Source organism: Arcicella sp. BE140 (genome assembly GCF_031456255.1).
Classification (GTDB): domain Bacteria; phylum Bacteroidota; class Bacteroidia; order Cytophagales; family Spirosomataceae; genus Arcicella; species Arcicella aquatica.
In genome coordinates this window covers 115,343-173,013 of record NZ_JAVDUE010000011.1, presented here as the reverse complement: position 1 = coordinate 173,013, position 57,671 = coordinate 115,343, and the positions used below count along the sequence as shown (strand labels likewise).

The window sequence follows — 57,671 nt, the reverse complement described above, 5'->3', positions numbered from 1 at the left end:
ATTTTCACGATTTTAATAAAGAATAAGATTGGATGTATTTTAAATAAATAATGGGAAACAAGCAGCATTAAAGAATGTTATCACCCAGCATTCAAATATTTTAATTGTTTAAATAACGTGAATTCTGTAAATTGAAATAAAAAATCAACAAATATGAGGTCAAAACATTTACTTACTTTATCAATCTGCTTAATAGGTTTAGGGGCTTGTAAAACTACACAACCCAACCAACAAAATACTTCTCTTCAAAAACCAGTTGAAAATCAAGGCTTTTATCAATTCAGCAACGAAGACCCCAATGCCTCGCCTTTCTTTGCTAAAAAGGCATCTGTATATGCCAAAAACGGAATGGTAACGGCTACTCATCCAGTTGCGTCACAAGTTGGTGTTGATATTTTAAAGCAAGGAGGGAATGCTATTGATGCAGCAGTAGCTACGCAGTTTGCTTTGGCAGTGGTTCACCCAGCAGCAGGCAATATCGGGGGCGGAGGTTTTCTGGTTTATCGTGATAAAGACGGCAAAACCTATACGTTGGATTATCGCGAAAAAGCACCTGAGCATGCAAGCAGGGATATGTATTTAGATGAAAACAAGAATATAAAAGCAGGGCAACCTAGTTGGCTGGGGCATTTAGCTAGCGGTACGCCTGGTTCTGTAGATGGTTTAGAACAAGCCCATAAACGTTTTGGGAAGCTTACTTGGAAACAAGTATTGCAGCCAGCGATTGATTTAGCTGAAAATGGTGTAAAATTGACTGCGCGCGAAGCTAGAGGATTAAATAATGTGAAAGCTGATTTGCTGAAGTTTAATCCGACAAAAAAGTATTTCATGAAAGAAGACACTGCAAAGTGGGTAGAAGGAGAAATACTCATTCAAAAGGATTTGGCAAAAACACTTAAATTGATACAGGCGCAAGGAAGAAAAGGCTTTTATGAAGGCGAAACGGCTAAATTATTACTAGCTGAAATGAATCGGGGAGGAGGAATTATTACTCAAAAAGATTTAGATAGTTATCATTCAGCTTGGCGTGAACCTGTAGTTGGCAATTATAAAAACCTAAAAGTAATTTCGATGCCACCACCCTCTAGCGGTGGAATCGCTTTATTACAACTCCTAAAATTTGTTGAGCCCTATCCTCTTCAAAAATGGGGTTGGCATAGCGACTCTACCACACAGGTAATGATTGAAGCTGAACGTCGGGTATATGCTGATCGTTCAAAGTGGTTGGGTGACCCTGATTTTGTAAAAGTACCTCAGAAGGAATTATTGGAGGCCGAATATTTAAAGAAACGCTGGCAGGATTTTCAGTTTGCTCAAGCAACTGATAGCAAAATGGTAAAAGGAGGAGATATTACAGGGTATGAAAGTCCTGAAACTACCCACTCATCTTTTGTCGATAAAGAAGGAAATGCAGTATCCATTACTACTACCTTGAATGGCTCTTATGGAAGCAAAGTAGTTGTAGACGGAGCGGGCTTTTTAATGAATGATGAAATGGATGATTTTTCTATCAAACCGGGCGTTCCAAATGTGTATGGATTGATTGGGAATGAAGCTAATGCCATTGCTGCTAACAAAAGAATGCTATCATCAATGACGCCAACGATTGTTGAAAAGGATGGTAAACTTTTAATGGTGTTAGGCACTCCGGGTGGTTCTACTATTATCACTTCTGTTTTTCAAGTGTTTTTAAATGTAGTGGAACATCAAATGTCTATGCAACAGGCGGTTGACGCTCTTCGTTTCCATCACCAATGGACGCCCGACAGAACTACTTTTGAAGAGGGAGCTTTCACAGAAAAAACCTTGATAAGAATGCGTGAAAAGGGATATAAATTAGATTCTCAGAAAAATACTATCGGTAGAATGGATTGTATTTTAGTATTACCAGATGGTATCTATGAAGGCGGGGCAGATGTAAGAGCGGATGATACAGCGGTGGGTTATTGAGCAAGGTTCTTTATCATTAGCGAGGGACTTAAGTCCCTCACTAGTGATGAATGATATTTCTTAATTTTATTCCGCTAAACCAAAAGCTTCTGCAAGTAACTCAAAAGAATGTAGCCTATCTTCTTTATTATCTGTTAACGTCGATACCATTATTTCATCAATATCAAATTCATTGGCTAATAGCGTTAATTTCTCTTTTACCTCATCTTTTGTACCTGATATTATTCTGGCACTATTTGCTTTAATTCGAGCAGATTCTGACAAAGAAAAATCATAATTCTTTATTTCTTCATAACTAGCAAACTGATCAAACTGCCCTTGTTCAAATTTAACTAGTGTATAATCATGGAAGTGTCGCATTTGTCTAGCTTTTTCTTCTGTATCCGCACAAATCACTGATAAGGCGAGTAGTTCTTTGGGCTGAGTAAATTGTGAAGAAGGAGTAAAGCTTTTACGATAATGTTCGACAATATCTGGATTTACATGGCCATTGATAAACTTGGCAACCGCTAAGCCCATTCCAAACTGAGAGGCAATGCCGCTACTTCCTCCACTAGAACTTAAAATCCATTGCATAGGAATAGTAGAGGCCAGTGGAATAGCTAACAACCTTCCTTTTGAAGTACCAGCACTATCAGTAAAAAAATGCTGAAGATGGCTCAATTGCCTTAAATAACTTTCTTCTTTAAAATCATTAGAAGGATTCAGCAAAGAAGCTGTGATAGTATCTCCACCCGGAGCTCGCCCCATGCCTAGGTCTATTCGCCCTGGGAAAAGTGTTTCAAGCATCCTGAAATTTTCTGCAACTTTCAACGCACTATGATTAGGTAGCATTATTCCTCCAGAACCAATTCTAATACGATTAGTTTCGTCTGCGAGTTTTACCATCAATACTTCGGGCGTCGAACCCGCAATAAAAGTTGAATTATGATGTTCGGAAACCCAAAAACGATGATAGCCTAATCGCTCGGCTAGTTGAACTGTTTCAATGGTTTCTTGAATGGCTTGAAGGGCTGTACTGTTTGGGTGTATGATTGATTGGTCTAATATGCTTAATTTAATCTTTTTCATTTGAGCTGAAGTTTATTATTATCATTTCTGTGTTATCAGATAATAACGAATTTGTCCAACCATTGATTCAACTATCTTTTTAATTAATAATAGAGCATTATAGGTAAAGCTCTGTTATTGGGTTAGCCTCTGGCTGTAATCTCATTTCTAAATGTCGTCATATTTATTCTCTAATTATTAAGAAAGCAATAACAGCTCTAGGCAGGGTTATTGAGGCAACAAAGCCTATTAAAAATAAACTAGGAGCTAAGGGGACTAAAAACATCCCAATAAATACTTAATGGTATGGCTGTTATTTTTATAGTATGCTGCTGCAAAATATTGTTCATTTGACAGTTCTTTTAATCCATAAAAGAAAAAACACACTTAGGAAGCGTGTTTTTTAACTGTAATTACATATTGTTTGTATGTTGGTAATAATATTGAATTGCTTGTATGAGACTACTGTGGCGGACAGTAGTCCCATCAAGCCTATTATAATAGCTACGACAGGATAGTTTAATAATGGGTTTGTTAATTAAATAAAGAGATTAGTTGTTCATAAGGTGCTTTCTCAAAGTCATGCTCAATGGTTACTTCAATAATATTGTAGTTTGATTTTTTGAGGAGAGGAGTAGGGTCAAAAGCGTTTTTTGTTTGTTTTAGCTGATAGTTTTTAGCGATATAAATTTCATCTACATGGTTTGCTTCAAGGAAGTTCCTCATGGCATTAGTGTTGTGCCCATGAAATAATTCTATATTGATGTATTTGATTTTACCCTCAAATCTATTACGAATTATTTCTAGTGCTTCCTTAAACTCGTTGGTCATGTATGACGATACTATCTTTTTTGGGGTATAAAATAATAATTCTGTGATAGAATCATTCAGATATTCAGCATGTAATAGTATTACCTCAATAGTATCTTCACTATAAGGCTCCAACGCAAGTTTCAGCGTATTGAGCGATGCAACACGAAAATCAATCGGAATTAAAATAGTTTTTTTCATCACTTGTCTTTTAGATGTTGTGACAAAACTATTTTGAGGAGATTATAAACTTTTAAGAATGAGATTAGAATTCGATTAGAGAAGATATGAATCTTCCATAAGAGGGATTTTGATTTGAACTTTCGTTCCTACATTTACTTGTGAGCTAACGATTAAGTTGCCTTTGTGCAAATGAATAATGTTTCTAGTAAGGGGCAAGCCGATGCCATAACCTTCAAACAAGGTCGTATTGGATGCTCGGAAGAATGGGTCATAAATAAAGGTAAGTTCAGCATCGGGGATACCAATGCCTTGGTCTTCAACCATGATAATTACTTGCGAATTGCTCGATGCAATATGAACAGTGACGGGTTTGTTGTTAGAATATTTGCAAGCATTATTCAAGATGTTAGCAAACGCAAGGTGTAATAATTGTTGATTGCCCCTTACTTTTAGTTTTTTGGGGTCTTCGGGCAAGAGACGTAAATCAACAAGGATTTTGTTATTAGGGTTTAGCTTATCAATCAAGCTTTTACTCACCCATATTATTTCATCGATACGAACTTTCTCAAAAGTTATTGTTTTGCCTTTATACCCCGTTTGCGCTAAGAAAAGTAAGGATTTCGTGATTTCATTTAACCGTTCGGCTTGTTGAAGGATATTTTTGAGGGCAGTAGAATATTCTTCAGAAGTTCGAGGCTTTAATAAAGAAAAATCTGCTTCGCCGATAATGGTAGTGAGGGGAGTGCCAAGTTCGTGTGAGGCGTTACTGATAAAATTCTTTTGTGTTTCAAAAGCCGTTTCAATACGGTTGAGAAGTTCGTTGAAAGTATTAGTTAATTCGCTAATTTCTATGCTTTTATTGATGTTGTTTTCAAGACGAAGATGGATGTTTTCAGTGCTGATTTGTTTTACCTTATCCGTGATTTCTTTGATGGGGTCGAAGATATGTTTTGAAAAATAGAACGAAAAGATAACCACAATCAAAATCACCATTGAAATTCCTGCAATCAATACAGACCTTAGAAAAATCAAATGGTTCAATGCATAATAATTTTCAGCAGAAACAATGACAAAGTATAGTTTATTGCCTTTCTTGTATTGCGAACCAGCAATGAATAAATTTCCTTCTTTTTCCTTGTAAGTGTATGCTTTAGAAAGCGAATTCAAAAAATGAATTGGCAAGGTATATTTATCTGCAATTTGTTCAAAATCACCATTAGGTGTAATTTCAATCAGGTATTCCTTCTCTTTTTCAAGCTTCTCTAAATGTTGATTTCTTAGATTTTTTAAATATTTAGCATTGAGCGTTCCAGAATTCAAACTGTATTGAGCAGATATTCTTACACGAGCTTCGAGCCTTTTATAAAAATCCACATAAGAATATTTGTCCAGAAAATAGTAAATAGAGAGACCAAACACAACAACGATTGTGCTACTCAACAGCCCTAATATGATTGCTAATTTGGTTTGTGTTTTCATTTTTCTTTGAGTACATAACCCATTCCCACAACGGTATGAATGAGCTTATGTTCGAAATCGCCATCAATTTTTTTCCTGAGGTAATTAATATACACATCCACCACATTAGTACCCATATTAAAGTTGATATCCCAAGCACTTTCCAAAATGTCTATTCTTGAAAGTACTTTGCCTTTATTTTTTATCAAAACCAGCAGTAAACGATATTCCGTTGCCGTCAATGATATTTTCTGGTCACCTCGCGATACCGTTTTGGCATCATCGTCAATGATTAAGTCTCCGATAGTGTATGTGACTCTTGCCTTATCGTCTGGAATATTATCGATATAAGAAGTCCTTCTCAGAAGTGCATTGATTCGGGCATATAATTCGATGAATTTAAAGGGCTTTACCAGATAGTCGTCGGCTCCAGAGTTTAAACCCAAGGCAATGTTTTCAGAAGTGCCAAGGGCTGTCAGAAAAAGAATGGGTGTTTTGATATGGCGTGAACGTAATTCTCTGCATACTTCGATTCCATTTTTATCGGGCAACATAATGTCTAAGATGATGAGATCAAAAGAAGATTCAGCAGCCATGCTAAGAGCAGTATTGCCGTTTAGGGCTACAGATACTTCAAAGTTTGCTTCGTCTAAGCCTTTTTTCAAAAAGTCAACAACGTTTATTTCATCCTCTACTAAAAGTATTTTTTTATTCATGGTTCATTTCATTCAGCCTAATTATAGCCTATTTCCGAAGCATTACTTTCTTCGCTTTTCTGATTTTCATCGTAGCATAGAAACGAATTTTCTCGTTATGAATTATCCATCCGCCAAAAGCACCTATTAAGCTACCGATAGAAATATCTATAAAACGTGTTACAAAGAGTAAATTTGGCTCTTGTATTAATGGATTTGCGGCCTCAGCTAACAGTATCGTCATAGGTGTGATAAAAATAACAGCCAAAGCGTAATGTCTTACTATTAATACCTCAATAATGAATTGGAGTAGGATAATACTAATACAAATACTAAGAGGAGCATTAACAATTGAGAGGATAACCCAGCAAAGCCCTAAGCCCAAAAAAGTACCTAAAATACGATGGACTACTCTTTCCCAGATATGGTAGAGCGTAGCACCTTGCATGACAGCAAGGCAAGAAATGGGTATCCAATAGGGATTTTGAAGTTTTAATACATGTCCAATCAACATTGAAAAAAACATAAAAAATCCAATAATCAATGCTTCAACTAAATCGGTGTATTTGCTTTTAACTAATAGCTCAGCAATAAGGACAGCGTCTTTTTTAGATCGTTTATTTTTCACTAAAAGGCTATAAACCAGTGCTAAAGTGCAAGCCAACATTGTTCCCATTGCTACCAAGCCAATTTTTTCTGGAATGACTTTTAAGTCGTGAGGCATACCACCTGCTAGAGAGGCTATAAAAATAAAAAAGAAACTTGCAGGCGGTTTTGTTTTGAAGTAAAGGTTAATCCAATAAACTATCGTAGCGTATATACCAAAGACAATTGTCGAAACAAGAGGATTAAAACTAAAGAGAAGCCCTACAGTATAAGAAACCAAGAAGCCGAAAGAACAAATTAACATAGTAGCCATGCGACTAACAAGAGAATTAGCTATCGGAATGTATAATATCACAATGCCAGAGAGGCTTGCCAATAAACCAGATTTTATATTGTCAACGTATAAACCTATAAGCAATGGAATGCCAATGCATAATGCAGCCAATACAGGAATATGCCACAGCCTATCACTCTGTTTTATTTTAAAGAAACCTTTAACCTCTTGGTAAAAAAGCTGTTTAATAGATTGCTCTTGCATTTCCTTGCTTGCTTATCATGTTATTGATAATAAATCACAATACCAGAAACCGTTATCAAATGGATTGTCTTGGTTAGCATCATCACAATCATAGCTATCATTGTCTTTTGGCTTTGATGACGTATATTTTCGATACACGATTTCTCCTTTTTCAAACGCAATGGGTTGGCTGAAAATCGGTCCATCAAATACAAAAGTATGAAACTCTCCATTCTCTCCACAAGGGTCAACATTTTCTGGTAAATCGTTTAAAAAACTTTCATCTATAATTCTGCCTACAAATCTTTTATCCAGATACTTATCATTGACACATGTAGTGATGGTTTTAAAGCCTAAATCTAGAAATTCCTTGATAATATCTTTGGTAGGTATTTTCCATAAAGGAAAAACACCTTTTAAGGCTATTTCAGATAATTTGTTTTCTCGGTATAAACGCAAATCTTCTAAAAAAATATCGCCAAAGATAGAAGCTGTTGCTCCTTGAGTCTTTAAATCTGTCAAAGTCGCTTTCATGACATCTTCATATATTTCCATCGTAGGCATCTCAGGTAGATACATTTTTACGAGAGGAATCCCAATACTTTCAGCCTGTTGTATCAATAAATCTTCTCGAACGCCATGCATTGATATTCTACGGTACTCTTCATTGATACTGGTTAGTAAACAATTAACGTCATATTCTTGTGACTGTAGGATTTTGTATAAACTCAAAGCAGAATCTTTACCTCCACTCCAATTAAAAATTGCTTGCTGTTTTATCATGCTGTAAAAATAGGTTTTTGTGGGGGAATTACTTTGAACAATATTCCGCAAACTAAGGTAGATTAGTCCAATCAAGTTTGGGATTGTCAAGTAATGATTGCAAATATTGTCTGTTGCTACTTATAATAGTTCCATAGTCTCTTGCTGAGGGTATATCTAATTCAAATAGATAATCACATTCTTTAGTAAGTAGTTGATACCGTGTTTTGCCCTTTATTCTATCAATAGTAAGATATTCTTTTGGAGTTTTGTTCATTTGAATTAAATGGATACCATTATCTTTCTCGATTTTTGGCAGTAATTCTATAAAATCTTTTGTAGTTAATATATAATCGAAATTAATATTTCGTGCTAATACTTTAATATTGTTTTGATTATTGAAAAGAGGTAGACTATACTCTTCCCAAATTAAACTTCCTTTCAAATAATGATTGCTAACCCAGACATATTTATAATTTAAGTCTAGTGCATATTTTATAAAAGAAGAGGTTGCGAAATCTAAAATAATTTGAAACTGTCCAGGATAGATTTCTTTGATTGTATTGATATTATCTAGCCAACTCATAAGGTATTGTTATTAAATAATATAGTTGATGTATAGTAAGAAACCTCTAATCACGCTTCATTTAATCAACCTCCAAACATCTTTGCCACAAAATAAGCAGCACCAGCCGCTGCCGCTCCGATTAGAGTTACTTTTATAGCTCCTGTCAATGGGTTTTGCCCTGTTACTTTGCTTTTGAAATAGCCAAATATAAATAAGGTGATTAGTGTGACAACCATAGAATACAATAATCCTTGATGTGCATCCTCTACAACAAAGTAAGGTGAAAGCGGAATGATTCCGCCAACGATATAGGCTAGACCGATTGTCAAGGCTGAGTTTCTTGCACGATAAATATCAGGTTTTTCTAACCCTAATTCAAATTTCATCATAAAATCTACCCATTTCTTTTTGTCTTTTGAAAGTGCTTCCACAATAAGGTTTTGGGCGTTTTCATCTAAACCATAATCTGCAAATACTTCCTTGACTTCTTCCTTTTCTCGTTCAGGCATCAGTTCTACTTCCTCGTATTCACGTTTTAGTTCAGCGTCATAGTGCTCAACTTCGGTTTGCCCCGCCAAATAACCGCCTAAGCCCATAGCGATTGAACCCGCCACAATCTCAGCAATACCAGCCGTTGTAATGATCGCAGTATTAGCAACAGCACCCGATAAACCCGCTGCCAAAGCGAAAGGAACTGTCAATCCGTCAGACATTCCGATAACGATATCTTTAATAAAATCAGAGCTCTCCAGATGCTTTTCTTCCATGTTTTCTTTAGTAAGGGTTATTTATTGCAAGGTAGTTTTTTTGCTTTTAAATAAAAAAGAAGAACCAAAGGTTCTTCTTTTTTATTATGGACTTTAGGACTTAAAGACGCAAGATTTTAGACTTATTGTTTTTTTACAGCTCACAGCTCAATTCTCATAGCTACAAGCTATTATTCCGCTACCCCTACATACCGTGTTTCCTTCATTTTAGATGCGATAGAGATATAAATCAAGAATGAGATAAACATCAATCCTGCAAAAAACCAGAAATACTTGGCACCATCTAGTTGAGCAAAAAGCCTTTGTTTACAATGTTTTCATTGATAAGACAAACCCTCGCTCCTCGAAGTCTCTGACTTCGAGGCTCAGATAATGACAATCTCTGATTGTTCAAGCCAATTTTAGAAGATCAAAAAAAGTTATTGGGAGTAGGTATTTTGTTTATAAAACGATTAAAATCAAACTATTACAAGTTTATCAGTTAAGAATCTACCTCGCTTCAAGTAATATTTCAATTCTCCACAAAGTAGAGAAATAATAGTTCTACTACCGTATAATAAGTTATTTAATTTTAAAAATATATTATTTGAAAAACTTAATATATTTGTTACTCATTACTTTAAACAATAAATTCAACACGTATTATGAAAAATTCAACACTTACTTCTTCTCGTTTTAAAGCAGCTACATTATCAATCATTTTAGTTTTCGCAACAGTCGAATCTACCTACGCAAAATTTTGGGGATGGGAATCTTCTGGAGGACGCGCCGTAGCATGTGGCAATTCAGGATACACAGTCAATCATGAGACTTACTATGTATTTGGTATTGCAGTATCTGACAGAAATGTCTGGAGAGATGCTAACAATAATGTTGTAGATCCACCAGCTTGTGCTGATAATATTAACTCAATGCTTGAATAGTCGTTTACTCAAGCCCAATAATAAAACTATTTTTAATCGAAGATTACACTAAATTACAATGACAAGTGAAAAACATTCGTTCTTGTAATCAGTGTAATCTTCGTTGTTTTTAAATTCCTTTAAGAAATAATGCATAATCGTCTTTATTTAATTTTCCTGATTTTTATCTTTTATTTTACCAATAACAATACTTTTTCTCAAACGGTAAAGGGACAAATTATTGATGCTAAAACCAAGGTTGGTATTCCGTTTGCTACCGTGTATCATCCAAAATCTTATGTTGGGCTACATACTTCAGAAGAAGGTGAGTTTAATTGGAATATCAGAAATATGAATGATACAATCATTGTTTCGAGTGTTGGTTACAAAACCTTACAAGTACCTGTAAAGAATTTTCAAAAAGATATCATTAACCTAATAACCCTTGATGAGCAAAGTACAGCATTAGCCGAAATATCCATCAATGCAACAAAACCCAAAAAAAACAAAAAGAACGTAGATGTAGAAATGGGGTACTATTACTTTAAAAAAAGTGGTAAATCGGTAATGAGACCCGGAGGAATAACAAATCTTGAAATTTATGCTACTTATTTACCCAATCAGAACAATATAAAAGGTTTCTTGAAAGAAGTAAAGTATGATTTAAGTGGTTTTTCTAAGTTTGGCGAAGCCCCAAGAGTAAGAGTTAGGATATTAGCATTTAACAAGCAAAGTGGTATTCCAGACAAAGATTTATTACAAGCAAACTTACTTTTAAAGGTAAACAAACTATCAAGTAATATAATTGTTGACCTCAGTGATTACAACATAGATTTCCCAAGCGATGGTTTATGTATTGCCTTAGAATTCTTTTGTCGTTCAACATGGGAATTAACCAATAAGAATCGTTCTGAAGAACATTCAAACTGTCCATATTTACCTTTAACTAAAATAGATAACAGCTCTGATGATGCACGAAGCTATTACTGGACTTTTCATAGTGGCAAGTGGAAATGGGTATCCATAACCGATGGCACAGTATTTAGACCAGGTTTAATGTTTAAATTTGGTGCGGTTATAGCAACAACTGAGTAAATATTCCAACCAGTACAAGTGTTATGAGAAGCGTCACTTGTAATTAAATAAATCATTTCAGTTTCAAACTGAAATGATTTAAAAGACTAAGACACAGGATTGTTTTTTGATTTCTCAAGTCATTTTTCATATCTGAAAATATAGGTTCACAAGTAAACGATTGATAGGACGAATACAACTCGAGCCTACCTGTAGGGGCAACCCCTTGAGGTTACCCTTCGTAGTCCGAAATATTAGGACTAAAATAAACAGGATTTAAGACTTTTTTAAATAGACTTTCAATAAATCATACTGTTAAATTCTTGTGTCTAACGTCTTGTATCTAGCGTCTTTAAGTCTTATTGAAATTTATTCCGCTATCCCTACATAGCGTGTTTCCTTCATTTTAGATGCGATAGAGATATAAATCAAGAATGAGATAAACATCAATCCTGCAAAAAACCAGAAATACTTGGCACCATCTAGTTGAGCAAAAAAGCCTTTGTTTGCAATGTTTTCATTGATAAGAGAAACCGCTAAATTACCAATAGAAACAGTTGAATAAAAAATAGCAGTCATCGTAGATTTCATTGATTTTGGCGAATTAGTATAAGCATATTCTAATCCTGTAATTGAAACTAAGATTTCACCCCAAGCTAACACTAAATAAGCTAATATTTGCCACCAAACAGAAGGCTTACCACCACCATCAATACTTTCTTGAATTAATGCAATAATAACAAAAGACAAAGCGGTAAGAAAAAAACCAACTCCTAAACGACGTAATGGCGTAGTTTTGATACCTAGCTTGTCAAAGAAAGGATACACAAAATACGTAAAAACAGGAATAAAGCTTACTAAAAAGAAAGGATTGAATACTTGTACTTGTTCTGGTAATAAAGCAAAGCCTAAGCCAGTGTTTAAATCGATTTTTTGAGCTTGTAAAACCCATTCCGACAAATTTTGATCCCACAAAGCCCAGAATATTGGAATAAAAGCAAATACAATGATTAAACGATAGACAGCTTTTATATCGTCAACTTTTTGTGGGTCATAATTAGCCTTAGCAACGTCTAGCCAATGGTCACCCTTTTGTTTTTTACCAATATTAATTAGAGCATAAAAAGAAATAAAAATAAAATTATTCCTATTAATTCCCATCGGTGGCACTTTTACATATTTATTTCTACCTGAGAAGAATATTATCGTAGCCAATACCATTAAAATACCAGGTACACCAAAAGCCCAAGCAGCACCATAATTCTTATAAATTATTGGAATACAAATGTTTGATACTACTGAGCCAGAGTTGATTGAGAAATAAAACCAACCATATACTTTAGACATAAAGTGCTCGTTGGTTTTGTCAAATTGGTCACCCACGTTAGCAGATACATTTGATTTGATACCTCCAGCACCCGCAGCAATTACAATTAATCCCAACGAGAATAATGCTAAGTTAGTGTCAAACATTGCTAACATTAGATGTCCAAAACAATATAAAATAGACACGTATAATATCACTTTATATTTTCCAAAAAACCAATCAGCTGCTATACCTCCCAAAATGGGCATGATGTATGCCAAGGCAACAAACATGTGCACTTTTTGATTAGATTGGGCTTCGGCAGTTTGTTGAAGAAGTGGATTGAAAGTAGGGTTGAAAAATTGTGCAATCAAAAAAGTAGGAAGAATAGAACGCATCCCATAAAAACTAAATCGTTCGGCGGCTTCATTTCCGATAATGTAGGGAACAGCTTTGGGATAGCTATTTGATTTCTGAACCACCTCGGTTTCAATGGATTTTGATGTCATAAAATAAATGTGTTAATAAAGTATGTGAATGAAATGTAAAGAAAATGTTAAAATTAAGCTTAACAAAATTACGCTAAAATACATTCTCTGAGTTTTAGAAACAATTTTGGCTACTTAATGAAAAGATTGTTAAATATACAATTTTTGTACTTTACTGCTAATTATATTTAAAAATCTTCACTTTTATTGTCTTAATCTAATTTTTAACCAAATAAAAATAATCATTTTAACTTATAAAACTAACACAAGTATTGATAGTTAATACTGAATCGGGCTAGTACAAATCCTTATAAATTACTATTCGTGAAACATTTTGTGGAACACTCTTTGCTTATATGGTGAGAAAGGACGATATTTGAAGTCTGTTATTTGAGGTACTGGGAATTGAGAATTAACTTTTAGTAATAAAGAGGTAAGAATTATCAAAAATACTTTTTATAGCTTCTTTTCACTATTTATAATTTAATAACCTAGCTTAAAAAAGACTGTAACTCAGAAAAATCCAAGATGGGGAAAATAATTGCCATAGCCAACCAAAAAGGAGGAGTTGGAAAAACGACAACCACTATTAACTTGGCGGCAAGTTTAGCCGCTCTCGAATTCAGAACACTCATTGTTGATGCTGACCCGCAGGCGAACTCTACCTCTGGTTTAGGATTCAACCCCAAGGAAATCGAAAATTCAATTTATGAATGTATGGTCGATGGAGTAAATGTACAAGATATTATCATTGCTACAGATTTACCATATCTCCATATTATTCCTTCTCATATCGATTTGGTGGGTGCCGAAATAGAAATGATTAACCTTCGTGACCGTGAACAAAAAATGAAGGAGTCGTTAGGGGTAATTCTCGATAATTACGACTTTATCATTATCGACTGTTCGCCATCGCTCGGTTTAATTACGATTAATGCCCTCACTGCCGCAGACTCAGTGATTATTCCTGTACAGTGCGAGTATTTTGCTTTGGAAGGTCTTGGTAAATTATTGAATACCGTTAAAATCATTCAATCTCGTTTGAATACCAATTTAGCGATTGAAGGTATTTTATTGACAATGTATGATTTAAGAGTTCGTTTGTCAAACCAAGTAGTTGCCGAAGTAACAGCCCATTTTCATAATATGGTATTCAATACCATCATTCCTAGAAACATCCGTCTTTCAGAATCGCCAAGCTTTGGTGTACCAGCCATTGCACATGACTCAGAAAGCAAAGGGGCAATTAGTTACCTAAACCTTGCTCGTGAGGTTTTGGCAAAAAATGGATATGTCACCCAAGAGTAGATTTTTCTTCATAAGTTGATGTTTATTTCAGAAGAATCTATTCTTTATTTATAGTAGAAGAGATGAGTAAAGTAGAAATCCCAGCAGTAAAAAAACGTGTCGGACTTGGTAGAGGCTTAGGAGCTTTACTTCAAGATTCTGACGAGGTAAATAACACGCAGAGCCGTCACCAACCGGCTACGCCAATCGAACGTCCTACTCGTTTAGAGCAAATTAGTTCGATGAATGAAATATCGGTTGATTTGATTGAAACAAACCCTTATCAACCAAGAACACATTTTGACGAAGAGGCCTTGAATGAATTAGCAGATTCAATCAGAGTACAAGGTATTATTCAGCCAATTACTGTTCGACAGATTGCACCTAATAAGTTTCAATTAATTTCTGGGGAACGTCGTTTACAGGCTTCAAAAAGAGCAGGCTTGAAAAGCATTCCTGCTTATGTAAGAACCGCCGATGACCAACAGATGCTAGAAATGGCATTGATTGAAAACATTCAGCGTGAAAACCTGAATGCGATTGAAATTGCTTTAAGTTACCAGCGATTGATTACGGAATGTTCTTTAAAACAAGAAGAACTAGGAGATAGGGTAGGGAAGAACCGCACAACAGTTAATAACTATATCCGCTTACTGAAATTGCCAGATGTTATCCAAGTAGCACTCAGAGATACTAAAATATCAATGGGTCATGCACGTGCCATCATCAATATCCCTGATAGAGAACAACAATTAGACATTTTTCAGAAAACGATTGCAGATGATTGGTCTGTTAGGAAAGTAGAAGAAGCCGTTCGGGAATTAGCCAATGCTTCTTTGGTGAACACAGCTAAAAAAGCTATTGGAGGAGGAGTAAAGCAAGAAATCAGGAGTTTACAGTTTCGTTTACAAGCTTATTTTGGGGCTAAAGTAACGGTAAAAGCAGATGATAAAGGCAAAGGAGAAATTAAAATTCCATTTACTTCTCAGGAAGAACTTGATAAAATATTATTGGCTATAAAAGCTTAGTTGAGAATCCAGTCCTTCTACATTTCAAAAGAGGACTGGATTTTTCTCTTAAAAAATCTTAATTACCCTTCACCAGACGGAATATTAGCGGTAATTTTGCGTTGAAGTTCAAAAACTAAAATGAAGAAATTACTATTTGGCTTATTTTTTTTTCTTGGCTTGTTGCTTGAAAACAAAGCACAAGTTTTGAAAGGAGGTAACGTAGAAAGTCTTAAAGACTCAGTAGAAACTGCCATTGCAAAGAAAGATTCTGTAAAAAAGCCTTATAAAATCATTCCTAGAGTTTCCACTATCCGTTCGGCAATGGTACCTGGATGGGGGCAAATTTATAATAGACAATACTGGAAATTGCCTTTGGTATATGGCGGATTTGCTGTAAATATTTACTTTATTGTAACGAATCATGCTAGATATGCGTATTATAAACAGCAATATATTGATAACTTCCAAGTAACTACGCCACCATCTAGCGCTAAAATTACGTTATATGGAGACAATAGTGGAGTACAAAGAGAATACACTTCTGCGCAACTCAATACGATTGTAAATGGTTATCGTAGGAACAGAGATGGCTCATATCTGATTTTAGCCGTCGTGTGGGCTGCTAATATCATTGATGCCAACGTGACTGCCCACTTAAAAACCTTTGATTTGACGGATGATATTTCACTGAAAATTCAGCCGACACTTACAAGTCCCGATATGATGAATGCGGTGTATGGTGCCAAAATTACTTTTGCTTTTAAGTAATAAAATTTAATAATAAATCCCGTTTGGGAATATTCAATTATACAATCAAACTTTTAATTATGAATATTGTTTTACTCGGTTATGGAAAAATGGGAAAGGTTATTGAGAAAATTGCCTTAGACCGAGGTCATCAAATAGTTGCTCGTATTGACATCACTAATCGTCATGAGTTTGAAGCCTTAAGTCCTTCACAAATTGATGCAGTCATTGAATTTAGTCACCCTTCTTCTGCTTTTGAAAATGTTAAAGCATGTTTAAATAAAGGTGTTCCTGTAGTATGTGGTACAACTGGCTGGCTTGAAAATAAACCAGCAGTTGAAGCCTTAGCCATTGAAAAAGACGGCGCTTTCTTTTGGTCGTCCAATTATTCTATTGGAGTAAATATTTTCTTCCAATTGAATAAAATGTTGGCAAGACTCATGAAACCGCAGAAACAATATTCGGTTTCGACTACAGAAATTCATCATACTGAAAAGAAAGATTCTCCATCAGGAACAGCCATTACGATTGCTGAAGGGTTGATAGAAAACCTTGAAGGCAAAAGCAAATGGATAAATAATGAAAATCCTGCTGATGACGAAATCGCTATTTGGTCGGCACGCGAAGGAAAAGTACCAGGAACGCACATTGTAAAATATATTTCAGAGATTGATCAAATAGAAATCTCGCACATTGCTCATGGTCGTGAAGGTTTTGCTTTAGGTGCAGTCATTGCCGCAGAATGGATTGTTGGCAAGAAAGGCGTTTTTGGAATGAGTGATTTGTTGGCTTTTTAGCTTTTTTTAGCTTTGAGCTATCAGCCGTGAGCAATCAGCTAAAAAAACTCATAGCTAAATGCTCATAGCTAAACTGTAATTCTATTATAAACTATTCGATAATAACTATAGGAAAAATATTTCCAACATATATAAAATGTCAGAAAAAAAACAAATTAAACAAAAATCAGCTTTTCGCGAATGGATTGATTCTGTAGTATTTGCAGTAGTAGCGGCCACATTAATACGTTTCTTCTTTTTTGAAGCCTATACAATTCCTACACCATCAATGGAAAGTTCACTGATGGTTGGTGATTTCCTTTTTGTAAGTAAATTACATTATGGCGTTCGTACACCCAAAACACCTCTTCAAGTACCTTTAACACATCAGAAAATATGGGGAACAGATATTCCTTCTTATTTACGTTGGTTAGATTTACCTATCAAGCGTCTTCCTGGATTCTCTGATGTAAAGCAAGGTGATGCTGTAGTGTTTAATGTACCTAACTACACGCCTGACGGAGATGCCCCAGTTGATTTAAGAACTTATTATATCAAACGTTGTATCGGAACTCCCGGTAAAACATTAGAAATTCGTGATACACAGGTATATATTGACGGTAAACCGATGGAAAACCCGCCGAAATTACAACATGAATATATCTTAAAAGTAAAAGAGCAGTTAACAGAAGAGTTCTTTGAAGAGCATAATATTTTTAATGGAGTAGATGCTACAGGACAGTCGAATGCTAACTGGATGGAAGTAAACTTGACTGCTCAAGATTCCTTAGTAGGTGGTTTGCACGACTATATCGTAAATACTTATCAAGGAAATATCGATGAGTTCAAGAAAATGAAATCATTTGTGAGCGTAGATTTGTTAAAAGCAGCGAAAAATACACCTGACGGACAAGATGGCATGACCAACGACGATGGTGCTACGCCAATGTTTGGTAGTTCGTATATCTGGAATAGAGATAACTATGGGCCTTTATTGATTCCTAGCAAAGGATTAACTATTAAGCTAGACTCGGGTAATGTAGATAAATACAAATACATTATTAAATACTACGAGGATAACAAAAATGTAGTAATTGATGGTCATAGAATTATGATTGATGGCAAAACAATCACTTCATATACATTTAAGCAAGATTATTACTTTATGATGGGTGATAACCGTCATCATTCAGCGGATTCACGTTATTGGGGCTTTGTGCCTTCTGACCACATAGTTGGTAAGGCGGTATTTATTTGGATGTCATTAGACCCAAATAAGAACTTCTTGAGTAAAATTCGTTGGAACAGAATCTTTAGATTTGTTAACTAGTAGGATTTATCCCACTATCAAAACGTGTAAATGATACTTTTATTCATTTACACGTTTTTTGTTTTATCGCTAGTCTATCCACTCATAGATAATTGATAAAATTCTTTTCAATTACTGTAATTGATTAAATATTTTTCCGACTAATGATAAGAAACATATTTTCAAGACAGATAAAATGACAGAGAAAAAAGAACCTATAACAAAATCGCCTTTCCGTGAATGGATTGATTCGGTAGTATTTGCAGTAGTAGCAGCCACTTTAATACGTTTCTTCTTTTTTGAAGCTTATACAATACCTACTCCTTCTATGGAGAGTTCTATGATGGTGGGGGATTATTTATTTGTAAGCAAGCTACACTATGGTGTGCGTACGCCTAAAACACCCCTTCAAGTACCCCTGACACATCAGAAAATATGGGGAACAAATATTCCATCATATTTATCTTGGATAGATTTACCAATCAAACGTTTACCGGGATTTTCGGAAGTAAAGCAAGGAGACGCAGTAGTATTTAATGTACCCAATTTTACGCCCGATGGCGATGCTCCCATTGATTTAAGAACGTATTATATCAAACGCTGCATCGGTACCCCCGGCAAAACCATTGAAATACGTGATACACAAGTATACGTTGATGGGAAACCAATGGAAAATCCTGTAAAAATGCAACACAAATACCTGCTTTATGCCAAACAAGATTTACAAACCTTAAGTGCTGAGGAGGCAAGTATTTTTGAAGAAATGGGCATTACAAATGGTGTTGATGCTGCTGGAGACCCTAATGACAATTTTACTATTCCTTATACGATGGATGAAATTCAAAATATTGATTCTACTAAAAGTAAATTTAAATACGTTATCAATACATCTCAAGCAAACGTAGATGCATTAAAGCAAAAACCTTGGGTACAAGACATCAAAAAAGTGATTATGCCAAAAGGGATGGCTGATTCTCAGGATAGTAGAACAAATGATGACGGGGCAACAGCTATGTTTGGTAGTTCTTATGTGTGGAACAGGGATAATTTCGGACCGTTGCTGGTTCCTAAAGAAGGCTTAACTATTCCCTTAAATGCTGTTAATGTTGATAAATATAAATACGTCATTAAATATTATGAAGGTAATAAAAATGTGGTGATAGACGGACATAAAATCACGATTGATGGCAAGGCAATTACTTCTTATACCTTTAAACAAGATTATTATTTTATGATGGGTGATAACCGTCATCATTCAGCCGATTCACGTTACTGGGGGTTTGTACCTGCTGACCATATCGTTGGTAAGGCCGTATTCACTTGGATGTCATTAGACCCTAACAAGAGTTTCTTTAGCAAAATTCGTTGGAATAGGGTATTTAGGTTTGTGGATTAAAGCTATTCTTCTTTAGTAGCATCGGGGTAAATCACTGTTTTTAATAGTGATTTACCCCGATTTTTTTGATAAATATTATTTCAGTACAATTTACAAGCTGAAATACATATTTTATTCATAAGCCTAAATAACCACTAATTCGCTAATTAAAGACATTCAGCGAAATTCTTGAAAATAAAAAAAGAATAAGTTTGTTTACAGGGCTAATAATTTATTTTTGTAATAAAAAATAAGAAAATATGAGAAAAATATTCACAGTAATCTTTGCATCATTTATTACTTTTCATGGTTTTTCACAAGCGGGAATAAAAGAGAATGAAGTAGCAAGAATCATTAAAACCCTTAGTGCCGATGATATGATGGGTAGAAGAACTTTTACGCCTGGTATCGAAAAGGCTTCACTATTCCTACAAAATGAATTTAAGAGAATTGGATTAAAACCTTTGACTGGGCTTACTTCATTTGAGCAGAAGTTCAATATGTATTCATTGAAGCCACAACAAGCTGCTGTTACTTTGAATAATACAACTATTGAAAATGATAAATATTTTTTTGTGACAGCTAAAGAATCTTTGTCATGGACAGACCCTTCTAAAGTATCCGTTTTCTATGTTAACGAAAATGATAATTTAAGAAAAGCTTATGGCGAAATCAAAAAGAAAAACCTAGATGCTATTGTACTGGTTAATCCTAAACATCAAAAGATGTTTGCTAACTATAAGCGATATTTGGGAAGTGGCTCAATGAGCGAAAGTGTAGGTAAAGGAGAATCACAATTATTCGTTTTAGCAGATTCTAGCCAATTGAGTTCAATAAAGGTAGCATTAAAAAATAGTATAGAGACACTTCCACTTGCGAATGTGGCGGGAATGATTCCAGGAAAAAGAGCCAATGAATATTTGGTATTCTCTGGTCATTACGACCACCTTGGTTATCAAAAAGCCGTTGAAGGAGATTCAATCGCAAACGGAGCGGATGATGATGCCTCTGGTACTACTGCGGTCGTTACTTTAGCTGATTATTATAAAAAACTAGGCAAACCTGAACGTACTCTAATTTTTGTATGCTTCACTGCAGAAGAAATTGGTGGATATGGCTCACAATATTTTTCAAAGCAATTAAATCCTGATGAAATTGTAGCAATGTTTAATATTGAGATGATTGGTAAACCGTCAAAATTTGGCGCTAATTCAGCTTTCATTACTGGATTTGAACGTTCTGACTTTGGAACATTTCTACAAGAGGCTGTAAAAGGTACAAACTACAGTTTTCATCCCGACCCATATACTGAGCAAAACTTATTTTATCGTTCAGACAATGCTACTTTAGCAAGATTGGGTGTACCTGCTCATTCTATTTCATCAGACCAAATTGATATTGATAAATTATATCACTCTGTTAATGATGAGTTTGAAAGTTTAGATATGCCTCATATGACTAATATGATTAAAGCCATCGCAGTAGGTTCGAAGCCAATGGTTGATGGAAAGGTTACTCCAAAAAGAGTCAATAAAGCGGAGGTTGATTAATTTTTGTTAATAAACACGAAAGACAATCTAATCAGATTGTCTTTCGTGTTTAAATACTATACATCTGCAATTTTCCAGCCTTCACGATACTCGCGACCAACAAATTGGTTGGCATCATCAAAGTTAGTGATTTTCATATCGCCACCATTCCATATCAATTTGTTTCTTCCGTAGAAATCAAAGTTCCCTTTTTCATTTTTCTTACGAAGCATATAACTACGAATAGCTAAATTACCCATCAATACCGTTTCAGTAAGTGGACCAGAATAATCAAATGATGATGTCAAAGCTTTATGTGCCTTACTATCATAGCCTGCTTTACAAGCTTCTGTCCAACTAACCTGATGGCCATATTCAGGTAAAGGTTTTACGTCAGTCGGGGTTACTTTAGGGGCTTCAATTTTCTCTCCTGAATTTAGGTAAATTTTAGGGTCATTTCCATACATACCTATGGTCATTATACCTTTTGTACCCGTTAAAATAATTCCATTTGCTCCACCGTCATTACTAATGGCTTCGTTGGCAGGAATTAAATCTGGGTGCATTGGTCTAATACCACCATCCATCCAAATCATCTTCATTGCTGATTTGTTCTTCTTTGTTGCAGGGAATTTAATTTCAACGTGTGATGAAGGCGGACAACCCTCAGGAATATATTCAGGAGTCCAATCTTTGATAAATACAGCCCCTACGCTACATTCTACTTCAGTTGGGTATCCTAAACCTAAAATTCTAAAAGCAGAGTCAATCGTATGGCAACCAATATCACCCAATGCCCCAGTACCAAAATTCCACCAACCACGCCATTTGAAAGGGTGATAAAGTGGATGGTAGTCTACCCACTGTGCTGGACCAACCCAAGTATCCCAATCTTTTGGTGACATTGATTCAATCAATGGTGGCTTGTCAGTAGGAACAGGAATTCCTTGTGGCCAAACTGGGCGGTTTGTCCAAATATTTACCGTATGAACAGCCCCAATTTTACCTTCGTCAAACCATTTAATCGCTGTATTCTGAGCAGGGTTAGATGAACCCTGGTTGCCCATTTGGGTTACGACTTTGTATTTTCTTGCAGCCTTAGTCAGCATTCTAGCCTCTGCAATGTTGTGTGTCAATGGTTTTTGTACATATACATGTTTTCCCATCTGCATACATTGCATCGCTGCATAAGCATGGAAATGGTCGGGAGTAGAAATAGTTACCGCATCAATGTCTTTAGACATTTCTTGTAGCATCACCCTAAAATCACGGTATTTTTTTGCATTAGGAAATTTCTCAAAGGTTCCTTTGGTTCTGCCCCAATCTACATCACATAATGCTACTATATTTGAAGTCCCATTATTATAAGCATTAATAATATCGGACTGCCCCTTGCCACCTGCACCGATGGCTGCAATATTGAGTTTGTCGCTAGGAGCAATATAGCCTTTGCCTAATACATGACGGGGTACAATGAAAAAACTACCCAACGCCAAAGAACTCGTTTTAAGAAAATCTCTTCTGGAGTTTTGTTGTTTAGAATCTGACATAGTTAAATTGGAATTTGTTTTAGAATAATGCCACAAATTAGGTTTATTATCCCAAATAATTGTCCTGATTTAATAATAAAATAGTCAGTAGAAATATATTATTTACTTAATTTTAAGTGATAGCCTACACTAGGAATTAAGAAAATATTATTATCAATATCAGTAATCCCGACAGGTACAAGAATATTCAAATCAAAAGCATGTCTTGCTCTATCAAAACGTAAACCACCAGAAATAACAAAGCCATTGTCAATACTTATTTGTTTACCAACTGCAAAAAAGTTTTCTGTAAAAAAAGTAAGGTTAGGAGAAACTTTTTTCATATATCCTACTGAAAGACCAAAACCACCGTTAGTATCTTCTGTAAAAAATATTGGACTAACATTTAAAAAACTCTCTTTTTTACCAAAGCTAAAGGAAGGAATAATGACAAAAGTACTTCCTATCTCTTTACCTCCTAAGTGATTTCCAGTAACAGAAAAATTAAAATTTTCTTTCGATATAAAGTTGACTTTTGCTTTTAGTGAATAAAATTGCGCAGGAATAGGTGTGAAGAACCCGAAACCTAGACTAATTCTGTCGCCTAAGGCGCCCACGAATTCACTATAATAAAATAAAATGTTGTGAAATTCACTAGTGCTTTTTTCCATTGCAAAGCCAGTAGGAGCAACAAGCAGGCGATTAACAAAACGGTTTGGATAATAAGGTTTGTTACTGATAGGGTTGTTTTTATCGTACAATTCAATACTTACAATCTGAGAGACATCTACTGTAATTAACCCTAAATTATCTGTTTGAATTTTGCTCTGTACTGCATTCTGTTCAATAACTCTTCCTAATAATTGTGTGCCATCTTTTAGCCGAATAATATATGAATTTGGCTTCGTTTTAGTAGTATCTGTTTTGTAGTAATCTTGAGCAGTAATCGTAGAACATACTGTAAGAAGGCAAAGTAAAAGTAATATTTTTTTCATTAGCTGTAGTTAAATGGGAGGTTTATAATGGTAATGTTATTATCAGAGGCTTTTAAAATATGCTTTAAAATATATGTAGTTCAAACATTAGATTTCTTGTAGCAGGCTAGGAAAGAAAACGTATTTTCCACGATAGCGTTTATCAACAGCATCGTTTAAATCATCTAAATAATCATTTTCAAATACTTCAAACCCTTCTATACTATCAAAAACGTATTGGAAAGAATATGTTACACCTCCGTTATCGATTTCAGTCAATAACTTCAAGATTTTGAAGCTTTTTGGGAAACCAGTAAGCATTACTTTCGGAACATGAACTGTTCGCATCCAATCAAGAAAATCTTGTTCCGAGTTGATATCAATATTGTATGTGATATTATGAAAAAGCATAAAAGATAATTGTGAGTTATGTGGTAATTTGTGAATGAGTGAGTTGTGATTTAGTGATTGTTTTTAGTTGTGAATGAGTGATTTGTGGGTTAGTGAATGAGTGATTTATGATTTAACAGCTTTGTGTCTTTGCCTTTACAAAGTCTCAAAATCCTAGCGTCCAAAATCTAGTATCTAGCGTCTTTCAATCTTAAAGTCATTCAGTCCTAAAGTCCAAAATCCTAAAGTCCTAAGTCTAATATCTTCCAGTCTTTAATCTTTAAGTCCTAAAGTCTCCAAATCCCAACAATCACCTAATAGTTGATAATTTAATCTTTGTTCCCCAAAGTGCCAAGAAAATGACAGATACAAAATAGATAACGTTTCTAGAATCTATTAGCCCTCTTCCAAGAGCATCATATTGGTAATCGAGTCCTAACTGAGCAAAAATATAGCCAAAATCACCTAAAAATGGCAATTGAGCCAGTTGTCCTATTCCGTAGTAAAGTACTAAACAAATTGTAAAAGCTAAGATAAATGCCGTTACTTGGTTATCTGTTAGGGAAGACGTGAAAATACCAATAGCCGCAAAAACACAAGCCAAAAAGAAAAGCCCCAAGTAAGAACTCAACACAGCAGCCGAATCGACATTGCCTTGTGGATTACCTAGTTGATATACAGAATAATAATATAAAGTTGTGGGTAAAAGTGCTAATAAAACTAAATAACAACTAGCGAAATACTTACCTAAAATAATTTGCCAAGTAGAAAGTGGCTTAGTAAATAATAATTCTATCGTACCCGTTTTTACTTCTTCCGCAAAAGCCCGCATTGTAGTAGCAGGAATCAAAAATAAAAAGATAAAAGGAGCAATCTGAAAAAATGATGATAAATCTGCAAAGCCAAAATCAAGAATATTATCCTTAAAAAACCATACGAATAAACCAGTTGCTGTGAAAAACACACCAATCACAATATAACCGACGATTGAGCTTAGGAAAGTATTTACTTCTTTTTTGAAGATTTGATACATGGTAAATTAAAAATTTGAAATTGAGTTTGCTAGCTTGATTATGAATGTTAGCTAATGTAAAATAAACGTTGTTATTGTGTGAATTAAAGAGAGAAATATTCGTGTCTTAAAATCACAACTCTTACTTAACTCAATTATTTACAAAACATTATTCAAAAATCGACTTTTCTTTTTTCAGAATAGCAGAGATAATTAAAGCAACAATTAACCCACCAATAAAGCCAGCTATAACAGTGATAATAAATCCAATACTTGGGTCTGTGGCATAACTAATGATTTTTTCATTTACTTCCATCTGCGCATCCGTAGCTCCTTGTTCTTCCATTTTTTGGCGCATCAGATTAGCCTGTTTAATCATTTCAGAGTTATCAATGTACTTTAGATAAAGAATATTAAAGCCACCAGATACAACACCCCAAATAACCCCAGAAAGTAAGCCTATGCCCAGACCCTCGCCATAGCTCATAAAACCATTATTCTGGCTTTTATAATCATTCATTGCCAATACTTGAATCAAACAAGTAAAAGCCAGTCCTATTAAAAATAAAAAGAAGCCAGTAGAAACATCTTGACTATTTTTTAGTCCTAAAAGTTGAGTTGCTACTGATAGAATAATAGAGATAATCCCTGCGATAATTCCCCATTTTAAAGCAATTCTTGTGGTAGTAGTTTGGCTTTCCATCGATTAAGATTTTTTTACATATTGATACTGACGTCTGAAAAATAGAGAAATCATGATAGAAACTAATATTCCGAGGGGCACTTTGCCTTTCAATCCAATAATTTCATCAATGGCGATATCTTTAGGAGATAAAATTTTAAAAGCTTCTAAAATACTATTGAAAGATGCTACACCCATTTCTTGGATATATCCATTCCTTACTTTTGGCATTTTAAGCATAGCAGTTGTTTGTTCAATATATTCGGCTAAAATAGTATTACCATTAGCACTCAACCAAAAATAAAGTCCTAAAGCACTGATGCAGGCTCCAACAATATTAGTAAGATTAGCTACAGCAAAACCCTCCCAGAAGTGTAATGTATTATCTGGATTGTTTTTACGATAGTTTTTTACCGCGAATACCATCACTACAATGCTGAATAATAAAGAAGGTGCTTTTTTACCATCTAAAGGAATCTGCCCTATACTTTTTATAACAAAACAATAAGCTAAAGTCAGCAATCCAGCAATGATACCGTATATGATGATTGTTTTTGTAAACGATTTATTAAACATTCTTTTGTTGGTAAGATGATGATTTAGTGATGAGCTTTGAGTAGTAAGCTGTGAGTTGTTTAATTGTATTGTGCAAAAACTCAAAGCTTACTGCTCAAGGCTCACAGCTAAACAATTACTTTTATCGCTTTTCCTCTCAATGTTTTTCCAATAAATGGAGAGTTTTTTGAGGCGGAGATGATTTTTTTCTCACGATATACCCATTCTTCATCTTCTGAAAAAACAGTGAGATTAGCTTTTTCACCTACTTCAATTTTCGGTATGCTAAGTTGAAGAATTTGTCGTGGATTTACAGTAATTTTCTCAATTAAATCTTCTAATGAAATTTTTTCATTATACGTATTAACGGCTGCGAAAAGGGTTTCTAAACCAATCACCCCAAATTCTGCCATATCAAATTCTAATTTTTTAGATTCTTCATCTTGTGGATTATGATCTGATACAATGGCATCTATTGTTCCATCTTCTAAACCATCCCACAGGGCATCAACATCTTCTTGTGTGCGGAAAGGAGGGTTTACTTTAAAGTTGGTATTAAATTCTGATAAATCATTTTCAGTAAAACAAAGTTGATGCGCATACACATCACAAGTAATAGGAAGCCCAATATCTTTACCCATTCGGATTAAATTTACTGATTCTGCCGAAGATATACCAGAAAAATGTAACACACTTTTATCAACAGGCAAGTCCGTAAAAGGAGTATTCAATACATATTCCAACAACTTCAAATCACGCATGAGCATAATTTCTTCAGCCATTTGTGGCATTCCTTTCATTCCTAAAAAAGTACTCATCATGCCATCATGCATTTGACCAAAATGAGTGAGGTTAGTATCTTCAGGACGATTGATTAATACGCCACCAAATTGAGAAAGATATTGTAACGTTTTTAAGAAAATATCTGGATTTTGAATAGGGTTTTCACCATCAGTAAAGGCGATAGCTCCTGCATGATGAAGGTCTATCATTTCAGTAAAATCGTTTCCTTCACATTTTAAGGTAACAGCCGCCATCGGATGAAACTTTACTTTTTCTCCAGCTCGTTTTAAATAATTCACACTTTCACGTGTTTGAATTACGGGCTTGGTATTGGGCAATAAAGCAATTTCAGAGAAACCGCCAGCTAGGGCAGCAGCTTCCATCGACTGAAAACTCTCTTTATATTCGTGTCCTGGTTCTTTAGGGTGTACGCGTAAATCGAACCAACCGATTGATACGCAAATATCTTTACCTTCAATAATTTCATCGGCATCCAAATCGATTTCATCTTCAATTTTTTGGATACTGCCATTTTCGACAAAAATATCTTTAACCTGACCATTCAGGTCGTTGTTTTTACAAATTATTTTAGCGGAACGAATAAGAATTTTCATATTTATGTTTTACCACAGGTTGAAAAAAGAGATTGTTAGATATGATTAACACTGGGCTTTGTACATCAAAAAAAAGCCCTGATTGTCAGGGCTTTATAAAGTATTTGTTTTGGATTAATATCCAACGTGTTCTTTGTAAGAATCAGTATCCATCAAGGCTTCAATATCAGCAATGTTAGCTACTTTCATTTTAATCATCCAACCTTCACCGTAAGGGTCAGAGTTTACTAATTCAGGAGCATTGACTAATGCTTCATTGACTTCTAAGATTTCGCCGGCAATTGGCAAAAATAAGTCAGAAACAGTTTTAACAGCTTCTACCGAACCGAAAATTTCGTCTTGTGCTAAGGTTTGTCCTGCTGTTTCAATTTCTACATATACAATATCTCCTAATTCACTTTGTGCAAAATCTGTGATACCTACTATAGCAATATCACCTTCTAATTTCACCCATTCGTGTTCTTTTGTATAACGAAGCTCTGCTGGAAAATTCATCTGTGTTGGTTTTGTTGATTTTTTGAATTGGGTCGCAAGTTAAATTAAAATTAGTAAAGTTCAAAAAGCTTATCAAGCAAACTATTGATGATTTATTCTGATAAACTAAATCTTACTTGGAAACCAGCCGCTATCGTAGAACGATAATATGAATTTGAAACAAAAGGATTATTAAACATTTTATCAAAATAAACATTCACACTGAGCCTTTTATTGACATTATAACTTGCTTGTGGACGAAATTGAAAATTCATAAATCCTTGAGTTACTACTGTTTCAGCATCCAATTTCCTTTGTATCGTTCTTGTATCACGAATCGTTAAGTTAGCACTAAACTTTAAATCATTAGGCAAGCGAACTCTTCTGCCTTGTACCCTGAAAGGAATAAGCATATTTGCTTTTGTAAAGCCCATTCCAACCGTTAAATCTTTATTCGTAAGTTCATTTACTTGTGAATTAGCTAGGTTCAAGCCTACATTTCTATCCTGATTATACTCTATTTTCAAGGAGATTTTACTTTTTGTAATGGCATTAAAACCTATAAATGGCGCAAATCTTTCTTCAAATTTTATGGTACTCATCACAAATACTGGAATCAATGTGCCATCTTGATTTACTTTTGATGAAAGCGGATACATTAAATTATTCAAGTTCAACTGGAATGGGTCGGTATATTCTAATGATGACACAAAATTACCTACGCTATAAGTGGACGTATAGGCATGTGTAATAGAAATATTAGAAAACGTTCTTTTGAACCAACCAATATTGGCTAAGCCATTGTAGTCAACTCGCCAATTGGGAAGGGGCAAATTCACAAAAGGAGAGAAGCTCACCTTGTTGGGTGAAACGCCGCTATATGCTGCAAAAAATGCTGGAATCAATACATCTTGCGAATTAATATTATATTCTCCTGTGCCTTGTTTTTGTGCATTAAGGCGGTCTAAAATAGTTTGACGATAACTTCTAAATCGGTTAAAAATTACAGAATTATTGTCAGGTGAATTACTATCAAAAGTCGTCAGGAATGATAGAAACGACATACTGTAATTCCCTGAACGCACTGGACTTTGGCTTTGAAATTCTCCACCAACAGTGGCAGGTCTGAAAAACTCTTGATAATTATCTGACCTACTCCATTTCCCTTCAACCTGTATTTTGAAATCTCTGAAAGGTTCTAGCGCACTTCTGTAAGTGAAATTTTGTGTCCTTGTTTGTAAAAAAGGTACATTCTGGACAGTACTTTTTGTAAGCCAACCATTTTCGGCAGCTCTAAAACGAATATCGCCATCTTGGCTACCCGTAATAAAGCCTATGCCCGGAGCAGAACTCTGATTATTCATTCCTAACAAACCCGGATTTGGCATAAAACCAGCAAGCGTAGTAGATTCATCAATGTTGTAATTGATGTTAATACCACGGATAGTCATCAATAAGCGTGTAATACTTTTCAATACATTCGCCTGTGGCTTAATGATATCTTCATCATCACCGGGGCTTCGGGCAATATTTTTACGTTCTACCCTTGGCTGATTCGCTATTCTTAATGCCCTAATTCTGTTATATAGCGCTACTAAGTCTATCTTACCAGTAATCCCTCGGTTTCTAGTATTTTTAATAATATTACCAAAAGGCATATCCAATGAATCTTTAATATTATATGAATTGGCGGCATAAGTATAACCAAATCGATGGTTATAGTCGGCTGTCATCCAATCAGTCAATGGCGATTTATTCAAAGGTAATCTCCAAACAGTGTTTAGTTGTTGGTCATAGTTTTTGGTTCTACCAAATCGCCTTAAATTCGCAGCGACTGAATCTCTATCTTTCTGCGTTTCCAAACCACCATACGGCTCGTCAATGATAGCGTTAGCCGTAGCGTTGTAATTGACAGTAACGTTTTTAGTTAAATTCCAACCCAAGTTATAATAACGGTTGAATAACCAATATTTCTCAAAAAGTGGTGCAACTCCATCAGTTGTGAGTGTCGGTATTCCACTACTTCCTGTCTGCGTTATTTCGGCATTTCGCAATTGCGTTTTGATAAAACTTCTGTCCATATCTGCTCTGATGGTAACAGAATTTGGTAAAGGAGAGAGGTTGAAATCTTTTACCCAACGCAATAAAGGATGATTACTTTTCATTCCCTTAAATGGCTCAATTGACTTCGGATTTCCTGTAAAAGAATAAGTAACGCCACCACGGTGTGATGTTTGTCTATATTCATCAATCGTCGTATTGCTTCTTTTTAATTCAGCGAAAGCATAGGTAAATGTCAGGTTCTCTACATCCCACGCATGCGACTTGGCAGTCGGATTGGTTTTTATCTTTCGAACATTGGTAAGGTTCAACCCTTTTCGCTCAGAATTATCCTGTACCATCCTACGGTACCGCTCTCGTTCTACTGGGTCAGTAATACTAGCCAATGTACTGTCCAGTAAAATATCTGGGTCTAATGGGTTAAAGGTTGGGCTGATATTCCTTTTGTCGTAACTTACATATAATGGAATTTTTAAACCCCATTTTTCAGGTAAAAGCTTGTCAACATTAATGTTTGCGGCAATACCATATTCAATGGTAGTTTCTCTGGCACGTTCCGAAATTTTAGATTGTACGCCACCAAAACCATAATTTTTGAACGAACCGCTCATCGTTACGTTGGCAAAATCAGCCAATTTTAATCCTAACTTTCCAATGGCTGCTTGCCCTGAGGTTTGGTCAAAACCAGAAGCCCTTAATTCATCCACCCAGATACAAAAAGTTTTAGGCTGTTCATCTGCTGATTTTGGATTCCGAACCCCAATCATCGTAGTCAGAATAGCACTTTGGTCAGGTCTACCCACAACGGTTACAAAATAAGTATGACCATTATTCCCTAATACTTCTTTGCGGTATGGAGTATTCAAGCTAATACCAAGCCTATCTCTTTCTATTTTTACACTTTTGATAATAGCAAAAGGAATATCAATTTCATTTTCTTCTCGCCATACTTCTTCAGAAGTAACCGAAGTGGCATAATGAGTTTGTTTCAAACCTTTCGTTTCAACTTCGTAATAATTGTCTGTCAAGTCTGTACCAATTCTTATGAAAGCAGATACATTATTTTCAACATCATTATTTGGGCTGTCCATGTGGACAAACATCTTTAGGTTTTTGTAATTGATAAAATCAAATAACGTATTTTTAAAACCTGCTCTTGAATCACCATCTCTCAAGCCATCAACGCACATACTCAATGACTGTTCGTTTAATTGTGCATTGCTAATCGTAGTAATATCTCTGTCACGAACAAAACCTGGAGGTACTACATACGGAACCGTATTCGTGCCTTTGTTGGCAGGGCCGTTTTCTTCAATGTTAACGGTCGTAATTCTAAAGTTAGCATCATAAGGTTCTGGAACATCCTGTAAACCTCTAGGAGTAAGCTCACCTGTATATTTACGGTATTGAAAACCAGAAAGCTGGAAGGCCGCAAAACGAAAAACTACTGGCTGTTCCCAGCCTGTCAGGAAAGTACGGATAAATCTCATTGATTTAAACCCATTCACATTTCCTACTTTACTCGTATAGTCTTTGATAGGGATTCTGAACAGAAACCAATCAACACCATTTTCAGTAATTTTGTCAACGATATAATTCTGTCCCACTACCATTTTCTCTTGTTTAATATCAAGTTCGTATTGGTAATAAGCTTGGTTATCGTTTACGGTATTATCATTGTTCAAATCCTCACGGTCGGGCTGTTGATTACTTGATTCTGTGTAGCCAGAATTAGTATTAGCTGTTGCCGCAGTAGTAGGAGAGTTGTTCTCTAACCCCATATAATTCTTATAGCGGACAATAAGACTTGAGGTGTTATTATATTTTTCATTTAAGTAATGCACAAAGTCGTCACCTGCGGGGTCATTCTCAAATTCTAGTAAGGCAGTTTGGTCTGTCACTTTTGAACGAACATCATTCAAATAAGTACTAAAAAAACGTTGTTCATCAAATTCATCCGTTGAAGCAGCAGCTTTGTTCGGAAGACCGTCTAACCCAATATCTTGTAAACTTCTATCACTATTGTTTGAAAAAGCATTGGTTACAAACTGTTGTTTTGGCGCTAAACCCCAAATTGTTCTTTCAACGTTTGATGAAGTACCCGTCACAATCTTTTCACCTGCTGGAATGCCATTTTCAAAATTCGAGAATCCATCTGGAATAAAATCTTCTGAAATATCCCCTAAGTTGAAAATTAATTTTCCTCCTGTTTGATTACGTCTTTGGCTATTTTGACGGTCAACATCTGCATTTCCAGTAGCCCTTACAACGCCCGTTTCACCTTCTACTAATGGATTCATCATCCAAAATTCAAGGGTTTCAATATTGGCATTATCAAAGTCGGTATCTGAAGTAATCGCACGAGTAATCGCTCCAAAATTTTGTGTCGGATTGTTTAATAATCCTTTGTCATTCAAATTGGTCGAGAAGTTATAAACCCCTCTTTCAGCAGGGAAATAAGAAACATCTAATACGCTTAATGGAATACCTGTAATGTTGTTCGCTAACTGACGATTTGGGAACAAACTTGTAATAGATACAGCTCTTTCATAGGCATATTTATTAGATTCCTCTGAATTTACCCCCGGTACATTTATATTTGAACCATTATTTCCGTATAAACTAAAGTCTGCAATATAGGTTGAAATTTTGGCTCTTCGAAAACCACTCTCTAAGCTATTGGGCGAGCCTTGAGGAAACATCAGAGGGGTAGCACCTGGTTTCCAGGCCGTTGCTTGGTTACTTAGGCTAAATACATTTCTAGCTACCTCAAAATCATCAATAAAAGCATTGCCTTGAACATCTTTGTTAACAGACGGAATAAGTTGTGCAAACTCACCTTGAAAATCAATCCCAGATGTTTCTTTGGTAGAAATTAAAGGCAAGGCATCAATCAGTTTTGTTAAGAATTTTGAAGGACGTTGAATCGCTGCATCAAAACCAAAAATGGTATTATTAACAGGTTCGTTCCCGATTTGTACCCTTGTCAAGAAGTTAGGAGGACTCTCTTTCATGTGCTGAACAGTAGCTCCCAAATGGAAATTTTGTCCAACGGTATAATCCAAATGAGCCCCTAGCAATGTTCTGATTTGATTATTAAACAAATCAGGTTTTTCGTAACAGATTTTGATTTCTCGCCCTGAATTTGAAACCCCAACATTTAATATCCTCACTCTACCAGATTGCGGTTCAACAATATAATCAGTTCCAGCCGCTAACGGTACGCCACCCGCTGATACTTGTACCGACTTGGCATCTACACCAATGGGTAAAGAGACATCCCCTCCACCAGCAGATTGATAACTTCCTTTCAAGAAAAATTTATCCTTGCTGGTCAACTGTGCGGCATCGGTTTGGGTACTTCTATATAAACGATCAAAAACGTATTTATCGACTAACTGAACCTCATCTACATCAAATTGCTTTTGTAAAGTTGCACCAAAAGGTTCTAGTACTGGAAATATTACTTTTGCATTTTTACTGTCAATGGTTACCCCTTCAACAAAGTCAAAATTTCCATCCACTTGGGCATCACCGTTTTGGTTTAGCTTGTCTAGTCCCAAAACCCTGATTAATGGAATATCCTTTAGTTTCCTACCTTCTTGTAAATTCGGATTATCAACGCCAGTTTGGTCATCTTTATAAACCACTCTTAGTTGAAACGCCTGTTTTGCCAATTGCTGAGTATTCAATGAATAAATGTTTTTCATCATCAAATCCCACATCGGATGTTCCAGATTATTACGCACAGTAGATGATTTTAACATTTTTAAAATCAATACTTTATCGTCTGCTTGGTCTTGGTAATCTTCTGTAAGTTCACCAACTTGGTGTCTTTGACCATTCAACGTATATTCGTATGACACTGCCAACACTTCGTCATTACGAAGAGGTGTAATCAATGAGATATAACCAAGCTCTGGGCTGAACTTAAATTCTCTGTCCGATAAGCGTTTCGCTCCACGAAGTAAGTCAAAGTCAGGACCTTTGGTTAATCCAAATTCGCTTTGTAGCCTAAAAGTTGCTTGGTCAGCCTTTCTTACCTCTGCGTCTGCTCTGGCTGCTGCATAAAGCCCATTGTTAGCATTATCAACAGGTGTTTGGGTGCTTCCATTAAAAGGCTGAATATGTTTACTTGTTTTATTATAAGGATTAGCCTCTCCTAAATCCGAAAATGCTACTAGATTTCGGAGTGTTTCAGGACTTTGGGTTCTGTTGGTTACGTATACTTCTACACGAGTAATTGTAATCCCTGATGTAATGATTGGGAGGTTTTTAAGCGAGCGTTCATAATTATTTCTAAAGAAAGTAGACAAGAAAAAGTGCCTGTTTTCATCATAAGCACTTGCTTTTATTTCAAAGCTTTTTCCTTGACTTCCTCCTCTTAGGGTGATACAATCTTGTTTTGAGCGTTGTTGGGCCAATACCGTGGTAACATCCAAATTACCAAAACGCATTAACGTTTTTAATCCGAATAGGTTTTGAACCCCCGGAATGAGTTGACTATTTAACTGCCAAGATGTATTACCTACTTCAATGTTTTGTAAAATGTCTTCTTCATTTGTTCGCCAATTTAACTTTAGTTGATTTTGAAAATTGAAACTTGCTTTTGTATCAAAATTGGTATTAATATTTAATTTATCACCTATCTTACCCTGAAAGTTTACTTGTGCTTGTTCTGTAAAATTCAAGTTACCAATATATCTTTGCTGGACAGGAATGGCTGGATTATCGATAAATTGACCAATGTAACCTATATCTAATAAAACATTTCCATTTGGTTTGAAATCTACTTGGGCTCCCCCAAAAATGCGGTCGATAGCAGGCGGAAGTTCTATTTTGGGTAATAAGCCTCGCCCTTTGGTATCATCCTTTCCATCTTGCGAAGCCGCATACTTTCGCCAGTAGTCTCGCATAAACCTATCCTCTTGTAATCTAGAATAATCCTTTATGCTAATCTGCTCGGCAGGGCGATATTGGGTATTATCAGAAAGACTTCTTAGCTTTTCATAAATAGAAATTTTACCTGATGAATCTAGCCTAAATTCAGTATTTAAATCTTTGGAGTCTTTTGGAATAAAGGGTGAGCTTGCTGTTTTTCCTGTAAAGCGATTTGCGTAACGATCTTTTAATTTGAAACGAGGGCGCCTCCCAGATTTTTTTAGGGTATCAGCTAGGTAAGAAGAAAGAATGCCTTTTGGATTTTTTTTGGTCAGATAATAGGCGGTACCATGCATTGGTGAAACCCATGCAAGAGAAGCAAAAACTGACAAAATTAACCCTCCAGAAAGTAAGTAAAACTTTTTTCGTTGCACAGTTAGTAGCTTGATGTTCAAAAAATAAGGTATTTTAATTGATGTGGTATTTTTAAGAACAACTCGTGAAAAACAGGTCAGTAAACCCGAATTTTCAGAAAATGTGCTTAAAACAGTATTAATTTTTTAATAGGTAAGTTTAGCAAGTGTTTTTATGGTAAAGTAATAAAAGCATCTTGCTGAACTTCAAACGAGAAATAACCCCTCAATATTTCTTAATGTGATTAATTTTTGAAGTATTGAGTGTTTGACGTGAGTCTTCAATGACTATGAAGCTGTTTAAACTTTCCGTTTCTGAGGTGAAAGTATTGTATTTTAGAATTGATTTTTTCAAAATTTGGGAAGCATAGCATAGCATCGCTACGTTGAGTAAATTTTGGGACAAGCTATTCTAAAAGACTTAGTTTAACCCGAAAGGGAAAGTTTAAACAGCTTCTATCGTAAAGCCATTTTGATTAATTGTTCTACCGTGATATCTGTTCCTTCTTTTTTCAAGATGGCATCAATACTTTTCTCAGCAACATTTTTAGGAATCCCTAAGGTAACCAAAGCAGCCAAAGCTTCGTTCCTTACTTTGTTGTTTTGTGTTGGGAAAATTGAAGGCGAAGCAGTTCCTAACATTTGCTCTTTTCTGAGTTTATCTTTCAATTCGATAATGGCTCTTTGAGCTGTTTTTGCACCAATCCCTTTAATACTTTGGATAGTCTTGACATCTTCGTTGATTAACGCATGACGAATTTCGGCAGAGGACATCGAAGAAAGCATGACCAACGCAGTGTTTGGACCAATACCTGATACACTTAGCAAATCAAGGAAAAGTATTTTTTCTTCTGGGTCTTTAAAACCATATAGAATGTGGGTATCTTCTCGGATATTTAGATAGGTGAATAGTTTACAACGCTCCGTACCATCTTGCAAGGCACCGTATGTTTGAAGCGAAATTTTAATTTCATAGCCAACACCGTTTACATCAATTATAACGTAAGCTGGGTCTTTGTATGTTAATTTACCGTCAATATAGGCAATCATCTAATATGTGGAATTATTGTAAAAAGCCAAAGCAAGCAATTTTGCTATACTTCAATCAATTCATAAATGAAAGAATTGATAACTTCAAAAATACGCAAAAGTCCGCATAACTCAAATGTCATGCGGACTTTTATATATCTTGCTATTTTTTAAACTACTACGAAACTCTTAGTTTCATGCCAGCTTTTACAACATTGCTTTTGATTCCATTCAATTTTTTCAATTTATCAATTGAAATTCCTCCGTAGCGTTGTGATATATTCCAAAGGGTGTCGCCGTCTTGCACATTATGAAAACGAACTTTGCCTTTGCTAGCATTTTCTTTCTCTTTTGTATTGGTACGAGCATACTTTACAGTACTCGAAACCGCAGATTCTTTGAAAATAGTCAATTTCTGCCCCGGTTGAATCGTTGAGTTATCAAGATGATTCCAGTGCTTAAGGTCATAGACATCTACATCAAAATGGTCTGCTATTTGTGTTAAATTATCCTTTTTCTTAACGACATACGTTACTTTCTTTGGCTTTTTATTAATTACCACATCTTCCATGTCATCCTCTACGATTTCCTGTCTGGTAAACACCGTTCTGTTTTCATTAGGAATAGAAGCCAAAGTTTGTTGGAAAGTATTAGTTGTATCTTCCGTTTTAGTGCTACTAGCCAACACTACCCCAGGAGTTTGCATCGCTTTTTCAATAAGAGATGAAGGCATTTTAGTAGCAGAATCAAGAATTGACTTACGGTTTTCTCTGAAAAATGCCATTTCGTCTTTAGGCAATCTTAGCTGAAAATTACGCGTACGAGCAGGCAAAATATGCGTCAAAATCTGAGGGTTCATTTTTTGAATTTGCTCTAGAGAAATGTTACTAAGCGTTGCTAATTTATCCAAATCAATGTACGAATTAACAAGGATAGTATCATGAGGAGTAGCAGTTTCAATATTTTCAGCATAAATATCATGCGAATCTGCATGGTGCATCATATAAAGAATACCAATATATTGGGGAACATACGCCCTAGTTTCGCGTGGTAAACAATTGTAGATAGCCCAAAATGTTTGTCCGCCACCACATTTACGAATAGCTCTACGCACATTGCCTGGACCAGTATTGTAGGCAGCTAATACCAAATGCCAATCGCCAAAGATATTATAAAGCTGACGCATATACTTACAAGCAGCTTCAGTAGCTTTTTCTGGATCAAAACGCTCGTCAACATACTCATCCATTTTTAAGCCAAAATCCAAGCGAGCCGTTTTAGGCATAAATTGCCACAGACCGCCAGCACCTGCTCTGGAAATAACCTTAGGATTTAGACCTGATTCAATCAATGAAAGATATTTTAACTCATCTGGCAGACCATACTTTTTCAAGTATTTCTCATAAAGAGGAAAAAATACCCCATTTCTTTCAAGCATAGTTTTTGTGAATGAAGGTTTGCGATAGGCAAAGTACTCGACAAACTGATGGGTTACAGAATTATATGTAAGAGGAATTTCTTTTTCTAAAGCTTTTAGCCTAGGCTCAACCATCTTTGGGTCGATAAGCCAAGTAGGCTCTGGAGTTGCAATTTGTTGAATCGTTACCGTAGCGGTATCCGCTGTAACAGTTTGCTGGTCTGGACCTGCTGTTATTTGGGCATTTGTAAATGTGCTTACTGAAAGTAAACAACCGATACATAATGTTCTAAAAGTGGCGAGTGTCATACAGTAAGGATTAGTCTATCTTTAATTAAGGGTTAACACAAAAAAATACAATTACAAAGCTAAATGTTTTAAACTAAAAAAACGAATGATTTATTGTGTTTATAAAAGAAGGTGTTGAAATATTATAAGAATTGGGCAATGTTCTTTGTGGTGATAAAAACATTTATACCATTATAAAGCTACTTAGAGAAATCAATTTTAGAAAAAAAAATGTACCGCCTATCCTTATTTGTAAAGGTTTGTAGGCGATACTTTTTTTGTGATAATATTTAATATAATAAATATCTTATGCTATTTCCTTGGCAAAAGCTAATAATTCAGCTTCTTCAAAAGCTCCAGCCATAATCTGAAATCCTATTGGCATTCCCTCATTATCTACTCCGTTAGGAATAGAAATAGCAGGTAAACCCACCACATTTGCTTGTACTGTAAACAAATCCCCTAAATACATTTGGATAGGGTCGGCTGTTTTTTCTCCTAATTTATAGGCAGTTGTTGGCGTAGTCGGGCAAATTAAAAAATCATATTCAGTCAATAAATTATCTGTATATTCTTTGATTAGTCTTCTTATTTTTTGTGCTTTTGTATAGTAAGCATCATAATAACTTGCACTCAATACAAAAGTTCCCAACATAATTCTTTTACGAACTTCTTTACCAAAACCTTCAAAACGGGATTTTTTGTAAAGTGACATTAAATCAACCGCTTCAGCGCTTCTATGTCCAAAACGAACGCCATCAAATCTTGATAGGTTTGAGCTAGCTTCGGCAGTTGTTAATGTATAATAAGTTGGTAAAAAATATTTAATCAACGGAAATTCTACGGCTTCTACTTGATAACCTTTTGCTTTTAAATAATCTAATTTGGCTAAGGTAGCTGCTTTTACTTCTGGCTGTAAGCCTTCGCTTTCTACGGCATCTTTTAAATAACCAACTTTATACGTTTTTTTATCAGTTTGGAAGGTAGAATAAGCAACTACCTCTTCGTTTGAAACAGTACTATCTTGTTCATCTTTCCCTGCGATTACTTCTAATAAGATGGCAGCATCTTCCACTGATTTGGTAATAGGACCGATACAGTCAAATGAAGAAGCATAGGCAATTAAGCCCCAGCGAGAAACCCTTGTGTACGTAGGTTTTAAACCTACCAAGCCACAAAACCCTGCTGGCATTCTAACAGAACCACCCGTGTCTGTGCCTAATGAAGCAAAACACATATCTGCTTGTACGGCTACTGCCGAGCCTCCTGATGAACCACCCGCTACTCTGTTTTCACCAACTGCATTTAAGCATGGACCGAAAGCAGAGTTTTCGTTGGTTGAACCCATCCCAAACTCATCACAATTTTGTCTTCCTATGATAATGGCATCTTCATCTATCACTCTTTGAACAGCAGTTGCTGTAAACTGAGATTCAAATCCATCTAAAATCTTACTTCCAGCTTGTGAAGTATGATCTTTATAGCAAAGTAAATCTTTGATACCCAAAACCATTCCTGCTAATTTCTTGGCCGTTCCTGCTTTAATTTTGGCATCTATTTGGTCTGCTTTTTCCAAGGCTTCTTGGTCAAAAACAGATAAAAAAGCATTTAATGTGTTGTTCTTCTCCTCAATATTTTTCAAATAGAACTCTACTAACTGACGACACGTAATATTACCTGCGTAAAGGTCTGCTTGGATATCTTTTAAGGTTGAATATACTTTCATGAATGGTTTAATTTAGTGTAATTACAATAGCTTAAGTAAGCGAGTTAAGCTACTTGCTATTGAACTTAATTAGATGGTTTTATGATTGAACCCTATCTATTAACAAAACAAAAGCATAGCTGAGATAATAAAATCACCTCAACTATGCTCTTGCTAAAATACCTTAATACTATTTTGTATTTGTATCGTCTTCTAAGCCTTTTGTAATTTGGTCAGTTACGTCCTTTTGTGCTTCTTTGAATTCTTTGATGCCTTTTCCCAAGCCTTTCATTAATTCTGGTAATTTTTTACCGCCGAAAAATAACAACACAGCTAAACCCACCAAAATTAATTCTGGACCGCCCATGTTGAAAATTAGATAAATTGAAGTAAGTTCCATGTCCTTAGTTATTAAATATTTGCGTAAAGATAAGCAATGATTTTAGATTTTAGTTTTTACCATTTAGTTTTTCTTTCTCTACAAAAGCATACAGAGCCTTGCAAACCTATTTTAGTGGCAATAATTCTCCTTTTTCCCATGCAATAAAATTATCTACATCTGTTTTTAAAGAATTAAATAACCACATCACTAAAGCCAAATCATCAGATAACCCTATAAAAGGTAAAAAGTCTGGGATTAAGTCGAAAGGAGAGATAAAATAAATCAAACTGGCAATAATTTTCAGGATACTAGCCCACGGGATGATTCTGTATTGCCCCGTAGCATAAGCCTTTACCATTCTACTTAACGTTGTGATGCGCTCTGCAAGTACTTGTCCTACGCCTTTATTTTCGTTATTAGCAATATCTCTGGCTTTGATAAGGGCTTCTCTTAATAATTCAAGGACAGCCAACCCCGTTCCAGCATATTTCCCAGCCTTTTTCGTAGCAGCTTTGAAGAATGTTGATTTCAAAACTTTGCCTACTAAGTCTTCATTAGTCATATTTTATGATATTAATTTAAGGATTCGATGAATGAACATATGTCTATAACGTAGCAAATATACAATTTACCAAACTTTTACTAAGAATTCTACAAAAAATACTTAATAAACCGTTAGTGAATAAGCAAATGGGTTACATTTGCGTTAGATTTTAAACGTATTTACTAAAACAATTAATTTACAATCGATTATGTCAAAAATAACTGTCGTAGGTGCAGGAGCGGTGGGAGCAACCACTGCTGATAACATTGCCCGTAAAGAATTAGCATCGGAAGTAGTATTGCTTGACATTAAGGAAGGCTTTGCTGAAGGTAAAGCCCTAGATATGTTTCAAACTGCTGCAATCTTAGGGTGGGATACTAAACTAACGGGTGTTACTAACGATTATTCTAAAACGGCTAATTCTGATGTCGTTGTGATTACTTCGGGACTTCCACGCAAGCCAGGGATGACTCGTGAAGAACTAATAGGGGTAAATGCAGGCATTGTAAAATCAGTCGTTGATAATATCCTTAAGTATTCTCCTGATGCTATTTTTGTGATTGTATCAAATCCGATGGATACGATGACTTATTTAGCATTAAAAGCTTCGGGCTTGCCTAAAAACCGTATCATTGGTATGGGTGGAGCGTTGGATTCTGCACGTTTTAAATGCTATTTATCTTTGGCGATGAATGTATCACCAAATGATTTACATGGTTCGGTAATCGGTGGACATGGTGATACTACGATGATTCCACTTACGCGTCTAGCTACTTGGAACGGAACACCTGTTACTGATTATTTAGACGAAGCTACGTTGAGTAAAGTGGCTGCTGATACGATGGTTGGTGGTGCTACACTAACAGGCTTATTAGGCACTTCGGCTTGGTATGCACCGGGTGCTGCAAGTTTATCAGTGGTTGAGTCAATCATTCGCGATGAAAAACGTGTAATTCCTTGTTCTGTTTTCTTAGAAGGAGAATACGGACAATCAGATATTTGTCTAGGCGTTCCTGTAGTATTAGGAAAAACAGGATGGGAAAAAATCATTGATTATAAATTAAATGATGCAGAACAGGCTTTGTTTGCTAAATCAGCAGATGCTGTTCGTAATATGAATAACGTATTATCTACGTTAGATTTATAGTTTACTAAGAATAGTGAATAGCTTTTTAAAGCTATTCACTATTTATTTCAAGGGTGCTTCATCTACTTTGTCAACAAAATATTCAGTATCGCCCATCCACGAAAATTTCATATACCGCTGTTCATAATGCACACGGATTCTTCTGCCAGTTAGCATGGCATCTTCTAATTTTTGAATAATTGTTGGGTCGTCAGCATCTACTGTAAATGCCCATAATCTATTGACCATATTGCCCATTTGTCCTTGAGCTCCTTCGTTAAGTTCTCCTTCGTAAGTCTTGAAAACCACTCCCTTTTTAGAGAATTTTGAAATTACTCCCGCTCTTTCTCCTTCCGAATAAGCAACTCTCGTTAATAAAAAGCTGAACATGATTACAAGCACAGCTAGCGTTAATATGCCAATAAACAGTCTTCTAAAAAAGACCATCGTTGCTTGTTTTGCTGAATTCATTCGTTCGTTGAAAGCCATAATAAAATTGTTTAGATGTATAAAAAAAAGAATTGAATATATACAAAGATATTCAATTCTTTCATTTTTAATATATGTTATTATTATTTTGAACGAATAGCAATCACAGGGTCTAGGCGGGCAGCTACCCATGCAGGCACAATACCTGATAATACACCAATAAAGGTAGATACAAACACCCCAATCATGATATTACCAAAAGTAAGCACGAGCTTTAACGAACCCAAACTGACATTAGACAATAACCAGACAAAGAATATGCCCACAGCACCACCAATCAAACTCAAAAATACGGCTTCAAACAAAAACTGGAATAGAATAAAATAATTTTTAGCCCCTAATGACTTTTGGATACCAATAATATTAGTTCGTTCTTTTACAGAAACAAACATGATATTAGCTATACCAAAGCCGCCTATTAATAATGAGAAAAAAGCAATACAAGCGCCACCAACGTTCATACTGGCAAATATAGATTCGAAGAATTTTACGGCTCCATCTAAACGGTTGATAGAAAAATTATTGTCTTGTGTAGGTTTTAGTCCTCTTCTGCTTCGCATAAGGCCTGTCACTTCGCCTTCCAAAGTTTCTTGACCTTTATCCCAGTCATACGCTTTTACCGCAATATCAGGTTCTGGTTCGTCTTTTTGAAAAAGACTCGCATATGTTGTGTAAGGAATAAAAGCTCGTTCATCTGGCGACCCACCCAAACTAATTAAATCTTCTCCTTTTTTCTTCATCATGGCGATAACTTTGAATTTAATGCCATTGATTTTAATCGTTTCTCCGATGACATCACCACGATCAGGAAAAAGAGTTTCTTTGACTTTCGCTCCTAAAATAACTACAAAGGCGGAATTATCTGTTTCATTATTCAAGAAATATCTTCCCGTTTCAACAGGAACATCCGTGATTTTATTATAATCCTGACTAACACCTGCTAAATTAGTTTCCATACTATTGTTGCCATTCTTCAACGTAGTTCTTCTACCATCCATAATAGAAACAGCCTCAGAATTTTCGAGGTTATCGGATAGATATTTGAACTCGTTGTACTTCATACTTGGGCGATTGATGTATTTCCACCAAGGGTAATTGTTGCTCATTACCCAAGGCCATTTGCCTACATAAACTACACCTTTACCGAATGAATCGATTTGTTCGCGAATACCCATGTTCATAGAATCAACAACGGTAAAAACAGCAACAATCGAAAAAATACCAATCGTTACACCCAAAAGTGATAAAACGGTTCGTAATAAATTAGATCGTAGGGCTTGCCATGCGAAACGTAAGCTTTCAAATAGTTGTCTGAGGAATTTCATACAATGAGATTAATATTTAACAAGTTAAATTTAAAACTACAAACTTTGACAAACAACTACGAAATGACAAATGGAGTTTATTGATAGGTTGAATGGTAAAATGTGGGTAAGACTGGAAAAAACTTTTCATCAATACCTTTAATAGTTTTTTTATGCCTTAATTTTACACTCAAATTACCAATAAAAGATATGTCTTCTAAAATTACCATTTCCGATTTTAAGTATTTTCAAGAAAGCTTTTCTGGCGAACTTTATTTTGATAACTCATCGCTACACAATGCACAAAAAATGCTATATTCTACAGATGCTTCAGTGTATCAAGAAAAGCCCTTAGCAGTGGCTATTCCTAAAAACATAGCAGATATTAAAGCGTTGATTAAGCTTGCCAACGAGTTCAATGTTACATTGATACCTCGCTCGGCGGGTACTTCTTTGGCTGGGCAAGTAGTAGGAAAAGGTATCGTAGTGGATATTTCAAAATATTTTACCAATGTGTTGGAAATCAATCAAGAAGAACGTTGGGTGAGGGTTCAGCCTGGGGTAATCAGAGATGACTTAAACGTAATTTTAAAACCTTATGGCTTGCTTTTCGGTCCTGAAACATCTACCTCTAACAGAGCGATGATTGGAGGAATGATTGGGAATAATTCATGTGGGTTACATTCAATCGTATGGGGAACAACCCGCGACCACCTAATTTCAGCTAAAGTATTATTAAGTAATGGTTCAGAAGTAGAATTTGGAGAGTTGACCAAAGCTGAATTTTTTCAGAAAGTACAAACCAATACTTTAGAAGGTAAATTGTATGGAGAAATATTCCGCACCTTGAATAACCCATTTAATCAAGAAGCCATAGAGAAAGCGTATCCGAAGAAAACATTGAAACGCAGAAATACTGGCTATGCATTGGATATGCTAATGGAAAGCGAAATGTTTTTAGCAGGAAATAAGCAGGGCTTTAATTTCTGTAAATTATTGGCAGGTTCAGAAGGAACCCTTGCTTTTGTAACTGAAGCCAAGCTGAATTTATTGCCTTTGCCTCCGCAAGAAACTGCTTTGGTTTGTATCCATTGTAGTTCTATTCAAGATTCTTTACAGGCAAATTTAGTAGCGCTCGAACATCGACCAATGGCTTCTGAATTAGTTGATAAGTATATTTTAGATTTCACCAAAGGGCATCATTTGTATGAAAAGAACCGCTTTTTTATCGAAGGAGACCCTGCGGCTATTTTGATGGTGGAATTTATGGAAGAAAGTGATGACGCTTTGAACCTGAAAACCTCAGCACTTATTGAAGACTTAATAAAGGCAAATGTTGGTTATGCCTATCCCATTGTAAAAGGAGCAAATACCATTCCTGCTTGGGACGTTAGAAAAGCGGGGTTAGGATTAATCAGAAATCTTAAAGGCGATATTCAGCCCGTTAATTTAATTGAAGACTGTGCCGTTGCACCAGAAGACTTACCTGCCTATATCGCCGATTTACAAGACCTTCTCAAGAAACACGAAATCAATGCGTCTTATTATGCTCATGCTGGTGCTGGAGAATTGCACGTTGAACCAATGATTAATTTAAAAACGCAGGAAGGCAAATTATTATTCAGAACGGTTTTGAAAGAAACGGCTGAATTGGTGAAAAAATACAATGGCTCATTAAGTGGAGAGCATGGTGATGGACGATTGAGGGGTGAGTTTATTGAAAGTGTGTTGGGCAAAGAAGTATTTACTTTATTAAAAGAAGTAAAAACACTTTTTGACCCTAAAAGTATTTTCAATGCTAACAAAATTGTGAATACGCCTCCGATGAACCAATTCTTGCGGTATGAAGCAGGGAAACAGAATCCAAGTATTGAAACCTATTTTGATTTTTCTAACCAAGAAGGAATCCTTCGTTTAGCAGAAAAATGTTCTGGTTCTGGCGATTGTAGGAAGACAGAAGTAACGGGTGGAACAATGTGCCCTAGTTATATGGCTACGCGCATGGAAAAGGATACAACACGTGCCAGAGCCAATATTTTGCGTCAGTTTTTGACAAATTCAGAAAAAGAAAATCGTTTTGATCATCAAGAGGTGAAAGAGGTAATGGATTTGTGTTTGTCGTGCAAAGGCTGTAAATCTGAATGTCCTTCCAAAGTAGATGTTGGTAAAATGAAGGCTGAATTTCTACAACATTATTATGATGTACATGGTGTGCCTTTCCGTACAAAGATGATTGGAAATTTCACCAAATCGCAAGCGATGGCTTCAATGTTTCCATCATTGTATAATTTTATTATACAAACACCATTTACTGCTAATATTACGAAAAAGGTGTTAGGTTTTGCTCAGGAGAGGTCTATCCCCACCTTAGGAAAAACAACCTTGAGGGCTTGGGATAAAAAAAGACAACCACAGAATATTTCAGACCCCACTAAAAAAGTCTATCTGTTTTGTGACGAATTTACCAATTATAATGATGTTGAAATTGGGAAAAAGGCAATATCACTACTGACAAAATTGGGGTATGAGGTAATTCTTCCCGAACATTTGGAAAGTGGCAGAACCTATCTCTCAAAAGGATTAGTGAAAGAAGCTAAACAAATTGCTATTCAAAATGTTAAAACGCTTTCGGCTATTATCAACGAAAACACACCAATTTTGGGTATTGAGCCATCGGCTATTCTTACTTTACGAGATGAATACCTTGAATTAGTGCCTGCTGAATTATTGGCAGATGCTGAAAGAATAGCCAAAAATGCCTTTTTGATTGATGAGTTTTTAGCACACGAAATCGATAAAAAAGTACTGAGTAAATCGCTGTTTACGGATGAAAAAAGACTGATTAAATTACATGGACATTGCCATCAAAAGGCATTATCATCTTTAGTAGCTACTAAAAAGATGTTATCCTTACCCGAAAATTATGAAGTACAATTAATTCCCTCAGGCTGTTGCGGCATGGCAGGTTCTTTCGGGTATGAGGAGGAACACTATGAAGTGTCAATGAAAGTAGGAGAGTTAGTACTTTTCCCAACCATTAGAAAACAAGCGGATGATGTAATTATTGCCGCACCGGGCACTAGCTGTCGTCATCAGATAAAAGATGGAACTGGTAGAATAGCACAGCATCCAGTTGAGATTCTGTGGGAGGCGTTGGTGAAGTAATCATAGAGCCAACGTTGAAATTTATTCGACGTTGGCTTTATGATTTTTAAAGCTTAATAATTTTAAAAGTTGCCACTTGGGCTTCTTTCAGTACACGCAAGAAGTAAGTTCCTGCTGAAACTTTTGAAATATCGATTTGTTTTTGTTCTCCACTTAAAATTTGTTCTTGAATAATCTTCCCAGAAAAATCTACCAATTGAATACTTACCTCTTTATCGTTAGATTCAATATAAATCATGTTCGAGGTAGGATTTGGAAAAACATTTATCCCTAATTTCCCTAATTCTTCTAAGGCTGTCACTAATTCAATTTTTACTGTCGATGGACTCACCACCGTTCCTGTTCCACAAGTATTTACGTTCCCTACCGAAAACAGATGGAGAGAAGTATTAGCCAATGGATTTAAGGTTATACTATAATTAGTCTTTTCAGAATAGAATATTTTAGTGTTTAATTCATCACTACCAACTACAAAGGTAAAAGGTGGTGTACCTGTAAAAGTAAGATTGATTATTATAGGTTTATTTTCATTAAAATAATAAGATTCAGTATCAAATCGAGCCGTAATAGCTTCTAAAATTGTGATGGGAACATTAGAACTTGTTGCACTCGCATCACTATCACTAGCAAGTACTCTGATGTAGTATCCGTGCCCTAATGGCAAATCCATTGGGATTTTAGCCCTCAATGGGCTTGTATTCCCTTCGGTAATAAGGTTTTGATAATTTTTACCAGTACTATCAGAGATTTGAACAGTAAATTTATTTTGTGCTGAATAAGAACCTGTGGAAAAAAATGGAATACTTACTATCGCTCCTTGACAATAAGAAGTAGAAGTGGATAAAATATTAGAAAGACTGACCTGTTTATTAGCATAAGGATTGACAGTTACAGTAGCGCTTCCCTTGATTTTTCCAGGACCACAAACATTATTAATTGATTTTAACGTATAAGTAGTTGTATTGTTTGGAAAAACTAAAATAGAGCTTGGCCAATTGGAATTCAAATAGAAACTTCCTGATGTTCCATCGCTTAATTCAAAACTTACATCTTCCTTAGACCCGAAATTATTTTTATCTGGAATTGCCGAACCTTTATTATTTTTAAATAAAATATAAGCAGGGTTACCTTGATTGATAATAGGATTTCCCAAGATAGTAACATCAAGTAATTCTCTAAGGTTTATGTAGCTAACATCCTTCAATTGATAAGGATTACTACTTTCTATCTGTATTTTATAACTACCGCTTTTCAGTTGACTATTTGGCTGTATAACAATTTTTCCTGTTTTAGACGTCGTTAGTAATGTTGTAGCTACTCCATTATAATTAGTTGCGATTATTTTAAAAATATTGTCCGTACCAAATGTTCCTAAAGCCGTGATGTTAGCTTGAATATTTTTATCACTACAGAAAAGATTAGTATTCTCAAAAGTCATAGAAACAACTGGATTTACCGTAATCTTAACACTACCAGAAGCCTTACCTATACCGCATTCGTTAAATACAGATGTCAAAGTGTAAATAGTATTTTCAGTTGGTTTTTTAATTTCTTCTAAGGTCGTGCTACCATATGAGATTTCTCCGTTAGTTTTATTGTTTTTATCATCAATAATTAAATATCTTGCTACTCCATAATTTTCATATTTCAATTTTGTATAAAGAGTAATACTTTCACCTGCATTAATTGTTGCCTCAGAATTTCCATTACTCAATTTTAAAGTTAATTCTGGTGAATATTTTAACCTTAAGCCAACAGGTTCAGACTGTACTAAGTTATCACTACTAATAATACGGATATTATAATCCACGTCAGTATAGGATTCTGGAATAGAAATCAATGCAGGACTTTGTTTAACACCAAAAAGAATTGTGGTATAATTGGTGTCTCCAGGTTTTGCAATTTGTACAGAGAATGTTGTTGTACTATCAACTTTTCCAACAATATCAAAAGGAATTGGTATTTTAAAGTTTCTACAATAATACCCTGATATATTATTAGCATAGTTATAATATCTATTTATAATATTGTAGTTTTTTACTTTCACTGTAACAGTATTGTTTTCATCTATTTTCCCAATACCGCAAATATTGCTCAAAGACTTAACAGCAAAAGTTCCTGTTTGGGTAAATTGTCTAATAATAGTTGTAGAATAATCATAAAAACCAAGTCCGTAACTTTCATTTGTACCATCTGAATAAGCTACTTCTACATTTCCACCTCCTGATATTTTAATATCAATGGGAGCTATTTCCCCGAGTAGTATATTCTGTGAAGCACTATTTGATATTGATATGGTTGGAATATTCATAACCGCAATAGTCAGTTCGTTACTATAAAAGAAAGGATTGCTTGAAGATACTCTAAGCGAATACTTTCCATTTTTTACGTTTGAAGGAATCAATAGTTGAGTTTGATCAGCTTTTATTGTTCCTAAGTTTATTTTTGGTAAACTATTATTGTCTGGAATCAACTCTGCTGAATATTGATTATCCTGTTGGAAATTACCCTTGATAAGTAGATTTATATCAATTTTTTTTCCTGCACAAATTTCAATGGGCTGAAATTCATTGGTTGATAATTGTATAGAAAAATTATTATTTTCGACTATTACGGTTTTTTTATCAGGATTGATGCTTGAATTTGTGCCACAAATATTTTTAATGGAAGAAATCCAAATTTCTTCTGACTTAGGAAAGTAAACACGAGTAAAGCCAGTCATACCCCAAGTAACGTAATTGTGTTCAATTTTGTATTTTTGATTATTAGATAACGTTATTTCATAAGTTCCAGCACCGTTCAATAAAAGTTGGATACCTAAAGTTTGTGGAGAGGCTAAAGTTACTCCACTTAGATTGGTAATCAAGGCTGAAGGAAGGGATAAAACATAAATGGAATTTGGGCTGACTGAAACGTTTTTTAATTCATCCGTAGCAACACTAACATAAAAAGTATTATTGCTGAAACTTTCTGGTAGATTCATCGGTAGGATAAAAGAAGCAATATTCTCTCTGATAACCGTTCCAACTACATCTCTGTAAGGGAATCCATATATACTATCTACAATAAAAGGGTCATTTAAAAGTCTTACTTTTATCTTGCTACCAATTTTTATGGCTTTGTTACTAGAAAATTTAACTTCCACACTACTTCCTAAGCAATATTTTCCTGCTTTTAAAGAGTCTGTTTTAATACCATCATTTACAGTAACAAGTATAGATTTACTTCCTTTACCCACTCCGCATGAAGATGAAAATGATTTAATGCTATAGTGTGTTGTACTTTTGGGAGATACGCTTATGTAAGAATTTATAACATCATCAAGAACATCTGTTTTTTTGATGATTTGTCCATTATTCAATTCAATCAAAAAAGAACCATATCCCGAGATTGAATAGTTTAAGTTTTTTGTCTCACCAAAACTAATAGAAGTGCTTTCAGCAGTGAAATCTACTTTCAATTCATTATGGATTGAAATATAACTTTGAAAATAAGGAGATTCGATAGCAGGACCATTTGCTGTTATAATTTGAATATTATAAAACCCTATTGGAATAGCGTCTGAGATTGTAGTTGATAAAACGCCATTTGTTTCACTTGCTTCAAAGTCATAAAATTTTGAACCGTTAAATGACATATCTACCAACCTAATTCGGAATTTATTGTTTGCGTCCCAGTTTCCTGAAGTAGAATAGTAAATGTCTAATTTACCATTTTTGCAAACATGAAGATTTGAAAGTCCAGTTATTTGTAATCGTTTGTCTATAACAGTAATGTTTGTACCACCTTTTACTATTCCTTTTCCACACATATTCGAGGCTTCAATAATACTATATACGCCAGATTTGCTTGGATTTACATTAAATAGATTGTTGTCGGAGTTAGCATTAAAATAAGTTAAAGAGATTTTAGAACTATCACTAGTAAGCAGGTTCATAGGTGTTGAACCTGATAATTTAAGTCCTATTGAAACTGACTCGTAGGGGAAAAGGACTTTCTTTTGAATATTTGTAAATTCAACAACAGGTAAAGAGAATATAGCCTTGTATTGTAAGGTATTGCTGTTAACTTTAGGTGAAGATGTTACAACTCTAAAATCACTATTAAAATATCCGCTGTTACCATAAGTGTAATTAATAAGGCTTTCTGGCAAAGTAAAAATTAAAGTTCCTGAAGAGTCTATGGTATTTACACTTTTCCATGTGTTTTCACCATCATAGCTTGTTTTTACTTGAACTGTAAGTACATTGTTACTCGTAAAATTACCTGTTTTTGTGTATTTAATGAATGCTCTTTGTCCTATGCATAAGGTGTTGGACGATCCATATTCGTTATTAATAGAAGAAATTAAAATTGTTTGTGCTTGTAATTGAAAGGTGAAAAAACTAAGTAGTAGTAAATATTGAAGAGATCTAAACATAGGTAGTTTATATTATAGTGTTTAAATTTATATTTGACAAAAATATTTCATTTTAACTAAATATCCCATTTTGTTCTTTCTAGTATTAGACTTTTTTTTAAAAAAAATACTTGTATTTTGTGACATATAGTTCTACAGCTTAGTATCATATGCAAATAGATTTGGTTATGGCACTAAGTGAGAGTTGATTCTAGCCTATGCCTTTAATATATTTTTCTTTCGAAATCTTTCTTTTATTCTACAATTAGTATTACTCTTTGATAGCGAATCAATGCTGGTGTGCCTTTATCTTTCCCTTCAACAATAATATGAATGGTATGTCCGCTTTTGGCTGTTGCGGGAATGGTGATACTAGTAGCATTAGGCATCGTTGGTTCTATTTCTACTTTTTCAGGCGATGTTCCTGCTTCTAGATATTGCCAAAATTTAAAATCTACAGCATTGCCGTCTGGGTCAATAGCTGATGCTTCTAAGATGATTTTTGTGCTAGCTTTTACTTTTCTGAAATTGTTACCTTTTACGATAATTTTCGGAGCATGATTGGCTTCCTTAAATGATTTAATACACCAATCGGCTCTGGCAGCGAAGTCTAATTGCAAGGCTTCAATCCAACGTGTTTGCTGAAAAGAGGCATCATGTTTTTGGGTGAAAGGGTTAAAGTCCATTACCTGTTTGCCATCTTCCCAACGCAGAGGATTTGTTTTTGATTGAACCATTCTACCACCCCAACCCCCATATTCTGGATGGTCTTTGCTCATTAACCCTACGTCAAGTAATTGGAAATAAGCAGGAGAGTCACCTTCCGAAATAAAATCATATTGGGTCATTTTGTATTTCAGTGCATCTGTCATGTTTCCATGTGTATGTTCTTCATCTCCTGCTTGTTTTTGTCCATCACCCCAAGCGTAATATTTTGCCAGTAAAGGACCATGATGTTGGATGATGTTTTTCCCCATAAATTCACCTCTTAGAAATGGCTGTAATTCATTCGGAACTACTCTTGGCCAAGGATAAGCAAAACACCAAAACTGGTCAGAATTATAAAAAACCTTGATGTTTGGCCAGTTCGGGGCTACATATTTTTGATAAGTAGCGTCTTGGTCGAGCACGGCATAAATAATGGCTTTGTCGGATACTTTTTTATAAATGCTAGCCCACTGACGCGTATTTTTATAAGTATCTTCAATAGATTTCAAGGCACGTGCTACAGTATTGGTTCCTCCCCAGATTTGTAAATAAATGGGCTGAGGGTTGTTATCTAGCAATACTTTTTTAATCCATTCCGAACCCTCAGTATCTTTATTCATTTCACCTTCAAAATCAATATTGCCTACCTTTATTAATTTCCTTAAAGTATTAGCAGTTGGATAATACTTATCATGTTTTAATAAATTTGGCTGAACCTTTTCATATTCGTTTAGTAATTCTTGTATCCAACTAGTGCCTGCCCATCGTAAGTCAGTACGTTTGCCATATCTTTTAGCTGTATTTTCCATCTCAGACGTAAACGTTGTGCCTTTGCCATCGCCCTTATAATGCCACTGCGAGCTACTGTAAACCAGTCCTTCGATGTTGAATTCATTCGCATATAACAACATTCGGATGAAGGAATCAACATCATCTATTTCACCGTCGGTTGTAATGATAGTACGACTTTTTGTGTTTATATTGCTTTTTTGTGACCAAGCGTCTGAGGAAGTCTTTAAAATAAAAGAAAGACTCATTAAAAAGAAAAGAATTACTTTTGTTTTCATTTATTTTATGATTTTCTTGTAATTGTATGAATAATAGAAGATTTTATTGTTATTAATTTATTGTACGAAGGTAAATGTAAAATAAATATTTACGAATATTTTTTATATTTTTCTTTTATTTTTGTTTTATTTCATTTAGTTTTGTTTCAACAATCAAGAATATGTTGCCAAATCAGCGTAGAGAAAAGATTTTAGACCTCTTAAAAGAAGATGGTTTAGCCAAAGTAACCGATCTTGCCAGACTGTTTAAAGTCACAGAAGTGACTATTCGTCAGGATTTAGAGAAATTAGAAAAAGATGATTTAGTCATCAGAGAGCACGGTGGAGCTTATTTGAAAAATATTGAAGACCATGTTCGTGAATTTACTGTTGCACATAATGACCTAAATGTTCATCAAAAAGAAAAAATTGCGTTGAAATGCCTTGAGTTTATTTCAAGCGGTGATACCATAATTTTAGATTCAGGTTCTACAGTAACCGAAATAGCCAAAAAGCTGAAAGGCTTTCGAAACCTTACGGTAATAACCAATGCCTTGAACATTGCAATGATGCTAGGTACTGAGCCAGGAATAGAAGTAATTATGACTGGCGGAGAGTTTAAGCCACCTACTTTGTCGTTAACAGGACAAAAAGCTGCCGACTTTTTTAAAGGTATCAATGTACAAAAATTGTTTTTAGCCACAGCAGGAATATCCCTAAAAGCTGGTTTGACTTACCCAAGTATTAGTGATATTGTGGTGAAAAAAGCGATGATAGATGCAGCTGAGACTACCTACTTAGTGGCAGATTCTACCAAATTTGGGAAAAGTGCTTTTGCCAGTTTAGGAGCGTTATCATTGATTGATTACATCATTACCGATAATGAGATTAATCAAGAAGATAAATCACATTTTGAAAAGAACGAAATAGAAATAATAATTGCCGATTAGTTGAAAGATAGAATATGATGCCTTGAATTCTCGTGAATTCTTGATGGATGACGTATGACTTATCGAGTAGGCTAGTTGCATAACTGTAAGTCATCGCTATGGAAAAAAAAATCACATTGGGAATTATCATCGGAAACAGAGACTTCTTTCCTGATAGTTTAGTTGAAAAAGCTAGGGTAGAGGTAATAGAACTTTGTAACACACTCGGGATAAATCCTATTGTTTTAGACAGCAACACGACCAAATTAGGAGGAGTTGAAACTTTTCAGGAAGCTCAAAAATGTGCTAATCTTTTTAAACAACATGCCGAAGACATTATTGGCGTATGGGTAGTGCTACCAAACTTTGGTGATGAAAAAGGAGTAGCAGACAGTTTGAAGTTGGCAAATCTTAATGTACCTGTATTAGTACAGGCTTATCCAGATGATTTAGACAAATTGGATGTCGCTCGTAGAAGAGATGCTTGGTGTGGTAAGATTTCGGTATGTAACAACTTATACCAATACGGAATTAAATATACCCTGACCACCAAACACGTAGTTCGCCCTAATGATGAAGGATTTATAACAGACCTCAAAGCTTTTTTATCAGTATGTAAAGTAGTGAGAGGTTTAAAGAATGTACGTATAGGGGCTATCGGTGCCAGACCCGGAGCATTCAATACGGTAAGATATAGTGAGAAAATTTTACAAAGAAATGGTATTTCAGTCGTTACTTGTGACCTTTCAGAGATACTAGGTAACGCGAATAAACTAACCAAAGATGATGCCATTGTAAAAGACCGTCTGGATAAAATATTAGCTTATACGCCTATCGGCAAAACTCCTAATGAAGCCATGATTCAGATTGCAAAATTAGATGCAGTCTTGAATAATTTTATGTTAGAACATTCATTAGATGCTACTGCTATTCAATGTTGGACGTCCCTACAGAAAAATTATGGCTGTAACGTATGTACCAGTATGAGTATCATGAGCGAAAATATGTTGCCAAGTGCTTGTGAAGTAGATGTGACAGGTACGCTAAGTATGTATGCTATGCAATTGGCTTCAGGTTCACCGAGTGCTTTGGTTGACTGGAATAATAACTATGCTGATGATGACGAAAAGTGCGTTTTATTCCACTGTGGCAACTGGGCAAAGTCTTTCTTGCCTGATATTCAGATTAGTAATGCACCGATTTTGGGTACGTCGGTAGGAGTAGAGAATACTTATGGAGCATTGGACGGACGTACACCAGCCATGCCGTTGACCTACGGAAGAATCAGCACAGATGACCCTAAAGGTATCATTAAAGCATACATCGGTGAAGGGGAATTAACAGATGATGCGCTAAAAACATTTGGTAATAGAGCCGTTGCGCAAATCAATGATTTACAAGGATTGATGCAATATGTATGTAGAAATGGATTTGAACATCACGTAGTAATGAATGCCTCAAAAACTGCTGGAATTTTAAAAGAATCTCTCGGTAATTATATGGGCTGGGAAGTTTACGAACACCATTGAGGAGGGGAATAATTGTGAGTTAGTGAATGAATGAGTTGTGAGTTAGTGAATTGTGAGTGAGCGATTAATAAAAAATTGTTTTACCCACTAACTCACAACTCATTCATTCACAATTCACAACTATATCTTACGACAAATGTGGAGGAATAGTTGTGAATGAGTGAATTGTGAGTTAGCAATTAATAATAAATTGTTTTATTCACCCACAATTCACTAACTCACAACTCACTCATTCACTCACTTACAATTCACAATTATATCTTATGACAACCAAGGAATTACAACTAAAATCGGTTGAATATCGTAAAAAAATTCTTCAATACATTTATCAAGCCAAGGCAGGACATACGGGTGGGTCTCTTTCTTGCATTGATATTCTGAATGTATTGTATAATGATGTGCTGAAAGTGAGTCCCGAAAACTTTAAGTCGGCCCTTCGCGACAGGTATATTCAAAGCAAAGGTCATTGTGTGGAAGCTTTGTACGTAGTGTTAGCAGATAAAGGTTTTTTCCCAGAATCAGCGCTTGAAACACTTTGTCAATACAAGTCATATTACATTGGTCACCCTACTAAAAAAGTAAATGGTGTCGAACAAAATACTGGTGCTTTGGGGCATGGACTTTCAATGAGTTGCGGAAATGCCTTAGCTGCCAAATTAGATAATGCTGATTATAAGGTGTTTACTTTGTTAGGAGACGGAGAATTGCCAGAAGGAAGTAATTGGGAAGCCGCTCTTTCTGCTTCACACTATAAGCTAGATAATCTATGTGCTATTATAGATTTAAATGGTTTGCAAATTACAGCACCCACTAAAGAAGTATGTAATACAGAACCTTTGGATAAAAAGTTTGAAAGTTTCGGTTGGGCAGTACGCATTATCGACGGAAACGATATAGAAGCCTTGCAAGAAGCCTTTAATGCCTTGCCTTTTGAAATAGGAAAGCCAAGTGTAATTATCGCTCAAACGGTAAAAGGCAAAGGGGTAAGTTTTATGGAGAATAATTTGAAATGGCATCATGGTGTACCATCGCCAGAACAATATCAGCAAGCTATGGAGGAATTGACGACTGTTCAAGAAAGTCTTTTAGAAGTAGCTTAAAACCTTAAATCGCTTAAGAACTTGGGAGCAACGATTGATAACATCGCCACGACAGACAAAGCCAACTTGGATATTTTTTCAGAAGTACTCCAGACTTTGGCTGAAACCGACAAGAATTTATTGGTAGTAACCAGTGACTCAAGAGGTTCGGGAAAGTTAGTCCCTTTCGGACAAAAATATCCTCAGCAAATAGTAGAAGTAGGTATTGCCGAACAACATTTGGTGGGTATGGCAGCAGGATTGGCGTCGTCTGGCAAAAAAGTTTTTGCCGTTTCACCTGCTTGTTTCCTCACAGCCAGAGCTTTAGAACAAATCAAAAATGATGTTGCTTATTCTGACAATCCAGTCAAGCTTATCGGAATCAGTGCAGGCGTAAGTTACGGAGCCTTAGGAAGTACACACCATAGTTTGCATGACTACGCTGTGATGCGTGCTATCAATAACCTTACGATTGTAGCACCCGCCGATAATTTTGAAACGGCCGAGGCCATCAGACAAGCTGCCTCTATAGATACGCCATTTTATATTCGTTTTGGGAAGAAAGTAATGCCTCTTTTAAGTGAAACAAATACTGAATTTGAGTTTGGTAAAGGCAGAGTTATCAAAGAAGGAAAAGACGTCGTGCTGATTGCCACAGGCGAGACCGTATATCCTGCTTTGCAAGCAGCACAGGCATTAGCGAAAGACAATATAGATGTTGCCGTAATCAGTATGCACACAATTAAACCACTCGATACAGCACTTATAGCCAAATACGCAACGCAATGTAAGGCAATAGTGACGGTGGAGGAACACAGTATTTATGGAGGTTTGGGCGAAGCGTGTGCTTCATTTCTATTACAAAATCAATTTAATAAGCCTTTTAAAATCATAGGATTACCAGATGAATACACGGTAAGTGGCTCACAGAATGAGATTTTTAAGCACTATGGCATTTCAGAAGCTGGAATTATAAATGAGGCTTTGAAATTGTT

At 35.4% G+C, this 57,671-nt stretch carries 43 protein-coding genes (1 of these 43 cut by a window edge); 16 read left to right on the top strand and 27 right to left on the bottom strand.

Features of this window, described 5'->3' with window-relative positions:
* Positions 1–153 precede the first annotated feature (153 nt).
* Positions 154–1,950: a gamma-glutamyltransferase gene (gene ggt, locus J2Y60_RS16280; RefSeq protein WP_309920070.1), complete on the top strand. Its 1,797-nt coding sequence runs from the start codon at positions 154–156 to the stop codon at positions 1,948–1,950.
* A 66-nt stretch (positions 1,951–2,016) separates the two neighbouring features.
* Here ggt and J2Y60_RS16275 read toward each other — a convergent pair whose 3' ends face one another.
* From J2Y60_RS16275 to J2Y60_RS16240, 8 genes are all read right to left on the bottom strand, one after another.
* A complete protein-coding gene (locus tag J2Y60_RS16275; RefSeq protein ID WP_309920068.1) occupies positions 2,017–3,021 on the bottom strand; it encodes an LLM class flavin-dependent oxidoreductase in 1,005 nt (334 codons plus the stop codon).
* 513 nt (positions 3,022–3,534) lie between these two features.
* The gene (locus J2Y60_RS16270) at positions 3,535–4,011 is read right to left on the bottom strand and encodes a hypothetical protein (protein WP_309920064.1); all 477 of its coding nucleotides are present in this window, start codon (positions 4,009–4,011) and stop codon (positions 3,535–3,537) included.
* A 75-nt stretch (positions 4,012–4,086) separates the two neighbouring features.
* Complete coding sequence (locus J2Y60_RS16265; protein WP_309920061.1) at positions 4,087–5,472, bottom strand: HAMP domain-containing sensor histidine kinase; 1,386 nt, start codon at positions 5,470–5,472, stop codon at positions 4,087–4,089.
* On the bottom strand, positions 5,469–6,167 hold the full coding sequence (locus J2Y60_RS16260; RefSeq protein ID WP_309920057.1) for a response regulator transcription factor: 699 nt from the start codon (positions 6,165–6,167) through the stop codon (positions 5,469–5,471). Before J2Y60_RS16260 ends, J2Y60_RS16265 begins: the two co-directional genes overlap by 4 nt.
* 28 nt (positions 6,168–6,195) lie before the next feature.
* Positions 6,196–7,290: an FUSC family protein gene (locus J2Y60_RS16255; protein WP_309920055.1), complete on the bottom strand. Its 1,095-nt coding sequence runs from the start codon at positions 7,288–7,290 to the stop codon at positions 6,196–6,198.
* Positions 7,291–7,305: 15 nt separating this feature from the next.
* Entirely contained in the window at positions 7,306–8,052 is a 747-nt protein-coding gene (locus tag J2Y60_RS16250; RefSeq protein ID WP_309920052.1) for a diphthine--ammonia ligase, read from the bottom strand.
* Positions 8,053–8,104: 52 nt separating this feature from the next.
* Positions 8,105–8,617: a hypothetical protein gene (locus J2Y60_RS16245; RefSeq protein WP_309920049.1), complete on the bottom strand. Its 513-nt coding sequence runs from the start codon at positions 8,615–8,617 to the stop codon at positions 8,105–8,107.
* Between the two features lie 65 nt (positions 8,618–8,682).
* Positions 8,683–9,366, bottom strand: coding sequence for a VIT1/CCC1 transporter family protein (locus J2Y60_RS16240; protein ID WP_309920046.1), 684 nt, complete (start codon positions 9,364–9,366; stop codon positions 8,683–8,685).
* A gap of 644 nt (positions 9,367–10,010) precedes the next feature.
* Between J2Y60_RS16240 and J2Y60_RS16235 the strand changes: the two genes are divergently transcribed.
* Positions 10,011–10,289: a hypothetical protein gene (locus J2Y60_RS16235; RefSeq protein WP_309920042.1), complete on the top strand. Its 279-nt coding sequence runs from the start codon at positions 10,011–10,013 to the stop codon at positions 10,287–10,289.
* A gap of 129 nt (positions 10,290–10,418) precedes the next feature.
* A complete protein-coding gene (locus J2Y60_RS16230) occupies positions 10,419–11,363 on the top strand; it encodes a carboxypeptidase-like regulatory domain-containing protein (protein WP_309920039.1) in 945 nt (314 codons plus the stop codon).
* 348 nt (positions 11,364–11,711) lie between these two features.
* Here J2Y60_RS16230 and J2Y60_RS16225 read toward each other — a convergent pair whose 3' ends face one another.
* The gene (locus J2Y60_RS16225) at positions 11,712–13,157 is read right to left on the bottom strand and encodes an MFS transporter (RefSeq protein ID WP_309920036.1); all 1,446 of its coding nucleotides are present in this window, start codon (positions 13,155–13,157) and stop codon (positions 11,712–11,714) included.
* 507 nt (positions 13,158–13,664) lie between these two features.
* Between J2Y60_RS16225 and J2Y60_RS16220 the strand changes: the two genes are divergently transcribed.
* From J2Y60_RS16220 to J2Y60_RS16190, 7 genes are all read left to right on the top strand, one after another.
* On the top strand, positions 13,665–14,444 hold the full coding sequence (locus J2Y60_RS16220; RefSeq protein WP_309920033.1) for an AAA family ATPase: 780 nt from the start codon (positions 13,665–13,667) through the stop codon (positions 14,442–14,444).
* 62 nt (positions 14,445–14,506) lie between these two features.
* A complete protein-coding gene (locus tag J2Y60_RS16215) occupies positions 14,507–15,451 on the top strand; it encodes a ParB/RepB/Spo0J family partition protein (RefSeq protein ID WP_309920031.1) in 945 nt (314 codons plus the stop codon).
* Positions 15,452–15,571: 120 nt separating this feature from the next.
* Entirely contained in the window at positions 15,572–16,201 is a 630-nt protein-coding gene (locus J2Y60_RS16210) for a DUF5683 domain-containing protein (RefSeq protein ID WP_309920028.1), read from the top strand.
* 59 nt (positions 16,202–16,260) lie between these two features.
* Positions 16,261–16,977 carry a 4-hydroxy-tetrahydrodipicolinate reductase gene (dapB, locus tag J2Y60_RS16205; RefSeq protein WP_309920025.1) on the top strand — a complete coding sequence of 239 codons (717 nt, stop codon included), beginning with the start codon at positions 16,261–16,263 and terminating at the stop codon, positions 16,975–16,977.
* Positions 16,978–17,113: 136 nt separating this feature from the next.
* On the top strand, positions 17,114–18,286 hold the full coding sequence (lepB, locus tag J2Y60_RS16200) for a signal peptidase I (RefSeq protein ID WP_309920023.1): 1,173 nt from the start codon (positions 17,114–17,116) through the stop codon (positions 18,284–18,286).
* Between the two features lie 175 nt (positions 18,287–18,461).
* A complete protein-coding gene (gene lepB, locus J2Y60_RS16195; RefSeq protein WP_309920020.1) occupies positions 18,462–19,661 on the top strand; it encodes a signal peptidase I in 1,200 nt (399 codons plus the stop codon).
* A 239-nt stretch (positions 19,662–19,900) separates the two neighbouring features.
* On the top strand, positions 19,901–21,190 hold the full coding sequence (locus J2Y60_RS16190; RefSeq protein ID WP_309920016.1) for a M20/M25/M40 family metallo-hydrolase: 1,290 nt from the start codon (positions 19,901–19,903) through the stop codon (positions 21,188–21,190).
* A gap of 56 nt (positions 21,191–21,246) precedes the next feature.
* On the opposite strand, the gene J2Y60_RS16185 is transcribed toward J2Y60_RS16190, so the two are convergent.
* From J2Y60_RS16185 to J2Y60_RS16120, 14 genes are all read right to left on the bottom strand, one after another.
* On the bottom strand, positions 21,247–22,719 hold the full coding sequence (locus J2Y60_RS16185) for a Gfo/Idh/MocA family oxidoreductase (protein ID WP_309920013.1): 1,473 nt from the start codon (positions 22,717–22,719) through the stop codon (positions 21,247–21,249).
* A 98-nt stretch (positions 22,720–22,817) separates the two neighbouring features.
* Positions 22,818–23,693 (bottom strand): hypothetical protein, encoded by an 876-nt coding sequence (locus J2Y60_RS16180; RefSeq protein ID WP_309920010.1) that lies wholly within the window; start codon positions 23,691–23,693, stop codon positions 22,818–22,820.
* 87 nt (positions 23,694–23,780) lie between these two features.
* The gene (locus J2Y60_RS16175) at positions 23,781–24,083 is read right to left on the bottom strand and encodes a DUF4286 family protein (RefSeq protein ID WP_309920008.1); all 303 of its coding nucleotides are present in this window, start codon (positions 24,081–24,083) and stop codon (positions 23,781–23,783) included.
* 289 nt (positions 24,084–24,372) lie between these two features.
* On the bottom strand, positions 24,373–25,095 hold the full coding sequence (gene gldF, locus J2Y60_RS16170; protein WP_309920007.1) for a gliding motility-associated ABC transporter permease subunit GldF: 723 nt from the start codon (positions 25,093–25,095) through the stop codon (positions 24,373–24,375).
* Positions 25,096–25,243: 148 nt separating this feature from the next.
* Positions 25,244–25,777 carry a DUF4199 domain-containing protein gene (locus tag J2Y60_RS16165; protein ID WP_309920005.1) on the bottom strand — a complete coding sequence of 178 codons (534 nt, stop codon included), beginning with the start codon at positions 25,775–25,777 and terminating at the stop codon, positions 25,244–25,246.
* Between the two features lie 3 nt (positions 25,778–25,780).
* Positions 25,781–26,332, bottom strand: coding sequence for a DUF4199 domain-containing protein (locus J2Y60_RS16160; RefSeq protein ID WP_309920003.1), 552 nt, complete (start codon positions 26,330–26,332; stop codon positions 25,781–25,783).
* A gap of 107 nt (positions 26,333–26,439) precedes the next feature.
* The gene (locus tag J2Y60_RS16155) at positions 26,440–27,708 is read right to left on the bottom strand and encodes a dihydroorotase (RefSeq protein ID WP_309920001.1); all 1,269 of its coding nucleotides are present in this window, start codon (positions 27,706–27,708) and stop codon (positions 26,440–26,442) included.
* 114 nt (positions 27,709–27,822) lie between these two features.
* Positions 27,823–28,203, bottom strand: coding sequence for a glycine cleavage system protein GcvH (gcvH, locus tag J2Y60_RS16150; RefSeq protein ID WP_309919998.1), 381 nt, complete (start codon positions 28,201–28,203; stop codon positions 27,823–27,825).
* A gap of 92 nt (positions 28,204–28,295) precedes the next feature.
* The gene (gene sprA, locus J2Y60_RS16145) at positions 28,296–35,558 is read right to left on the bottom strand and encodes a cell surface protein SprA (protein ID WP_309994689.1); all 7,263 of its coding nucleotides are present in this window, start codon (positions 35,556–35,558) and stop codon (positions 28,296–28,298) included.
* Positions 35,559–35,993: 435 nt separating this feature from the next.
* On the bottom strand, positions 35,994–36,587 hold the full coding sequence (gene ruvA, locus J2Y60_RS16140; protein WP_309919993.1) for a Holliday junction branch migration protein RuvA: 594 nt from the start codon (positions 36,585–36,587) through the stop codon (positions 35,994–35,996).
* 157 nt (positions 36,588–36,744) lie between these two features.
* Positions 36,745–38,292, bottom strand: coding sequence for a LysM peptidoglycan-binding domain-containing protein (locus tag J2Y60_RS16135; RefSeq protein ID WP_309919990.1), 1,548 nt, complete (start codon positions 38,290–38,292; stop codon positions 36,745–36,747).
* 286 nt (positions 38,293–38,578) lie between these two features.
* Positions 38,579–39,997 carry an Asp-tRNA(Asn)/Glu-tRNA(Gln) amidotransferase subunit GatA gene (gene gatA, locus J2Y60_RS16130; protein ID WP_309919987.1) on the bottom strand — a complete coding sequence of 473 codons (1,419 nt, stop codon included), beginning with the start codon at positions 39,995–39,997 and terminating at the stop codon, positions 38,579–38,581.
* Between the two features lie 169 nt (positions 39,998–40,166).
* Positions 40,167–40,376 carry a twin-arginine translocase TatA/TatE family subunit gene (locus J2Y60_RS16125; protein WP_309919985.1) on the bottom strand — a complete coding sequence of 70 codons (210 nt, stop codon included), beginning with the start codon at positions 40,374–40,376 and terminating at the stop codon, positions 40,167–40,169.
* Between the two features lie 106 nt (positions 40,377–40,482).
* Positions 40,483–40,920, bottom strand: a complete 438-nt coding sequence (locus J2Y60_RS16120; RefSeq protein WP_309919984.1) for a YkvA family protein — start codon at positions 40,918–40,920, stop codon at positions 40,483–40,485.
* A 190-nt stretch (positions 40,921–41,110) separates the two neighbouring features.
* Here J2Y60_RS16120 and mdh point away from each other — a divergent pair, with 190 nt between their 5' ends.
* A complete protein-coding gene (mdh, locus tag J2Y60_RS16115) occupies positions 41,111–42,049 on the top strand; it encodes a malate dehydrogenase (protein ID WP_309919982.1) in 939 nt (312 codons plus the stop codon).
* Between the two features lie 42 nt (positions 42,050–42,091).
* Here the strand turns inward: mdh and J2Y60_RS16110 are convergent, their stop codons facing one another.
* The gene (locus tag J2Y60_RS16110; RefSeq protein ID WP_309919979.1) at positions 42,092–42,517 is read right to left on the bottom strand and encodes a hypothetical protein; all 426 of its coding nucleotides are present in this window, start codon (positions 42,515–42,517) and stop codon (positions 42,092–42,094) included.
* 83 nt (positions 42,518–42,600) lie between these two features.
* Entirely contained in the window at positions 42,601–43,842 is a 1,242-nt protein-coding gene (locus tag J2Y60_RS16105; RefSeq protein WP_309919977.1) for an ABC transporter permease, read from the bottom strand.
* Positions 43,843–44,031: 189 nt separating this feature from the next.
* Here J2Y60_RS16105 and J2Y60_RS16100 point away from each other — a divergent pair, with 189 nt between their 5' ends.
* Positions 44,032–46,986 (top strand): FAD-linked oxidase C-terminal domain-containing protein, encoded by a 2,955-nt coding sequence (locus J2Y60_RS16100; RefSeq protein ID WP_309919975.1) that lies wholly within the window; start codon positions 44,032–44,034, stop codon positions 46,984–46,986.
* Between the two features lie 46 nt (positions 46,987–47,032).
* On the opposite strand, the gene J2Y60_RS16095 is transcribed toward J2Y60_RS16100, so the two are convergent.
* Together J2Y60_RS16095 and J2Y60_RS16090 are read right to left on the bottom strand one after the other, a co-directional pair.
* Entirely contained in the window at positions 47,033–51,406 is a 4,374-nt protein-coding gene (locus J2Y60_RS16095; protein WP_309919973.1) for a T9SS type A sorting domain-containing protein, read from the bottom strand.
* Between the two features lie 233 nt (positions 51,407–51,639).
* Positions 51,640–53,160 carry a DUF1593 domain-containing protein gene (locus tag J2Y60_RS16090; protein WP_309919971.1) on the bottom strand — a complete coding sequence of 507 codons (1,521 nt, stop codon included), beginning with the start codon at positions 53,158–53,160 and terminating at the stop codon, positions 51,640–51,642.
* 161 nt (positions 53,161–53,321) lie between these two features.
* On the opposite strand from J2Y60_RS16090, the gene J2Y60_RS16085 reads away from it, so the two are divergent.
* The 4 genes from J2Y60_RS16085 to J2Y60_RS16070 all read left to right on the top strand — a co-directional run.
* Positions 53,322–54,089, top strand: a complete 768-nt coding sequence (locus J2Y60_RS16085) for a DeoR/GlpR family DNA-binding transcription regulator (RefSeq protein WP_309919969.1) — start codon at positions 53,322–53,324, stop codon at positions 54,087–54,089.
* A 98-nt stretch (positions 54,090–54,187) separates the two neighbouring features.
* Positions 54,188–55,597 (top strand): L-fucose/L-arabinose isomerase family protein, encoded by a 1,410-nt coding sequence (locus tag J2Y60_RS16080; RefSeq protein WP_309919968.1) that lies wholly within the window; start codon positions 54,188–54,190, stop codon positions 55,595–55,597.
* 263 nt (positions 55,598–55,860) lie between these two features.
* Positions 55,861–56,697, top strand: coding sequence for a transketolase (locus J2Y60_RS16075; protein WP_309919966.1), 837 nt, complete (start codon positions 55,861–55,863; stop codon positions 56,695–56,697).
* A 21-nt stretch (positions 56,698–56,718) separates the two neighbouring features.
* Positions 56,719–57,671 carry the 5' portion of a transketolase C-terminal domain-containing protein gene (locus tag J2Y60_RS16070; RefSeq protein ID WP_309919965.1) on the top strand. The gene runs 13 nt beyond the window's last position, so the window shows 953 of its 966 coding nt (coding positions 1–953); its start codon is at positions 56,719–56,721; its stop codon lies off the right edge, out of view.

What these genes read in the sequence shown, in the direction of transcription:
- ggt (WP_309920070.1), top strand. Translation starts at nt 154, where the DNA reads ATGAGGTCAAAACATTTACTTACTTTATCAATCTGCTTAATAGGTTTA.
- J2Y60_RS16275 (WP_309920068.1), bottom strand. Translation starts at nt 3,021, where the DNA reads ATGAAAAAGATTAAATTAAGCATATTAGACCAATCAATCATACACCCA.
- J2Y60_RS16270 (WP_309920064.1), bottom strand. Translation starts at nt 4,011, where the DNA reads ATGAAAAAAACTATTTTAATTCCGATTGATTTTCGTGTTGCATCGCTC.
- J2Y60_RS16265 (WP_309920061.1), bottom strand. Translation starts at nt 5,472, where the DNA reads ATGAAAACACAAACCAAATTAGCAATCATATTAGGGCTGTTGAGTAGC.
- J2Y60_RS16260 (WP_309920057.1), bottom strand. Translation starts at nt 6,167, where the DNA reads ATGAATAAAAAAATACTTTTAGTAGAGGATGAAATAAACGTTGTTGAC.
- J2Y60_RS16255 (WP_309920055.1), bottom strand. Translation starts at nt 7,290, where the DNA reads ATGCAAGAGCAATCTATTAAACAGCTTTTTTACCAAGAGGTTAAAGGT.
- J2Y60_RS16250 (WP_309920052.1), bottom strand. Translation starts at nt 8,052, where the DNA reads ATGATAAAACAGCAAGCAATTTTTAATTGGAGTGGAGGTAAAGATTCT.
- J2Y60_RS16245 (WP_309920049.1), bottom strand. Translation starts at nt 8,617, where the DNA reads ATGAGTTGGCTAGATAATATCAATACAATCAAAGAAATCTATCCTGGA.
- J2Y60_RS16240 (WP_309920046.1), bottom strand. Translation starts at nt 9,366, where the DNA reads ATGGAAGAAAAGCATCTGGAGAGCTCTGATTTTATTAAAGATATCGTT.
- J2Y60_RS16235 (WP_309920042.1), top strand. Translation starts at nt 10,011, where the DNA reads ATGAAAAATTCAACACTTACTTCTTCTCGTTTTAAAGCAGCTACATTA.
- J2Y60_RS16230 (WP_309920039.1), top strand. Translation starts at nt 10,419, where the DNA reads ATGCATAATCGTCTTTATTTAATTTTCCTGATTTTTATCTTTTATTTT.
- J2Y60_RS16225 (WP_309920036.1), bottom strand. Translation starts at nt 13,157, where the DNA reads ATGACATCAAAATCCATTGAAACCGAGGTGGTTCAGAAATCAAATAGC.
- J2Y60_RS16220 (WP_309920033.1), top strand. Translation starts at nt 13,665, where the DNA reads ATGGGGAAAATAATTGCCATAGCCAACCAAAAAGGAGGAGTTGGAAAA.
- J2Y60_RS16215 (WP_309920031.1), top strand. Translation starts at nt 14,507, where the DNA reads ATGAGTAAAGTAGAAATCCCAGCAGTAAAAAAACGTGTCGGACTTGGT.
- J2Y60_RS16210 (WP_309920028.1), top strand. Translation starts at nt 15,572, where the DNA reads ATGAAGAAATTACTATTTGGCTTATTTTTTTTTCTTGGCTTGTTGCTT.
- dapB (WP_309920025.1), top strand. Translation starts at nt 16,261, where the DNA reads ATGAATATTGTTTTACTCGGTTATGGAAAAATGGGAAAGGTTATTGAG.
- lepB (WP_309920023.1), top strand. Translation starts at nt 17,114, where the DNA reads ATGTCAGAAAAAAAACAAATTAAACAAAAATCAGCTTTTCGCGAATGG.
- lepB (WP_309920020.1), top strand. Translation starts at nt 18,462, where the DNA reads ATGACAGAGAAAAAAGAACCTATAACAAAATCGCCTTTCCGTGAATGG.
- J2Y60_RS16190 (WP_309920016.1), top strand. Translation starts at nt 19,901, where the DNA reads ATGAGAAAAATATTCACAGTAATCTTTGCATCATTTATTACTTTTCAT.
- J2Y60_RS16185 (WP_309920013.1), bottom strand. Translation starts at nt 22,719, where the DNA reads ATGTCAGATTCTAAACAACAAAACTCCAGAAGAGATTTTCTTAAAACG.
- J2Y60_RS16180 (WP_309920010.1), bottom strand. Translation starts at nt 23,693, where the DNA reads ATGAAAAAAATATTACTTTTACTTTGCCTTCTTACAGTATGTTCTACG.
- J2Y60_RS16175 (WP_309920008.1), bottom strand. Translation starts at nt 24,083, where the DNA reads ATGCTTTTTCATAATATCACATACAATATTGATATCAACTCGGAACAA.
- gldF (WP_309920007.1), bottom strand. Translation starts at nt 25,095, where the DNA reads ATGTATCAAATCTTCAAAAAAGAAGTAAATACTTTCCTAAGCTCAATC.
- J2Y60_RS16165 (WP_309920005.1), bottom strand. Translation starts at nt 25,777, where the DNA reads ATGGAAAGCCAAACTACTACCACAAGAATTGCTTTAAAATGGGGAATT.
- J2Y60_RS16160 (WP_309920003.1), bottom strand. Translation starts at nt 26,332, where the DNA reads ATGTTTAATAAATCGTTTACAAAAACAATCATCATATACGGTATCATT.
- J2Y60_RS16155 (WP_309920001.1), bottom strand. Translation starts at nt 27,708, where the DNA reads ATGAAAATTCTTATTCGTTCCGCTAAAATAATTTGTAAAAACAACGAC.
- gcvH (WP_309919998.1), bottom strand. Translation starts at nt 28,203, where the DNA reads ATGAATTTTCCAGCAGAGCTTCGTTATACAAAAGAACACGAATGGGTG.
- ruvA (WP_309919993.1), bottom strand. Translation starts at nt 36,587, where the DNA reads ATGATTGCCTATATTGACGGTAAATTAACATACAAAGACCCAGCTTAC.
- J2Y60_RS16135 (WP_309919990.1), bottom strand. Translation starts at nt 38,292, where the DNA reads ATGACACTCGCCACTTTTAGAACATTATGTATCGGTTGTTTACTTTCA.
- gatA (WP_309919987.1), bottom strand. Translation starts at nt 39,997, where the DNA reads ATGAAAGTATATTCAACCTTAAAAGATATCCAAGCAGACCTTTACGCA.
- J2Y60_RS16125 (WP_309919985.1), bottom strand. Translation starts at nt 40,376, where the DNA reads ATGGAACTTACTTCAATTTATCTAATTTTCAACATGGGCGGTCCAGAA.
- J2Y60_RS16120 (WP_309919984.1), bottom strand. Translation starts at nt 40,920, where the DNA reads ATGACTAATGAAGACTTAGTAGGCAAAGTTTTGAAATCAACATTCTTC.
- mdh (WP_309919982.1), top strand. Translation starts at nt 41,111, where the DNA reads ATGTCAAAAATAACTGTCGTAGGTGCAGGAGCGGTGGGAGCAACCACT.
- J2Y60_RS16110 (WP_309919979.1), bottom strand. Translation starts at nt 42,517, where the DNA reads ATGGCTTTCAACGAACGAATGAATTCAGCAAAACAAGCAACGATGGTC.
- J2Y60_RS16105 (WP_309919977.1), bottom strand. Translation starts at nt 43,842, where the DNA reads ATGAAATTCCTCAGACAACTATTTGAAAGCTTACGTTTCGCATGGCAA.
- J2Y60_RS16100 (WP_309919975.1), top strand. Translation starts at nt 44,032, where the DNA reads ATGTCTTCTAAAATTACCATTTCCGATTTTAAGTATTTTCAAGAAAGC.
- J2Y60_RS16095 (WP_309919973.1), bottom strand. Translation starts at nt 51,406, where the DNA reads ATGTTTAGATCTCTTCAATATTTACTACTACTTAGTTTTTTCACCTTT.
- J2Y60_RS16090 (WP_309919971.1), bottom strand. Translation starts at nt 53,160, where the DNA reads ATGAAAACAAAAGTAATTCTTTTCTTTTTAATGAGTCTTTCTTTTATT.
- J2Y60_RS16085 (WP_309919969.1), top strand. Translation starts at nt 53,322, where the DNA reads ATGTTGCCAAATCAGCGTAGAGAAAAGATTTTAGACCTCTTAAAAGAA.
- J2Y60_RS16080 (WP_309919968.1), top strand. Translation starts at nt 54,188, where the DNA reads ATGGAAAAAAAAATCACATTGGGAATTATCATCGGAAACAGAGACTTC.
- J2Y60_RS16075 (WP_309919966.1), top strand. Translation starts at nt 55,861, where the DNA reads ATGACAACCAAGGAATTACAACTAAAATCGGTTGAATATCGTAAAAAA.